49 protein-coding genes (1 of these 49 running past the window's edge) are annotated in these 57671 nt (G+C 38.1%); 13 read left to right on the top strand and 36 right to left on the bottom strand.

Going from position 1 to position 57671, the window contains the following annotated elements; all coding sequences use genetic code 11:
• Window positions 1-8 precede the first annotated feature (8 nt).
• Complete coding sequence (locus F7R58_RS12635; protein WP_158065505.1) at window positions 9-3413, top strand: hypothetical protein; 3405 nt, start codon at window positions 9-11, stop codon at window positions 3411-3413.
• On the top strand, window positions 3410-4219 hold the full coding sequence (locus F7R58_RS12640) for a hypothetical protein (protein WP_158065507.1): 810 nt from the start codon (window positions 3410-3412) through the stop codon (window positions 4217-4219). The genes F7R58_RS12635 and F7R58_RS12640 overlap by 4 nt, the downstream gene beginning before the upstream one ends.
• A 24-nt stretch (window positions 4220-4243) precedes the next feature.
• On the opposite strand, the gene F7R58_RS12645 is transcribed toward F7R58_RS12640, so the two are convergent.
• From F7R58_RS12645 to F7R58_RS12700, 12 genes are all read right to left on the bottom strand, one after another.
• Complete coding sequence (locus F7R58_RS12645) at window positions 4244-5002, bottom strand: hypothetical protein (RefSeq protein WP_158065509.1); 759 nt, start codon at window positions 5000-5002, stop codon at window positions 4244-4246.
• A gap of 20 nt (window positions 5003-5022) precedes the next feature.
• A complete protein-coding gene (locus tag F7R58_RS12650; protein ID WP_158065511.1) occupies window positions 5023-5850 on the bottom strand; it encodes a hypothetical protein in 828 nt (275 codons plus the stop codon).
• 76 nt (window positions 5851-5926) lie between these two features.
• A complete protein-coding gene (locus F7R58_RS12655) occupies window positions 5927-6385 on the bottom strand; it encodes a hypothetical protein (RefSeq protein WP_158065513.1) in 459 nt (152 codons plus the stop codon).
• Window positions 6385-8526, bottom strand: a complete 2142-nt coding sequence (locus tag F7R58_RS12660) for a hypothetical protein (RefSeq protein WP_158065515.1) — start codon at window positions 8524-8526, stop codon at window positions 6385-6387. The genes F7R58_RS12655 and F7R58_RS12660 overlap by 1 nt, the downstream gene beginning before the upstream one ends.
• A gap of 66 nt (window positions 8527-8592) precedes the next feature.
• Window positions 8593-12399, bottom strand: a complete 3807-nt coding sequence (locus tag F7R58_RS12985; protein WP_187695289.1) for a hypothetical protein — start codon at window positions 12397-12399, stop codon at window positions 8593-8595.
• Window positions 12400-12707: 308 nt separating this feature from the next.
• The gene (locus F7R58_RS12670; protein WP_158065516.1) at window positions 12708-13748 is read right to left on the bottom strand and encodes a patatin-like phospholipase family protein; all 1041 of its coding nucleotides are present in this window, start codon (window positions 13746-13748) and stop codon (window positions 12708-12710) included.
• A gap of 108 nt (window positions 13749-13856) precedes the next feature.
• Window positions 13857-14357, bottom strand: coding sequence for a M15 family metallopeptidase (locus F7R58_RS12675; protein ID WP_158065517.1), 501 nt, complete (start codon window positions 14355-14357; stop codon window positions 13857-13859).
• A gap of 909 nt (window positions 14358-15266) precedes the next feature.
• Complete coding sequence (locus tag F7R58_RS12680) at window positions 15267-15572, bottom strand: hypothetical protein (RefSeq protein ID WP_158065519.1); 306 nt, start codon at window positions 15570-15572, stop codon at window positions 15267-15269.
• Window positions 15559-16086 carry a hypothetical protein gene (locus F7R58_RS12685; RefSeq protein ID WP_158065521.1) on the bottom strand — a complete coding sequence of 176 codons (528 nt, stop codon included), beginning with the start codon at window positions 16084-16086 and terminating at the stop codon, window positions 15559-15561. Before F7R58_RS12685 ends, F7R58_RS12680 begins: the two co-directional genes overlap by 14 nt.
• A 265-nt stretch (window positions 16087-16351) precedes the next feature.
• Window positions 16352-16882 (bottom strand): hypothetical protein, encoded by a 531-nt coding sequence (locus tag F7R58_RS12690; protein WP_158065523.1) that lies wholly within the window; start codon window positions 16880-16882, stop codon window positions 16352-16354.
• Window positions 16872-18836, bottom strand: coding sequence for a hypothetical protein (locus F7R58_RS12695; protein WP_158065525.1), 1965 nt, complete (start codon window positions 18834-18836; stop codon window positions 16872-16874). The genes F7R58_RS12690 and F7R58_RS12695 overlap by 11 nt, the downstream gene beginning before the upstream one ends.
• A gap of 533 nt (window positions 18837-19369) precedes the next feature.
• On the bottom strand, window positions 19370-19594 hold the full coding sequence (locus F7R58_RS12700; RefSeq protein ID WP_158065527.1) for a hypothetical protein: 225 nt from the start codon (window positions 19592-19594) through the stop codon (window positions 19370-19372).
• 171 nt (window positions 19595-19765) lie between these two features.
• Here F7R58_RS12700 and F7R58_RS12705 point away from each other — a divergent pair, with 171 nt between their 5' ends.
• The gene (locus F7R58_RS12705; RefSeq protein ID WP_158065529.1) at window positions 19766-20683 is read left to right on the top strand and encodes a lytic transglycosylase domain-containing protein; all 918 of its coding nucleotides are present in this window, start codon (window positions 19766-19768) and stop codon (window positions 20681-20683) included.
• A gap of 49 nt (window positions 20684-20732) precedes the next feature.
• On the opposite strand, the gene F7R58_RS12710 is transcribed toward F7R58_RS12705, so the two are convergent.
• From F7R58_RS12710 to F7R58_RS12760, 11 genes are all read right to left on the bottom strand, one after another.
• Complete coding sequence (locus F7R58_RS12710) at window positions 20733-21197, bottom strand: hypothetical protein (RefSeq protein WP_158065531.1); 465 nt, start codon at window positions 21195-21197, stop codon at window positions 20733-20735.
• A gap of 24 nt (window positions 21198-21221) precedes the next feature.
• On the bottom strand, window positions 21222-22139 hold the full coding sequence (locus F7R58_RS12715) for a hypothetical protein (RefSeq protein WP_158065533.1): 918 nt from the start codon (window positions 22137-22139) through the stop codon (window positions 21222-21224).
• A 185-nt stretch (window positions 22140-22324) separates the two neighbouring features.
• Complete coding sequence (locus F7R58_RS12720; RefSeq protein ID WP_158065535.1) at window positions 22325-22894, bottom strand: conjugal transfer protein TraO; 570 nt, start codon at window positions 22892-22894, stop codon at window positions 22325-22327.
• Window positions 22895-22906: 12 nt separating this feature from the next.
• Window positions 22907-23458 (bottom strand): DUF4138 domain-containing protein, encoded by a 552-nt coding sequence (locus F7R58_RS12725; RefSeq protein WP_158065537.1) that lies wholly within the window; start codon window positions 23456-23458, stop codon window positions 22907-22909.
• Window positions 23459-23464: 6 nt separating this feature from the next.
• A complete protein-coding gene (traM, locus tag F7R58_RS12730; RefSeq protein WP_158065539.1) occupies window positions 23465-24508 on the bottom strand; it encodes a conjugative transposon protein TraM in 1044 nt (347 codons plus the stop codon).
• Window positions 24509-24510: 2 nt separating this feature from the next.
• Window positions 24511-25209, bottom strand: a complete 699-nt coding sequence (locus tag F7R58_RS12735) for a hypothetical protein (RefSeq protein WP_158065541.1) — start codon at window positions 25207-25209, stop codon at window positions 24511-24513.
• Window positions 25210-25215: 6 nt separating this feature from the next.
• Window positions 25216-26016, bottom strand: a complete 801-nt coding sequence (locus tag F7R58_RS12740) for a hypothetical protein (RefSeq protein WP_158065543.1) — start codon at window positions 26014-26016, stop codon at window positions 25216-25218.
• Between the two features lie 3 nt (window positions 26017-26019).
• A complete protein-coding gene (locus F7R58_RS12745) occupies window positions 26020-26502 on the bottom strand; it encodes a hypothetical protein (protein WP_158065545.1) in 483 nt (160 codons plus the stop codon).
• A complete protein-coding gene (locus tag F7R58_RS12750) occupies window positions 26499-28916 on the bottom strand; it encodes a TraG family conjugative transposon ATPase (protein ID WP_187695290.1) in 2418 nt (805 codons plus the stop codon). Before F7R58_RS12750 ends, F7R58_RS12745 begins: the two co-directional genes overlap by 4 nt.
• Complete coding sequence (locus F7R58_RS12755; RefSeq protein ID WP_158065549.1) at window positions 28906-29169, bottom strand: hypothetical protein; 264 nt, start codon at window positions 29167-29169, stop codon at window positions 28906-28908. Before F7R58_RS12755 ends, F7R58_RS12750 begins: the two co-directional genes overlap by 11 nt.
• 7 nt (window positions 29170-29176) lie before the next feature.
• Entirely contained in the window at window positions 29177-29467 is a 291-nt protein-coding gene (locus F7R58_RS12760; protein ID WP_158065551.1) for a hypothetical protein, read from the bottom strand.
• 363 nt (window positions 29468-29830) lie between these two features.
• Between F7R58_RS12760 and F7R58_RS12765 the strand changes: the two genes are divergently transcribed.
• The 3 genes from F7R58_RS12765 to F7R58_RS12775 all read left to right on the top strand — a co-directional run bounded on the left by F7R58_RS12765 (window position 29831) and on the right by F7R58_RS12775 (window position 34160).
• Window positions 29831-32188 carry an AAA family ATPase gene (locus F7R58_RS12765; protein ID WP_158065553.1) on the top strand — a complete coding sequence of 786 codons (2358 nt, stop codon included), beginning with the start codon at window positions 29831-29833 and terminating at the stop codon, window positions 32186-32188.
• 260 nt (window positions 32189-32448) lie between these two features.
• Entirely contained in the window at window positions 32449-33300 is an 852-nt protein-coding gene (locus tag F7R58_RS12770) for a hypothetical protein (RefSeq protein ID WP_158065555.1), read from the top strand.
• A 401-nt stretch (window positions 33301-33701) separates the two neighbouring features.
• On the top strand, window positions 33702-34160 hold the full coding sequence (locus F7R58_RS12775; RefSeq protein ID WP_158065557.1) for a lipocalin family protein: 459 nt from the start codon (window positions 33702-33704) through the stop codon (window positions 34158-34160).
• A gap of 508 nt (window positions 34161-34668) precedes the next feature.
• Here F7R58_RS12775 and F7R58_RS12990 read toward each other — a convergent pair.
• From F7R58_RS12990 to F7R58_RS12795, 5 genes are all read right to left on the bottom strand, one after another.
• Window positions 34669-34818: a hypothetical protein gene (locus tag F7R58_RS12990; protein WP_187695287.1), complete on the bottom strand. Its 150-nt coding sequence runs from the start codon at window positions 34816-34818 to the stop codon at window positions 34669-34671.
• Between the two features lie 591 nt (window positions 34819-35409).
• On the bottom strand, window positions 35410-36984 hold the full coding sequence (locus tag F7R58_RS12780; protein ID WP_187695288.1) for a type IV secretory system conjugative DNA transfer family protein: 1575 nt from the start codon (window positions 36982-36984) through the stop codon (window positions 35410-35412).
• A gap of 148 nt (window positions 36985-37132) precedes the next feature.
• Entirely contained in the window at window positions 37133-38560 is a 1428-nt protein-coding gene (locus F7R58_RS12785) for a DUF5712 family protein (RefSeq protein ID WP_158065561.1), read from the bottom strand.
• Window positions 38560-39138, bottom strand: a complete 579-nt coding sequence (locus tag F7R58_RS12790; RefSeq protein WP_158065563.1) for a hypothetical protein — start codon at window positions 39136-39138, stop codon at window positions 38560-38562. The genes F7R58_RS12785 and F7R58_RS12790 overlap by 1 nt, the downstream gene beginning before the upstream one ends.
• A gap of 350 nt (window positions 39139-39488) precedes the next feature.
• Window positions 39489-40448 (bottom strand): zincin-like metallopeptidase domain-containing protein, encoded by a 960-nt coding sequence (locus F7R58_RS12795; protein WP_158065565.1) that lies wholly within the window; start codon window positions 40446-40448, stop codon window positions 39489-39491.
• Window positions 40449-41517: 1069 nt separating this feature from the next.
• On the opposite strand from F7R58_RS12795, the gene F7R58_RS12800 reads away from it, so the two are divergent.
• The 3 genes from F7R58_RS12800 to F7R58_RS12810 all read left to right on the top strand — a co-directional run bounded on the left by F7R58_RS12800 (window position 41518) and on the right by F7R58_RS12810 (window position 44806).
• Entirely contained in the window at window positions 41518-43257 is a 1740-nt protein-coding gene (locus tag F7R58_RS12800; protein WP_158065566.1) for a hypothetical protein, read from the top strand.
• Window positions 43258-43261: 4 nt separating this feature from the next.
• Window positions 43262-43708, top strand: a complete 447-nt coding sequence (locus F7R58_RS12805) for a hypothetical protein (RefSeq protein ID WP_158065568.1) — start codon at window positions 43262-43264, stop codon at window positions 43706-43708.
• Between the two features lie 108 nt (window positions 43709-43816).
• The gene (locus F7R58_RS12810; protein ID WP_158065569.1) at window positions 43817-44806 is read left to right on the top strand and encodes a T9SS type A sorting domain-containing protein; all 990 of its coding nucleotides are present in this window, start codon (window positions 43817-43819) and stop codon (window positions 44804-44806) included.
• 490 nt (window positions 44807-45296) lie between these two features.
• Here F7R58_RS12810 and F7R58_RS12815 read toward each other — a convergent pair whose 3' ends face one another.
• Window positions 45297-46028, bottom strand: a complete 732-nt coding sequence (locus tag F7R58_RS12815; RefSeq protein WP_158065571.1) for an META domain-containing protein — start codon at window positions 46026-46028, stop codon at window positions 45297-45299.
• A 450-nt stretch (window positions 46029-46478) separates the two neighbouring features.
• The gene (locus F7R58_RS12820; protein WP_158065573.1) at window positions 46479-46736 is read right to left on the bottom strand and encodes a hypothetical protein; all 258 of its coding nucleotides are present in this window, start codon (window positions 46734-46736) and stop codon (window positions 46479-46481) included.
• Between the two features lie 668 nt (window positions 46737-47404).
• Between F7R58_RS12820 and F7R58_RS12825 the strand changes: the two genes are divergently transcribed.
• The 4 genes from F7R58_RS12825 to F7R58_RS12840 are packed head-to-tail and all read left to right on the top strand — an operon-like array spanning window position 47405 to window position 53907.
• Window positions 47405-49354 carry a site-specific DNA-methyltransferase gene (locus tag F7R58_RS12825; RefSeq protein ID WP_158065575.1) on the top strand — a complete coding sequence of 650 codons (1950 nt, stop codon included), beginning with the start codon at window positions 47405-47407 and terminating at the stop codon, window positions 49352-49354.
• Window positions 49355-50362 (top strand): YhcG family protein, encoded by a 1008-nt coding sequence (locus F7R58_RS12830; protein WP_158065577.1) that lies wholly within the window; start codon window positions 49355-49357, stop codon window positions 50360-50362.
• Window positions 50359-53013 (top strand): DEAD/DEAH box helicase family protein, encoded by a 2655-nt coding sequence (locus F7R58_RS12835; RefSeq protein WP_158065579.1) that lies wholly within the window; start codon window positions 50359-50361, stop codon window positions 53011-53013. The genes F7R58_RS12830 and F7R58_RS12835 overlap by 4 nt, the downstream gene beginning before the upstream one ends.
• A 48-nt stretch (window positions 53014-53061) precedes the next feature.
• On the top strand, window positions 53062-53907 hold the full coding sequence (locus tag F7R58_RS12840; RefSeq protein ID WP_158065581.1) for a nucleotidyl transferase AbiEii/AbiGii toxin family protein: 846 nt from the start codon (window positions 53062-53064) through the stop codon (window positions 53905-53907).
• Here F7R58_RS12840 and F7R58_RS12845 read toward each other — a convergent pair.
• The 6 genes from F7R58_RS12845 to F7R58_RS12860 all read right to left on the bottom strand — a co-directional run.
• Entirely contained in the window at window positions 53894-54778 is an 885-nt protein-coding gene (locus tag F7R58_RS12845; RefSeq protein ID WP_158065583.1) for a hypothetical protein, read from the bottom strand. The two genes, F7R58_RS12840 and F7R58_RS12845, sit on opposite strands and share 14 nt — an antisense overlap.
• A 146-nt stretch (window positions 54779-54924) precedes the next feature.
• A complete protein-coding gene (locus F7R58_RS13075) occupies window positions 54925-55068 on the bottom strand; it encodes a hypothetical protein (protein ID WP_229723880.1) in 144 nt (47 codons plus the stop codon).
• Complete coding sequence (locus F7R58_RS12850) at window positions 55062-55958, bottom strand: DUF3800 domain-containing protein (protein ID WP_410493624.1); 897 nt, start codon at window positions 55956-55958, stop codon at window positions 55062-55064. The genes F7R58_RS13075 and F7R58_RS12850 overlap by 7 nt, the downstream gene beginning before the upstream one ends.
• Window positions 55852-56094, bottom strand: a complete 243-nt coding sequence (locus tag F7R58_RS13180; protein WP_410493625.1) for a DUF3800 domain-containing protein — start codon at window positions 56092-56094, stop codon at window positions 55852-55854. Before F7R58_RS13180 ends, F7R58_RS12850 begins: the two co-directional genes overlap by 107 nt.
• Window positions 56095-56232: 138 nt before the next feature.
• Window positions 56233-56787, bottom strand: coding sequence for a recombinase family protein (locus F7R58_RS12855; protein ID WP_158065585.1), 555 nt, complete (start codon window positions 56785-56787; stop codon window positions 56233-56235).
• A 698-nt stretch (window positions 56788-57485) separates the two neighbouring features.
• Window positions 57486-57671, bottom strand: partial view of a hypothetical protein gene (locus F7R58_RS12860; protein WP_158065587.1) — the 3' portion only. Its footprint extends 945 nt past the window's final position; the window shows 186 of its 1131 coding nt (coding positions 946-1131); the start codon falls outside the window, past its right edge; the stop codon is at window positions 57486-57488.

Here is a 57671-nt window from a genome sequence, read left to right on the forward strand (position 1 = left end):
TAACTCTTATGGCTATAAATGTAAAATCTCCTAGTTCATATTTTTTCACGGATATTGGTTTTACTCAATATACCGATACAGCTTATACCGTGCTAGATCCAGCATTTAAATCTTTTGGTCAGTTGGATAGTAATACTTTTCAGATTACTACAACATTTAAGGGGGCATTAAATGCTTTTGCTGTTGCAAAAGGAACTGTATTAATTGCCAGACAGGAAGGAACAACAGATAAAATTAATATTCTTTTAAGACCTACTGGAGATATTGGATTAGGAATTAAAATTAAATACTTTGTATACCGTGGAATTGATGCAAGTCATTACTTTAAAAACTTTCCTTCCACACCTTCTGTTAAAGAAACCAGCTCTCTTGAATTCATTATCAATGCTTGGGATGCATTTACAGAATTTAATGAAAGCACAGGAGATCTTGCTGCAAGTCAAATTGGTTTAATTGATGCTTCCTCTGGAATAAATACTGATGTTCTGAAGAAGTACTTTAAAAAAGGTGGGTATAATTTGTTAAGGGTTGATGGGGGTTCTCCATTAGGCAATTTTGCTACTGACTCTGGGGGATTTGAGATAGTATTGGACGAAGGGGACTTTTTACAACAAAACTCTGATACTGGTTTAGTGTTTACAGATAAATTTGCAACAGCAAAAGAATCTGTATTGAAAGCTAATGGAAATAATTCAGATACAAAAATTTTCGGAGGAAACGTTTCTACTGTTGATGCTAAGATCTTTAAAGAAAACATTTTTAAATTTTTAGATCCCGCCGCCTTTTATGGTTCGCATGTTACTAATAATGCTACAAATGCAAACACTGGAAGTATTTGTCTTAAAGGAACAACAGTTTCTTATTCTTCAATGAATGATATTTATAACCAGTTTATTAAAAAATTTAAAAATAGATTTATAACATACTTTTACGTAAAAGGAAACAGGAACAGGAATCTCAATTTTTATAACACCACAATTAATTCCCTAAAAATAAATGGATCTGTACAGAATTTAGCAACCGCGCTGTGGCCAGTTTTATCCTTTGATTCTGTTGCAAACCGCTCTATTGAAATTACTGACTTAAAGATCGAAGATTCTTTATACAGTTCAACTCTATTAAAAGCAGCAAGTGCTTTATCAATTCCTAAAGAGGATTATTTATTTACAAAAGTTACAGGCACATATACTTGTAATCTTCCGTTTATCAACATTTCGGGAAGCAACAAAGTGTACAGCAGCTTTACTTATCTGTTTTTTAATGGTTCAACAACTAATATAAATGATAACTTTTTTGGCCCAGTAGATTTAAATTCTATTTTTGAACAAGCAGATTTCACTGCTAAAAAAATAGCGACAGTTAATCATTTGCGACCAATATTGGTAAGGCAGAATGAAGATGTAGGTCATTATAGCACAAAAGTAATTTTAGATGGGTATATATCCGATTCTGACCCGATAAACATTCCTACTGATCCGGCAATTCTTGCTAAAACACTTCGCACTTATGTCATTTTTCCTCAAAACACAAGTGTGCAACTTGCAACTAATAGTAAAATCCTTAATGCTGGTTATTATGGTCTATTTAATACTTCTGATGAATACTGTAAAAAAATATATGGGGCTGGTGAAATATGGAAGGGTATTATAAAAGATGGCACAGTAGAAATAAAAAGCTTGCTATTTAGAAGAAAAGATAATGATTATGAAATGCCTATTTATCAGTTGGGAATTTCACAATTGGATTATAACAAGTTGGTTGATAGGAGTATTGACCCTACTAATATTGATTCAAATGCAACGAATATGTTCTTTTGTTTTAAAAATGAATCAATCGATCCGAATGGTTCATTTTTGAAATACTCGCTGCAAATACGGTATGACAAGGCTAATGGTACAACAGCAGAAACAAAAGCTTCTGTGACTGTTTATACGATTGATGGTTATTTCTTCTTTACAAAGGACTATTCTGATAATTTTGATTCAAAGTATTATGAAGAATTTGCTGATACTACTGTAGAATTCAGACCTAACCAAGATTGGGATGGCGAGTTTGGCATGGATTGGTACAGAAAAGGACAATATACTTGGGCGGACACTACCGGTGATAAAATTTATGATGTAGGTTTTGCTGGAAATGTTGGAACTTTACCAAACCAAACAGATGGAAATCAGTATATTGATCCTTTGGGAGCACCTTTTCTTCCGGATAATAAAATGCTTTTAAAACTAAAAAGCAGAGAGTACAATGCATATTCTGTAAGTTGGTCTTTGGCTGATAATGAAACTGAATGTTTTACATCTTGGTTAAGCATCGATAAAGGAAAGACAGCAAAGCTTAATTTGCGTATACGAGTAAAAAAAGTAGCAAGCAAATTAAGCATCAGATATCCTAATAAATATTTCAAAATAAATAATACGAATGGTTATACAGATCCTTCCGATATAAACTTTAGCTTTTTTGATTTTCCGGCTACAGTAAAAGCAATTACCACTACAGCTCGTTTTTTTGATTTGGATATTAACTGTATAGAAGAGTTTGGTACAACACAAGTTTTAGAAGTAAAAGCAGACGATAAATTAGCAGGCATGCTGAAAGTTTTCCCTAATGCCAACAAACGTGTACAGAATGTATTGTTTGTACCTGTTAAAATTGAAATGCCAGATGGAACTGAAAGAAATTTTTCCTCTAGTACTCCCAATACAGATCCTGATCCTGTCGCAGCGGATTACATTGCAAAGCAGAAAAAATCGCTCGAAAAGTTTCTGCTACAATCTCAGATAAAAGCGAATATTGAAATGTTTAATGATGGAAGTATACCTCTTGTTGGGGATGATTACAGGCAGTTAGATCTTACTTCTGATATTAATTTCAATAAAGAATTTGCTCCTGATAATGCTAATGTATTAAATAATAAAGGAATGTTTATTAGAAAAATAGGAACGGTATATAGTCTGCGAGCTTACTATCAACCATTAAAAACCAACAGACTGGATCTTAAAAAATATCTTACAGAGCATCTTCCAGCGAATTATCAAGATGCCAAATATAAAAACTATCTAATTGTATTTTTTATGAATACGATTGGCCGTAAAATGATCGATGACAATATCGCAGAGATTGGTACGCTTAACGGTCTTTCTTCCGGTACAGGAACTGATTTACTTGTATTTAAACTAGATAACGATAATAATGAAACTGTATCACACGAAGTTTACCATTCGTTAGGGATTCAGCATACCTTTAATAAATTAGATGTTAATTCATTATATGTATACCAATATGCGATGACAGACAATTTACTAGATTATACACATCATAAATCCCATTCTACACCGCCATATAAAAAATTTGACAGAAGGTCTTTGTACCACTGGCAATGGATTATCGCAAGAAAAAATATAAAAAAATGAAAAAGTTAATCTTTATATTATTATCACTGGTGATCTTTACTAATTGTAAAGCACAGAGCAAGTCAATTAAAAAAATAACCCCTAAAAAAAATCACAAAATGATAATACCTAATATTAGTAAAGAAGATATTAAAATATCAAACATAAAAGATTTGGTCAGTAGAGAAAATAAAAAAATATTGGAAAGATCAAACGATTCTTCTCAATTGGTAAATGAAAATGCAAAAGAGTTAAATTTTGAACAAAATGGGTTTGCAAGCCTTTATAAAGATGGTAAATTGAAATTACTTAGCAAAATCACTGAAGATAATGTACAAAAACCCATCCCTAGAAAAAAAGAACATTTCAATAGCCCCAAGGAATTTAGTCAAAAAGCACAAACATTGGTGAATTTTTTTCCTAATGAAAACATCCATACAATAAAACAAACAATCAATACGCCAAACGGTTATTTTCCCGCAGGGAACTGGTATGTGTACGATGAATCAGGAAACTTATTGCAGCATATTGATCACGAGAAGTACTTTACGATGAGCTATTATGATATTGCAAAAATTGCAGATTCCTATGATTATCCTGTAATAAGTATTGGAAGGGGATTCGATAATAAAGAATTTTCATATTGGCTCATTATTTTAGAGGGTATACAAGATCAGCAACTTCTTACAAAGTATATTATTATAAATGATAAAACAGGAAAAATTATATATGAAACCAATAGTGAAGAAGAGTTAAATAATTTTCCAGGTTTCAAGGAAATGGCAAAATATGGCGAGGATTTATATAAGCTGTTTAAACCCAATTGATTTTGAGTTTAAAAAAGGTATTATTTAAGGATATTTTTTTGCATAGGTTCTTGCCGTTCTTTCTAAAAGTGCTTTACCATATCTTGTAAGTTCCTGATACTTTTCCTTATTCTTAAAAAACCATTCTACAATTTCCTTCCAAACATCATCTACAAAATTTTGTAGCTTTCTCCCACCTTTTGAGAACATTTCAATAAGCTCTTGTAATGCTTCTCCCGCACCTTTATAGACAGCGGTTGTTTCTACTTTTTTAGAAAAGTTAGAAGTTTTAATTACTGCTGCGTTAATTTTTGTGTTAAGCTCGGCAAAAATTTCTCCATACTTTCCTGCATTGGCTGCTTTCACAACACCTGTAATTGGGATGAATAGTGTTCCCACAAACGCAATGGTAAACCCTGCTATATAATGAAGGCGCACCCAATTGATATCATCCGTATTTTTACTTTTCAGGTATTCTACCATTTTTTCCATTCCGGCGGAGACGGCTGTTTCAAGATTATTCCACAGGTTCCCATCTTTAAGCATATCCCAAAAATCATCAATCATTTCCAGAATGTGCTGAAAATCTTTGGTTATATTAAAAGGAGCTTCCAATAGCATCGCAATAAATTTAAATATTGAGGAAACAAAATCTACCAATCCGTTCCATATTCCGCATATTAAAGCAACGCTCTCTGCAATGTTTTCGGTTTGTTGCTGCATCACGGGATTCTCAAGATTTTTAAAAAGATCTTCAATCCTGGTTTTTACATAACTGTTGTATTGCCCTACAAAAGATTCCACCACAGTAATCTGCTTCAAAATTATGTCATCCAGCATCTGCGGAGTATGGTCGGCAAGGCCGAAGCCCTTTTTATCTGTGAAAAGGTTTTCAGAACACTCAGTTTGTCTGTGGAAATACTGAGGGTTTTAATTATTTTATCTTTATTGAAGTAGTATTCTTCGCTTTCTGTGTCCCAGAATTCGTCAGATATTTTCAGAAAATCAATTCCGTTTCCGAGCTTATTCATTACCCAGCCTAATGCTTTTGCCGGTGCAGAAGTCGCGAGAAGCACATACTTAAATCCTGAAAGAAAACCGGCAGTAATTCCTCTGTCTTCAACATATCCGCGAATCAGAAGATCTTCAATTATTTCCTTATTGGCTTGGCTCAAATATTTTTGAACGGTATCAATAATATTTCCTTCAAAAAAAGTGCGGTATAATTTTCCTGTGGCGGTGTCCACATAAGTTTTTCTCACCTTTTCAGACACTTTTCGGTACAATTTCTGATTGCTTGATTCATCTTGGTCGGTTTCTAAAAAAAGGATGATTTCGTCTGCTGCAGAATTTACCACTTCATCCCACCCTTTTTTTAAGAAGTTTAGTAGTTCCTGAACACCTTTGATAACATCTTCAATGGACTTTACAACAAACTTGCTGAATGTTCTTACAATTTTTACTGAATTTTTCCAAGCTAATCTGAAAATTTCAAATAATGCTTCGGACAGCTTTTCTACAATAACAGGAATGGTAAGCGTAGTTCCCGTTGCAATAACTGTGAGAATGATTTCTATTATCAAAGAAATAATAAAACCAAACGCATAACCTGCAAAATACGCACAGGCAATCGGGTCAAACGTAAGATTCACTTCTTTTAGTTTTCCGTAGATGTATTTTGCAGGTTTTGCAAAAACAGAAACCGCTTCATTTTGAAGCGGTTAAAGGTTAGTCTATATCATCAATGAACGATATATTTTCCATAGAAACTCCTTGGCTATAAAGAATGTATATAAAACTTTCAAATAAATATGGAATTGACAATGTTTCTAATACAAATTCCAAATCTTTTCCAGTCTTTTTTGAACTCCACCAGACCCACGCCCTCATTCTTATATTATCAACCCAAGACTCATAGTGCCATAGATTGTTATCTTTATCTCTATCATCACTTGATTTTAAGGTCATACTTTCTACAAACCATTTGGGCAATATACTTTCCCATTCAACATCAGTAGGCCAAGTATTGGTATAAGCATATTTCGAAATAGTTTTCATTATTTCTTTGGTGTTCATCAAAACTTTATCAACATTTTCTACATTTTTCGCTTTAATAATAATTTTGGTAGTTTTAGGTTCTTCACCATTATTATTATGTTCTATTCTTGTTAATTCTTCGTTTTTCATTACTCTTCAGGTTTTATTATGTCCGGTTCTTTTATACTTTTTATTAATTCATCAAAGTAACTTTTAGGAATACCAAATGAACTGCTTGTTTTTGTTGGGTCATCTATTTGAGGGCGACTAGGAAATTCTTTTCCTCTTTTCTGAGAAACCGCCTCCTTTCTTATTTTATCAATGAAACTCTTATCAATTCTTGCTACAAAAACCTCAGATTCTTTTCCTCTTTTTGTCCAAAAATGAGCAACTCTCCATACATCATCAAACGTTATGTGCAGCATGTCTTCTCCGTCAATTACAACTTTATTGTTCTTAATATGAAGTCTAAATTTACTAAAATTTGGTAAATCGGTCCCACCTTGTACCCGATAAATTTTCCCGTATTTTGTCTTTGTAAATTTAATTTCTTTCAGAGCCTCGAAAGCATTATCAATAATCTTCCTTATTTCATCCCACCCTTTCTTTAGAAAGTTTAGAAGTTCCTGAAAACCTTTGATAACATCTTCAATGAACCTTACAACAAAGTTGTTGAATGTTCTTATAACTTTTACCGTATTCTTCCAAGCTAATCTGAAAATTCCAAATAATGCTTCGGACAGCTTTTCTACAATAACAGGAATGGTAAGCGTAGTTCCCGTTGCAATAACTGTGAGAATGATTTCTATTATCAAAGAAATAATAAAACCAAACGCATAACCTGCAAAATACGCACAGGCAATCGGATCAAACGTAAGATTCACTTCTTTTAGTTTTCCGTAGATGTATTTTGCAATTTCTGTAAAGTTCAGCTTTTCTATTGCCTGTATTGCTTCATCAAACTGCTCGAGAAGTGTCGGCAGATATTTATCAATATTCTGCATAAAATCTTTGCCCAGCGTAATGCCGTCATACATCATCTTTACAATGGCAAACAATCCGGAAACTGCATCTACCAAACCATTCCAGACTCCGCAGAGAAGAGCGTTATAAGTTTTTGCTCCGTATTTCAATATTTCCAAATCGGATAAATCCTGTATCTGCCCAATAACGGATTTTGCAATCTTATAGGTTTTAAAATAATTGTGGTACAAAAACTCGAGAAGATTATCTGGTTCGCTGTTTCCACTGAAATTTTTGGATATTCTCAGCTTATCTTTTACATAATTTCTCTGTTCATCCAGCATTTTTTGAAGAATATTGGCGAACTGTGGCATGTTTACTGACGTATCGTCTTTCCCTTCAGAAGAAATCAAAGGCTGATAGTGGTAATCTTTATCAAGTTCTCCTTTTCCATTTTTCGGAGCTTTGGGCTGCCACCGGTACTCTTCCAGCCTTGATTCCTCTATTTTTTCTATTATTTCCCCGAGAACGTGGCTTGTGCCCTTTCTTACCATATCATTAGTGATAATTCCTAAAGCAGGAAACACTGTGCTGATCCCACCCGAAAAAAATGAAGCTATTTTAAGCCAAATTTTTACAGCGTCAATGCGAGTATCCTCAATATAGCCGTTATAAAACAGGCTTTTTAGCTGCTCATTAGTAAGCTCCGGCACAATCTTTCTTAATTCTTCATAGATATTTGCATTATCTTTTATATCATAAGCTAATCGGTTTTTTAAGCTTAAAGCATCTATAATTTTTTGAGAAATTTTGACCGCTCCATACGTTCCGCTTACCGAATCTCCCGTATTGTCTTCCATGAAAATGAGAATCTCATTTTCTTCAGGTTTTGAAACTTCAAAACATTCCTTCAGTTTCGTGGCTTCCGTAGAAGAAAATACAATTACTCTGAAAGCAAAGTATCCAGCTTCTTCTTTTCCGTAATAATAAAAATCTTTTGCCGTTTTTTTGATTTCGTCTGAAATATCGGAGCCAGCATCCGAAACAACAGTAAAAGCTCCTTCCAAAGACAGGTCAGCATTTACAAAATATTTACTGTAAATCTGTTCCCAGGTCTGATTAAAAAACTTAACAGTTGCAAGCGGGCTCACATTTTTCATTCCACGGATGGTTTCCCCGGAAAATATGTTTGGAAAATCTTTCAATGGCAAATTGCCAGCTCCTGCACTGGGCCTACCGGTAAGGTCCAAAAAAGAATTTTTAGATCCCATGAGAATCTCTCGACTTTGCAGGTCGAAGTCCTGAAGTTCCATAAATATATTTGTCATTTTTATTTCAATTAAAAATTAGAAAAAAGGCAGAGCAGTGATTGCTCTGCCAATAAGATACATGGCTTAAATTCCCATTGCCTCTTTAAGCTGCAGTAACGGAATACTTGCAATTTTCTCGTCTTTGAACATCAGCATTAAATCATCACCTTCTACTCGGATTCCATTAATCTGTTTCTCTGCATGTACCAACTCCGAAATAGTCATACTAGCTAATATTTCATCATTTTTTGCTAAAACAAGATTCCCGTCTTCGGTATAGATTCTGTTCACATTTCCCAGCTGAACTGGAGCTTCCATAAGGTTATTATTGAGGCTTAAGTTAGTACTGGTCACCACTTCGGAAGGAATTTCAAATTCATCCGGATCTTCAGATGTAAAGGGCAGCGCATGATCCACAGTAAGACCGATATTCTGTGCCTGCAAAATGGTTAAGGGCGTTGGAACACGTGTAATCCAGGCCTTGCCCTGTTTTGCTCCTTTCGGTTCCTTCATCTCTTCCATAAGCGACAAATACAACTCATCACCAATAACAGGGACCTCGCCGCCATTCCAAATTTTACCTGTTGCCATATAAAACTGCACGGCATCTTCGAAGCCGGGACGTACCGTGACAATCACTCGGGCCATCCCACTTTGCAGGAATGAGCGGAACAATGGATCAACATCCTCCTGCTGGTAAAGACTCACCCAATTGTCTCTGTTGCCCCAATAGTACGGGTACAGATGGTAAGACAGATTTTCCCACTCAAAAGCCTGCTCCATGAATTTCACAAATGCTGTATATTTATCGAGGGTGGGAGACAGCACCGTTTCATAATCTGAAAATGTACTTCCCTGAGTAAGGCCCGACAGTCCGTAACCGCGGGTTGAGTTCAGCGCGCGGTCCATCATATATGAAATACAGTTTTTGCGAAGAACAGTATTTTCAATCTGTCTGTAGAATCCCGGATTGGATCCTTTTATGTTTACTGCTTTCCCTAGTTCCTCAGCCAGTTTACTGTTATATTGTTCCAATGCATCTTGATACGCATCAATAATGGCTTTAAAGGTTTTCTGAAGCCATGCATTTTTGGCCTCCTGAGTAAGCTGACATCTTACATTAAAGGTAATGTCTATTACGTGCATATTGGTATGCCCTACTGACACAGGGAATTCTTCACTAAAGCCTTCCACATCGATGAAACCAGTGTTTCTTTCTACAATATGCTGATATGGAAAGTGTTTTGTAACATTGCCCATGGTAATAAAAACAGAGGATGACCACCCATTATTGTTTCCTGGGCCCGCACAAGAAAAAGATGCGTTGGCCTTAACTGTTTTGTATCCTTCTGAAACAGGAATACTACCCGATTTGGTTTGCGCCTGTTTAGATTCATTGCTGGAAAAATCAAAAGACTTCCCAAGATAAATTATTTCTTCAGGTTTTTCGGAAATGTCCACATTATACTTAGCTGCCCAATACCTTAGAACCGTATCGTTTTGAAGTGCTGAGAAATCTGCCATTCTAAACATGGTTGATTCGCGAGGATCCACTGGCTCCTTAAGTTCTATATCTGTGGAAGACTTTAAAACCTCAAGTCCCATCGCATGCAGTTTGGCAGGTTCCGGTACCATAAACTCAAACATCATACGCTTGCCATAATTGTAGATTTGGTTTTTTAACAGTTTATCTACCCAACGGAAAACCCCTACCACATGCTGATCTCCTTCGCGGTTATCAAAACCATGAGCATTATTCTCCTCAAACTCCTCCACAATTTTTTCAATTCTTTCCTGCCGCACTTTCATAACTACCCGGTCTAAAGCGCGTTCGGTAACTTCCTGAGCCTGCGTTACCGCCTGTTGCGAACTCTCCTCCCTGGAGCTATGGCTGGCAAACCCGCCAGTGACGCCCGCATGAATTCCTCCAACTTTTGTATTCCAATCTGCATTAAAATAAGTCTGTGCATTTGAATCTCTGGACTCAAGCATCATCTTTACAATTTCGGACTGCATTTCAAAACGGGTGGCAGTAGTTGTATCGGTTAATTTTTCCTTTTCAGTATCTTGAGATGTAGTGGAAGTATCTTCACTCCTTCTTAGTCTTCGGGTCGACTTTTGACGGTACTCCCTTGCCATAATATTTTCAATGTGTGCCACTTCTCCATCCACATAAGCGTGGGTAGTTTGCTCCACTTTAAGGTACTCGGCAATTCCGATCTGCTTGAAACCAAATCCTGAAGGGATAAAGTTATTCTCGTCAACAATAACTTCCTGGTTCCCATTTCCGTCTTCATTGCCCACAATTTCAAAGGTGCCTCTGTCACACATTTTTAAGTTCGGGAAAACAGCGGTAAACTGGGTGGTCTGTCCATTGGTAAAAGCTATCTGAATGTCCAATGAGTAAGACAGATCTAAAAGCAAAGGACCGTTCGATGTGGCGCTGGCCATTAAATTGCTCAGATAAACTATATTATCAGTTTTTGTTTTTACATAGTAATTACCTGTGGGGAATGATACATTATTAACAGTTTCTGTGAGTGTATAGGCTACACCTGCAATATCCCAGGTGGCATCCGGAAGATTTATTTGCAGATCAAAACTGGTAGATCTCCCACTACTTTTAGGACAAATAGAAAAATACTTTGTAACTAACGCTCCTTTTGCCATAGGAATTATAACACCCCCTACACTTTTGAAAATCTTTTCATCAGAGATAATATTCTCAGAAATTTGCTCTAGAGCTTTTTCTCTCCTTTCAGAGACCACATTCTCAATATCCTGAAAAGTACTGATGCCCTCCAATGCTTTTTGCACGTCAGCCAACTGATTTTCATTAAGGTTTTGAAGGTCAAAATCTACAGGAATATTGTAACCTATGGCACTGAGTAAAACTTCAAAATTTTCAGATTCTAACGATTCTGACAATGAGACCATATCTACTTCATCTCTAAAATTAAACTCGAATGCAGGTAAATTTGGAAACGGAATTTCTTGTGGCTGCTTGCAAGGATCAGCAGGATCGTACTCTGCAGCAGGTTCTCTAAGATCGCAATATGCAGTTTTTGCATCCTCAATTTTCTGGTTGTATTCATCAATTATTGGACTGATTGTTTCCTGATAAGACGCTTCCTGACTTTTATATTCGGAGTCAAATTCCTTGTTATATGCTTTTTGCATTTTAGAAATGTCTTTTTTCAGATTTTCTAATGACCTTAATTGCATATTAGCCAAAGAAAATGCCTGTTGCTTTTTCATATCATCCATTAAAAATGGAACATCTCCTATCCCAGGATTTCGGGACATCATCTGGAAATTGGATCCGACCGCTGCTCCGTCCAGCATCAGGTCTTTTGGTAATACGATTCTCGCGTTAATCAGAACTCTGTTTTCTGCTTCGTTCCCTAAAAATTGTACGATATGGATAGCCAAAAGTAAGTGCATTACCGTTTCTTTTACATAGAAATCTTTTTGGGTAACCACCTGATAAATGAGGACATTCCAAAGCTTAAGAATATAATCTTCTTTACCTGCCGGATCAAAAGCGTTTCTCGCATTATTGGCGCGCTCCAACAGTTCTTCATCTTTATAATTTCCTTTGTTTCTGGCAACCCAAATCGCAAAATCGTATAATTCAGGATACTCGGTTTTTAATTCGTCCTTATCTGCCAGATTTCCCGGGTCACTTTCAAAAGTTCTTGAATAATTCAGCAGCGCCTGTTGCCTGTTAATTCCGGAGTTTGCAAGGACATACTGATAAAAATGGATGTCTTTCAGCTGGTCTGGCGCAAGGACGAACCGTTTATCCTGTGCCTCCTCTGTGGACTGTTGCGGAGCTCTTAAGCTCACGAATCTGAACAGCGTTTGTGCTGCGTTATTGTTTGTTGACATTTTATTATATTTGTTTGGTTTTAAAAGGTAAAATCTGAAGGCATCTTTTTATTAGATACACCTTCGGGTTGGCCTTATTTTTTAAGGTGGTTTCCGACCTGGATTTCCACCTTAATTTTTGAAATCCTGTTTCATTTTTTCTTATTTTCCTGTGAGCAAAGCTATAGCGCGAGAGCGACAAAGGTCGTCGCAGAATTATGTGTTTCTAATTTTTTGCCTTGTATAAATATATCGGAGGATATTAGCAGAAAAGCGAATAATCAAATATTATTGACTCTCAGGCTTATATTCATGTGTTGCGGCACGTGCTACGCACGGTTCCTGATCAACTTGTGCACAATCTGGTTAAGGAGGCTCCTGTTTTCGTTTATATAGGACAGCCCTGCCTGTATGAGCGCTTCTATGTTGCTCTTCTTAACATTATCCATTGCTGATGATGCATATTTTAGGGAGGGATTGAGACGGTAGTAGTTCTTCTGATTGCGCAATCCTAATGTTCCGAACATCTGGCTTAACTGGTAATCCACCGTCTCCGCGTTTGCGGACAGTAAAATATCTATTATAGGATTGATCCAGGCAAGTTTTCCGGCGCCCGCCAGTTTGTTATAAGAATATGATTTTGACTCGGCCCCTGTTCCCAGGGAAAGTATCATCATGTCATTAGCTGCGGGAAAATTTGGTTTCTGATTATTCCCGAGTATATCTGCAAACGGCATTTTACGCGCCTCTGCATATGCACACAGCGCAGGATTATTAGCAAACACTCCTCCGTCAATCAGGCTAAAGTACTGGCCATACAGCGACTTAATCCTGGCTGGTGTAAAGTAAGTGGGCGCTGCAGACGTAGCCCTGCATACGTCTTTCACCAGAAAATTATCACCGGACTGTTTTTGTGCTTCTACTGTATTAAACAGTTTCGCTCTTCTGTTTTCAATATCATAGCTGGTAATGAGGCATGGTTTGATGAACTCCTTCAATTCCAGTTTCCCAAAAAATTCATCAAGATTACGTTCCAGATGTTCAACCGATATTCTCTCATTGAACAGACCAAACGGATTAATCAACTTCTCCCAAAACAAAACCTGAAAAATACTGCCACCCTTTTCTGAATAGAGCTCCAGTCCTTTTTGGATGGAATATTTTGCTTTTCCGTTTTCATCCGGAAACAGGATTATAGATGCAATTAAACCCCCGGTACTGCTGCCCGCTACCAAATCAAAGTAGTCGCCCAGCTTTGCACCGGCAAGGTCATGTTTTTGGAGTTGTTCTTCAATGTACCGCAGGACGATGCATGAAATGATTCCGCGGATGCCGCCGCCGTCTAATGAAAGTATGGTGATTTTCTTCATGGTCTCTTAATATTGGTGTGAAGCAAATGTAGGTGGGGACTGCGACAGAAGTCGGCGCAACATTATAAAGGAAGTTCAGAACTTCACACCTTCATCAACCTCAAACATTTACACCGTTACATAACCATGTCTGTCTTTCTCCAGTTTTGCCAGAATCTGCCATTGTGCTAGCACGGGTGACTTTTTAAAAGGTATTGTCCGCTTTTCAAAATGCGGTAGGTCCCTGAATGTCTTCCAGTTACCTCCCCAATTCCAGCCGTACTTTGCAAAAATTTTCACACATTCGTACCAGTCCGCAACGCGGTCATTATCCCAGTCTCTCGCAGTGTCCCAACTGGCGACCTTACCATCGATTATCAGGCAAATGTCCACAGCGAATCCGTAGTTGTGAATGCTTTGTCCGGGTTTTGCATTGGTTACTTTTTTACCGGGCTTTGTTCTTCCTAAAGAATACAAGTCGGCCTGTTCCGAAAGCGTTCTTAATCCCTGTGTGATCCTTATTTTTGCCTTTCCGGTTAATGCTGTATCACATTCGTTAATAATTTGCCTTACTTCGTCTCTTACCAAAGGATGAAGTTTTTCAATTCTCTTTTCCGTTACGTTATCCATGTCATTAAATGTTTAAAAGACAAATCTAACAGCAGGCTGCGACTAAAGTTGACGTACCTTAAAGTGAAAATTGTGGTGCCGAAATCAGCGGCACTGGGGGAATAGGTTGTATGAAAAAATATCGTCTGTTGAAGTTTTGCGGAGGACTTAATGCGGCGGGATTTCAGATCGGTTGTAAGACTTTTATCCAGTCAATCAGAAAAAAAGATGAAATAATACGGATCTTTAAGTAATAGCTGCAGTTTTACTGATAAGTCGCATTTGTTATCCGACACCTGATACACACCATGATATTATGTGCTTCTCAGGATGAAAGGTACAGGCAGAGACGACAGAAGATTAGTCTGTTTACTGAATAATGGAATACTTTGACAACTCTTGCAATGAACAGATGGATTTATCGCAACAACACCCATGAAGTTACCTAATTGGGGAAAAAGAAGAATGTGATTCCCATTGCCCGAAAAGTTCGCATGGGAAGTCGAGATAAAATTAATGCGCTCCGAGAGCCTACGAAATAATATACACCAATGACGAACACTAGGATGAACTACTTTACTTACCGGTAAGTTTTCAAAGAGTTTCAGAAAAATTACCAACGACTCGAGTCTGATTAAAGTCTTGATGGGTGACCTTTTGAAAAAGCGAAAGGTATGGCAGATCTGCCATGCACGCCATAAACCTGCTGAGAAGAGGTGAACCGGATTATTGACAAGGGCATGGTTTGGGATCTTGGATTGTTATGCTAAGATCTTCCGCCCTAATTGAGCGGAAGTCTATTAGACTGCTGAAAATCTTGACTAAATAATACTGGGTTCCTGACTGGATTGGTATTCCATCGAGAGTTATTTAGCCGACTATCCGTTTCTGCGTCTATGTACCAATACCGCAAAAAACATTTTTAAAAACTTAGTAGCCATAGTGTTGGAATAAGGTAGTGATTTGCGAAGATTGCGCCGGATAGGCAGAAATCAATGGACTTTTTAAATCTGCTGCACTGTGTACCGAGGAAGTAAGCCTGCTAAAAATAGGGGCTAACTTGTACTGGCTTACGGATTGAATATTTACTTCATCAAGAATATAATTAAGTACTGTGGTGCCACTTCCGTTTCTGCGAACCGAGGGATCAAAAGTGCCATTATTACGTCCTAAATCCATTAAATCCACCACCAAACCGTTTCGCTTTTTATTAAAGTTGCCATTATTGTGCGGCAAATTCTATTCTTTGGTCTGCATTCTTGCCCAAAATATTCGTGCTTATAAAAAATCGATTACACATTGGCGAACCTAAAAAATCAACGCGCTCAGCTGTTATTATAGAATAATCTCCTATTTTATTGAGTTTTATCTTAATCTCAAGTTCATAGAGGCCATTTGCAGGATTATAAATCACATTAAACCAATTATCAGCACCATCTCGCTTGCTTCCTTTAATATAGGTCAAATTGTTACCATTAAACAGAGCAGAATTTGCCAGCAACCACGCATGGGTAACTCCGGTTTTTTCATAAAGATTAATGGATGAGCCAAAGTAATCATTTTCAGCAGGAATCGTGAGTTTATAAATTATCTCCTCTCCCTGATTGTACGTTGGTTTTAAAGGAGTAATTGTAATTAAATCAGGTACGGGTACCGCGGAGTCATTACACTCTTCTTGAAGTCCCGGGCAACTTTGTAGTAATGAAATGAACAACACCACAAAAAACAATTTTAAAAACTTAGTAGCCATAGTGTTGGAATAAGGTATTGACTTGAGAAGATTGTGCGGGATAGGCAGATTGTAACGGGGCTTTCAGATCTGCTGCACTGTGTACCGAGGAAGTGAGCCTGCTGAAAATAGGGGCTAAATTGTACTGGCTTACGGATTGAATGGTAACTTCGTCAAGAATATTATTTAGCGGGTTACCGTTTCCGCTTCTATGGACAGAGGGATCAAAACGTTGTTCCTTCCCGGCTCCACACCAAACCGTTTCGCATTTTTATTAAAATTGCCATTAGTGTACGGTAAATTCTATTCTTCGGTCTGAATTCATATCCAATATATTTGTTTTTATTCCGAATCTATTGCATTTAGGAGAGCCTTGAAAATCTATCATATCTTCAGCAAATATAGAATAATTTCCTATTTTGTTTAGTTTCACTTTTATTTCCAATTCATAATAACCGTTGGAAGAATTATAGGCTACATTATGCCAGTTTTCTGCACCGTTTCTTTTACTCCCTTTTAAATAAACCACAGTATTACCATCAAAAAGATAGGTAGAACTGGCAGTATACCATGCGTTGGTATCCCCTGTTTTTTCATAAAGATTAATAGATGAGCCAAAGTAATCATTTTGAGCAGGTATCGTGAGTTTATAAATTATCTCCTCTCCCTGATTGTACGTTGGCTTTAAAGGGGTAATTGTAATTAAATCAGGTACGGGCGCTGAGGAGTCATTACACTCTTCTTCTATGCCAGGGCAACTTTGCAGCACTGATAATACCAATGCCGCAAAAAATACTTTTAAAAACTTAATAGCCATAATGTTGGAATAAGGTATTGATTTGAGAAGATTGTGCGGGATAGGCAGATTGTAACGGGGCTTTCAGATCTGCTGCACTGTGTACCGAAGAAGTGAGCCTGCTGAAAATGGGGGCTAAATTGTACTGGCTTACGGATTGGATACTTACTTCGTCAAGAATGTAATTTAATTGAGTTCCGGTTCCACTTCTATGGACAGAAGGGTCAAAGGTGCCATTGTTCCTTCCCACATCCATTAAATCCACCATCAATCCGTGGGCAAACCAGCTTCTGTCATCATATCGGGTAGAAGTCATTGGCCGGTCATAGATGCTAAAACCTTCCAATATGCCGTTTACCACGCCCATTTGCTGCCGGGATCTTCCTGTATTGGTGCTTACTATACTGCTGCTGTAATAAAAATGGGTAACACTAAATTCCGCAAAAGTGGCCCAGCCTTCGCCCAAGCCAATACGCGCACCGGTTTGCAGAGAAGGTGATGCTCCATTTTGGTAGGGATCCATGGCACTGGTAAAATGTATATTGCTTAACTCACTTGCAAAAAGTTGTGCCCAGTACGTGGCTCCTGTTTTTGCGGCATGGGAGTAATGTGCAGCTTCATGAAAGATAAGCTGGTGTATCCTCCGGCTGTCGCTTCGGGTTTCATTGCTTCGGGGGTTTACTCCGGTATAAATTTGATCCGGCCGCAAATGTTTTGGTACTAAATTGATGGTAAAACCAGTTGTGAAATTATTTAAAACATTCCATAATGGAGCTTCTCCAATATTGGCGAAAGAAGCCATAAGCGGCAATTGCTGGTATTTATAGAGCATGGGTGTAGCACCACTCTCCTTGGCTCCTTCCCAGGCCCAAACATTGGCATTGCTAATGGTATTGCTGATGCCGTAGGTATTACAATAATCTACATACTTTCGCAAACCATTATTCACCGTTCCTTTAGTCCAAAGGTGGTTCCCATTGCTGGCAAAAGTAGAATAAGGAATATGCTTGGTTGTTCCGGTTGTATTTTTATTTACGGTCATCAGGTAATCCGAAACAGCAATCCCCAGAACTTCGTTCCAGGTTTTCCTTATGGTGGCCGTGTTTCCTCTCCATTTCGCCCTTATTTGTACATCTCCCCTGTATTTTTTAGCAGTCCCGTTAAAATTGCCATTGTTGTCCGTATAGGTGTAATGCCACCAAAATACCCGGCCATAAGAAATTTCGGCCTTCATTAAGCCTTCTGTTAAATTAGTCCCCGTGTTTTCAAGAGTGATCTTTCCTGAAGGATAAAATTTATTATTAGAAGCCATCGCCATCAATCCTTGCTGTCCGTTAAGGTACTCCGGAAGAGATTCTTCGGTTAGTGAAATACCGTCGGCTTCCAAGTCGTCTTGCCAATCGGCAAAAAACAAAGAAACTGTTTCTACATCATATTCATCGTCTGTTGGCTGATATAACTCTTCTATAACATCATATTGTACTCCGGATGGCATCTTATAACCTACGGGAATTACGGTATATAATGAATGATACAAATCATCTTCATTTTGAGGCATAACATAATAGTCGCCTTCTTGCACCACATCATAATCCAAAGGATAATCGTGGAGAACAGGCGTATCTGCGTTACTTTCGTTATCCAAATTATCTATTGCTTCTAAATCTGCTTCGGATTGCGGGTTTAGTTTTATGTAATAATGCGTTGCAGAAACTTGCATACCAGTAAACGGAGAATTACTTACCACATCGTTATAATAATCAAAAGCATTCTGCATATTTGCTACTGAATAAGGGTTTATTAGCTGTTGACCTAATATAATTTGCGTATGCTGGTCAGGCTTTTGGTTTTCATTTGCTGCACGAGCAAAAAAATTCATGTTATTATTTGGAATTTCTACTGCATCAATGAGCAAAGGATCCCGTTGACAATTCCACAAAAGCAATCCTAAAATCGCAAATAAATAATTTTTCATAGTGTGTTTTATTAAATTTCAGATAAAAGTAATCTTTTTTAATATGCTGGTGTTAAATATGTATATTTTTTTGAACGCTGACTTGTATAATTAATTATTATTAAGACCTTTTATAAAATAAAATGTACACTCCAAAAGCAAAACAGAGAATCCTAAAAGAATAGCAACTAACGGACTGACCCAATAATGAAAGAAAAACCACTGAATCCGTGTCGATACCAATTTGAGAGGGAGTCGGTGTGGGTGCACTGAAGCGAGTTAAGTCCCAAGTATCGAAGGGACTAAAAGACTATAATTATTATACCACAATAAACCCTGATACAATGGCGATTGAACGTATAGAGCACCAAGGGAATTGAAATTTTTCGGAAAAATTGATGTGATTGCAAATAATTACGAAGATGATTATGAAAAACTTAAGGAGTTCATCAGCTTAAAACTTACAGATGCAGAGAAAAGACCTTGATAGTTTTGAATTAAAAGTCGTGCAGATCGTCAGCTATACTTGTAGTGCACCAATAATTATTAATAGACTAAGGCTCTATATTCTTTTTACTTTCCTCTCCCAACAGATGATCGAATGCCTGATTCATGTCGAGTCCCTGCTTGCGAAGGTACATGAAGTACCGGGTAGATTTGCTTTTGAAAAAAGAGTTTTCTATATAATAAACACCTTTAGGATTACATTTTACGTAATTGCTTAATTCTCCCAGGTTAGCCTTGAAGTTTAAAAACTTACGCATTTTTATTCCGCTCATTCTTAAAGTATTTGTAGATCTTAAGTAAATCTGAAAACCAAATACTAATTATTTGCCCTGCAAATCCATTTGTAAAAATAGAAAAAAATCTCATCTCAAAATACTTAGTTTCAAAAATAGCATTTTCCCTCCTAAGAGGTGGAAATAAGTTGCGTATATTTGGAAACTCTCATGAAGAAAGGCTGGTTTACCATCTTAATTTTGACTTCTGTTACACTATCTGCCCAAAACAGTATTGTGGTTGAGAATGGTGAAGCATTCATAAAGCATGACCAGAACTTTATCCGAAACTTGGGCCACTTGAACGTTAGTAGTGAGAGTTTTGAAAGCCACCTCAATTTATCTACTTATAAAGAACGTTTTGAATTTCTGAATCAGAATACCGCATTAAACATTGATTATAACAATGTAACCTACACATATGTGAAAAAGTTTCTTTCCTATCGTTGGTATCCTAAAATTATTGGGCTTTCTGTCTATTATTTCCCGCTGTTCGAAAGCAAACTAGACAAATATGGAGTACCCAGGGAACTGAAATACCTGGCGGTAGTAGAAAGCGCATTAAATCCCAGAGCAAGATCCTGGGCAGGTGCCTCTGGGCTCTGGCAATTTATGCCCGCCACCGGATCGGAATATGGATTGCGAAGAACCCAATATGTAAACACCTTCCATGACCCCATGAGCAATGCAGATGCCGCAGCACGCTATCTTCGTGACCTACATAAAATATATAAAGACTGGAACCTGGCCATCTCAGCCTACAATTGCGGTCCGGGCAATGTAAACCGGGCTATAAAAAAAGCAGGTAGCCGTAACTACTGGCAAATTCGACCTTATCTTCCAAAAGAAACTCAGGCGTATGTACCGTCGTTTATTGCGGTCAATTACATTTTCAATTTTTACAGAGCGCATCAGATGCAGCCGAAATATTTCAAATACAGTTTCTTTGACCTGAAAATTATCAAAGTACATACAGACACCAGTTTTCAGGAACTTTCCGGAAAATTCGATATAAATATTCTAAGATTTGCGAACCCTCAGTTCAGCACAGATCATATACCTGCAGGCAGCATTGTTTATGTTAAATAAAAACGGGAAGATATTTTCTCCTCCTGTTTTTGGTTTAATTGTCAAGTAATTAATAGTTTTTCGTATATACCAGCAGGGTAGGTGTTCCCTGTTGTTTTTCTACAGTAATCGTCACATTTAACTTCTTCATCGGAAATTCGTTTTTACCCACAAACAACTGAGGTTGGACATCTAATTGGTCGAAATCAAGGCTATTCACAGGAGTAGTCGGAATGAAGGTATAACTATAATTAGGTTCATTGAAGGGACTTCCGTGCGGATTATCATTTTCTGCTTTAACTACCATATCAATCTTCGTGATGGGGTATGGCTCTGTGAGCGTACCGGAAAAATTAATTCTTTTTAGGTATAATCTGTCATTATCAGATTTATGAAAGTACATAACTCCTTCAATCGGCGACTGTGGTACGTTAAAATTTTCGGTATAATCCGTTAATACCGGTTCGCCAGAATCTTCTCTGCAGGAGGTTGTGACAAACAATAATGCTAGAAGAACAAATGCTAGATTTTTCATAAGACTAAATTGAAAGGATTTAAATTAAAAAATAATGTTTGGTGTAACTATTTGCGAAAATGAATTGCCCTGAGTATCGAAAAAAGTAACCGTATATTTTTCTTCAAGAAGGTTGATCCCATTACCCGCCTGAAAGTCTGCAATATTATTAAACCAATTGGTCAAGTTAATAACCTGTTGAGGAGATGGTGGCGTATAGTGAAACGTTTTAGTCACAATAGCATAGCTGGGACCGTTAGAATTACTGTTACGCCTGTAGTATTCCAGCTCAATACTGGTAATCTGAGCATTCTCCCTTGTCTTTGCCTGTAAATTTAAAGTAGCATGGTTAGCATAGAGACAGCAACCACTCTGGGATTTTTGCACAACCAAGAAGGGTGGGCTTATGAAGCCAAAGAAACTGGAAGTATAATTAATTAAAATTTCTTTCTCCAAACCGTAGTTATTCCTTGCTGTCAGTTTCACCTTCACCAAGCCCACCGATGTCGGGGTAAAGGTTAGAATACTAGTGCCGTTTTGAAAGGGAGAATAGGTGTTTAGTGGAATGTTAAAAGTACCCTGCCCATCCATCAATTCGGCTTTCACGTGAAAAGATTGGGTAGTGTTTCCTCCATCAAGAACGACAGTAATAACGTCTGACATATTAATATCCTTTTCGGTAGAGGTAGCATTGGCTGAAAAATTAAAATCAGGAACCTGCACATATTCGAGTTCGAAAATTTCCTCTTTGGAAAATCCTTTACTGTTCTTAATGATGAATTTCAGATTGTGAATTCCCTGCTCGGTGCCGGTGTATTCAAAAATATTGTTCTGGCTGATCAACTCATATTCGGTATTAGGATTCAGGGTATTTCCATTAAGCTTCAGAACCCCGTTCTTATCGGACGAGAAAGAAAAAGATGTATCTAGGCTGGAAAATGCATAATCCGGCATAATATTCATCTTCAAAGTGTTTAAATCTCCTACATTCTTTTTAATAAAATTGTAGTCTCTCTCTACCTTAAAGCTAAACTGGGCGCTGTCGTCAGTTATCGTGCTGTCCTCTCTGCAGGATATGAATAAAAGTAAAAAGGCTAAAAAAGTAACTCCCATATTGTTCATAATGTCTCCTTTTAATAATTATTATTTTAATTAAATGAATATTTAAGTCCGCCAAAGACACCATAGTTGCTCTTGGAAAAACTGCTTTTCAAATCGTAATACTGAGTGTAATTGACCAATAGCGAAACCTTTCTGGCAAGGAAAATCTCCAGTTCTGCACTTCCGGACAAACCGTAGATAAACCCTTTTATATCGCCCGGGATCACTGAGCTATAAAGGGGGCTTCTTGTATTACCGTTATTAACTTGTTCGTAAGCCCCATAAGCACCGGCCCATCCATTAAGGAGCACGGGGAAAAGTCCTTCGTAACTGTATCCCGCTGCTACATTAAGTCCATACTTTTGATAGGGCAGGAACTGCTGATCAAACATTTCTACACTATAATTATGGTAAAAAGCCTCTGCTTTCCCGAGGATTCCTTTGGAGCCGATCACTTTGCCATAGCCTAACTTGGCCATGGGACCTACTGAAAGATCATCTTGGCCCGGCATAATTCCGTACTCTGCATGAATCCATGACTGGGCATCACGCCGCCCCTGTGAGTTAATTGTAATCCCAAGAAGAATCAAAGTCAATACTATTACTCTTTCTCTCATATCTTACTATTATTAATTTACAAATTCTGCCTGCGAAATTTGCTTTGGAGTCACCGTTAAAACGATTGTCCTTTCACCGTCAGTTTCCGTCATAATGAACAGGAGATTTCTATTGTCGGCAATGGTAAATTTGTCAAAGACATAAACTATTTTCTGCGAGCTTTTCTTACCTATAGTTTGGGGTTGGTTAGTGTAAATTGGGACATATACTTTCTCTTCCGTCTCAATCTCTCGTCTCCCTGTTTCTAGAGGACTGGTGATAAACGAAATGCTTTCAATATCATAGCTTATATTTTTCCTGTTTTGAATCTCAAACAGTAAATATATTTTGTCCGCTCCGGTATAAACACCCTTCACATATCCTTCAATGCCCCGAACCAATGCGCTGTTTCTGTTCTTGATCCAGCCCCTTTCCTTAAGGAGATTTCTGGCTATGATTTCATGCTTTTGAGAAGTATCTGGAGACCCCGCGGAGTCCTTTCCAGTGGTTGAGCCTATTTGGTTTTGCTGCGCAATACCATAAACGGCACAATTAAAAAAAAGAATTATGGCTAATTTTCTCATGGTTTACTAAAAAACTACAATTGTACATTCAATATTCGCTGAAAGCTTGATTCGGTTATCGGAAGATCTGCTTCCGGAACTGCTTATCGTTCCACCTATTATTCCGCCCAGAACCGGTATCCTGCTCGCTTGGTTTCCTACCATATCTCGGGCTCTGTTACCCACAGAACTGGTTGTATTATCACTGCTGATACCTCCGGAAATTGGGAGTCCCAACATACCATCTGAGCCATAGAGTTGGAGTTGGGCGGGGATAATCTTATTTTTGATCTTAACTGTAGAGAAATTAACATCCAGTCTGCCGTTATTCTCGCTGGCAACACCAGTTACAATCTGTCCCTTTGCTGTTTCCACATTGTTGATTACAGCCGGCTCCAGAAGGACAAAAGACAGACTTCTGCCCGGAGTCGCATATCCATGCGATATAAGTTTTGCACGTACCTGTTTACCATCAGTTATTCTCTTTTCCGAAGGATAAGATGAAAAGGACTGCACGTAACCGTTATTCTTAACAGGATGCTGATCATCAGATAACGGGGAGACTGTTTCTTCTTTGGGAGCTTGATAGTTCCTTATTTCAGTGTAGCCAATGGAGTTATTCTTGGGTTCCTGCCCTTGCCACATAGAATAATCACCATAGGTGCTGTGGGAATTATAATTATTTCCTCCTGAACGTGCGGCCGAGGAGGGCTGAACGCTGTACACGGGTTCAGAATACGTTGATTCCTGATAAGTACCTCCAGAAATATCAGACAAGGCATCTTTAGATCCCTCTGATCTGGAATCGCCAAAAAGGTGATCAAGGGCGGAATTAAGCGACATAGTGTCCTTTCTTCCCAGCTGATTGGCTTCCGTTCTACTATTGTACTTTTTTGCTTCCACTGCATCCGGATTGCTTATTTCAGCCACATTTGTCTCTCCATCGCTTCCGCTCCAGGCTACAACTCCAAGAATAAGTAGAAAGGAAAACAGACCCGCCACCGAATACACAATGATCTTCCGTCTTTCCAATTCGGATTTACCTCTCCAAAAGTGCTTTATCTTTTCCATCTTCACCGAATTGTAGGATTAATATGTTCTCTCCTGATACTGTCCTGGATCTGTATTTGTTGCTCGGTCGGAGGGTCTACCTTTACAAGGTTTTCTACAAAATTGGTTATTAGATAACCAAACGGGTTGTAAGGATAGTTGATGTTCACTTTAGTCATTCGCATCTGTACATCCGCCCTGTAGAATTCTTCATTTCTTCCGTTTACCCTTTTTACCAGGACAGAAAAATCCAGATTCGGGCTGTCATCAATATTGCTAATATTCCAGCTGTCGGGAAGAATCTCGGCCTTTTGCACCAAGCCGTTAATGGAAAGAAAATCATTGTAATAACCTTTATTGTCTTTGTCCTTTATAATTTTGGTCGGCTGTTCGCCAACGAGCCAAAGAGCTTTTTCCTTTTTCTCTTTAATACTGTATTGATCCAGATCATAAAAATTCTTGACAAAATAATCTGCGTTGGATTTCAACACTTTTACCTTGTCTGTTCGGCTAGAAACAAGACTGAGCGGAATAAGATCTCCGCTGTTATTGATAGTGAATATTTTGTTGGTGCTGTCTGAGTAAATAGCCAGGGATACATACAGCATTGAAAGAACTGAAATAGTGCTGACAATGACCACCCCCCAAACCGTCCGGTGGTTCTTACGCATCTCACTGTAAATGTCCTTACCGATTTTTATCTCTGCTTTGTCATTTTTCATTTGCTCTTAATTAAAAAAGTTTCTTACCTCCCTGGTCACTATGGCAAAGAGTGAAAACTTCACCATGAATGATATCAGCAGCGCACCTATGGAATAACCAAAGAGCGTCCGTAAGTCAGTATCATAATTAATTTGATTGATGGTTAGCCCAATGCGCTCCTGTACAAATGTGAATATGGTATCCGTAAACTTTAATATCGCGGTATAGGCAACTCCCAAAAAAAATAGGCCTATGTATATTTTAACCCATCGAAGCAGCATATCCGGGTCATTCTTAATAGTGGAAAAAGCAATTGCAAAGGGGAAGATTACCTTAAACAGCTGAAGCAAGAATACTCTCTGCACTAGATACATTCCTACTACACCCATATCCAGAATGCGAAGCAGTTCCTGAAAGAAAGTCATCAGCCCAGCGGTTAGATATAAAGGGAGCAACGAAATATAGAACGACATCTTATCAAATACATCCATTTCCGAAACGCCTTCTTCGATCTTAGATAAATACTGTTCAATTGCGCCGTCTGGCAGAGCCTGTGGTGTTGTGAGGCTTAAATCTATCCCCGCAAACATCGTTTCTATAGCATTTACGATCCAGTCTGATCCCACAATGAGTAACCCGTAACCAATGATATTCATTATGCCACCTATCTTAGGTGCCTCCGGATTCTCACCGGTAATCAGAAAATTGCTTACCACTCGGATCAGAATGATTGTCATGGCTAAACTTTTGGCACCAACAATAGTGACACTGAATAGGGTAGTGCCCGATATTAGTTTATTAAGGTCTATCAGCCAGGAGTAATCCATATTTTAATAGCTCATCTTAATAAGTTTCACTCTTATTTCTGCATTTGCTGTTTTTACCTTCTTTAATTCGTTTTCCATAATCTGGATCCTCTCACCGTCGGTCATTTCAAAAAGATTATCGTTAAGAAGGGCCTTAACCGTCTTTACACTCCCGGAAATTTGACGGAGGTTGGTCTCCACTTCTTTCAGACTGAATCTGCCGCCTTTTGCTTTACGCAAACATAAATTGGCGTTGTTTATGGCTTGCTTCTGATGGTTAATCATGTTTTGAAGCTGACCCATTTGCCGGACATACGAATTCACCTTTTTATATTTTTCGTACCCCTCCTTCATCAGTTTATAGGATTGCTGCAATTGGGTAAGCTGCTGTGTGGACTGCGAAATCTGAATTCCCAGATTGGCATTTGCCGTAGCGTCGGTTACAGGTATTTGGCCGTATAGCAGACCTCCTATAATCATCATCAGTACTAATATCGTCTTCCTCATGCATATTGATTTTTGTGGTTGATGTAATTATTTATTGTGGTTTCCATATCGCCCACTTCGTCAAACACTTTCATCAGTTCTTCATTTTTAGCACCCTCGGTCTGGTACGCCCAGTACACCTGCTCGGGCACTTCCAATCGGTATACCTGATGGTGGTTGCCCCTCATAATAAAAACTTCTGAATACTTGCGTTCCCCTTCAAAGTCGGAGGTCAGAGAACTCATCTGGTTGAAGGCATGCTCGCTCATTCCGAAACGGCTTTGTAGTGCCCGGTAATCTTTTGCGTTCAGTACATAAAGAACCTGCGTGTTTTCAATGATGGTCTTGGCAATCTGCCCCGATTCTCCAGTCTCAGGGAGTTGCGAGACCGCCTGCAGAACGATCCCAATCGCTCCGTTTTGTTTTCGGACGGCTTGGAAGAAGTATTCAATCTTCTCCAAAACTCCCTTGAATTTAAATTGCTTGGCCACTTCATCAAAGAAAATGTATCCGCGTGTGCTTTTGTCTTTCCAGACCGTCTCGTTGATTACTGATGAGATTAACTGCAGCATGATGGACAGCAACAGTTCATTGTCTTTAACTTCATCCAGTTCAAATACGATGATCTTTTTGTCTCTGATTCTCGTGAGATTTGCATTGCTTTCATCAGAATAAAGAAAACTGTAGATACCTCCGTTTTCAAACTCGGACATGACAAAGAGAAATTCTTCGATATGAAAAAACTCCGGCTTTATTTGCAGGTCATCCAGCAGTGTATCCTTATTCTCCCGTACAGCCCCAATAAACTTCAAAAGGCTTTGTTCTCCACCCTGCTTGTAATAGGCTTCAATGATCTTCCGCAAAGCGGTCTTTTCATTTTCGCTGGCCTTACGGTCTCTTTTGTAATGGGTAAGTACAAATTCCGTTAGGTCTTCTATTTTGGACGCCGTAATTTCTTCATCATGCAGATCAAAGGGATTAAGTCCAATAGCTTCTCCCTCTCTGTAATGAACAAATACACTGTCCTGCGGATACAGTGCAGAGAGTTTTCGATAGGATCCACCCAAATCTACTATTACAATCCTTGCATGGTCTTCAAATACCTGCCTAAAAATATGGTTGGCCAGGAACGATTTACCGTATCCTGTAGGTGCGAAAATCATAAAATTCCTCGCTCTCACATATCTTTTTTCTTCATCCCAGTTGTCAACAATTACCGGAACATTCCCAATCCGCGAATTAAAGTATATCCCAGCCTGATCACTTTTATAATTGGTACAATTGTTCAGAAAGAGCGTTGCCAGGCTTAGATTCCCATAGAACATCTGTTTCTCGGAGAAGCAATGCGAAAACAGGTAGAATGAATTACAAAAAACAGAATTCAAAAAGTTTCCAACAGGTTGCCGGGTTTTTACATCGATATTACGGAACCGTTCTATAACTGCATTTCTACACCGCCTGATTTCTGACTCGCTGTTTGCGAGGAACAGAATATTGAAATGTCCCCTTATAATTCTTTCACTGTCTATATCATGTGCAATACTCTCTATCAGTACATCCAGTTTTTCAGCATTAGTCTTGTTATTAGGATCGAAGCTCGCAGATTTCTTCAGTAAATCATGCCGCTTGCGCAGTTTAGCAAGCTGCTGTTGATTATCTTCGAAATAAATTATTTGGTTGTACACATGGTCGAAGTCCAGCCCGAACGAAAACATATCTCCTATATTCTGGAAGAATTTGTACTTAGCCGTCGTGAATTCGCGATCGGCATGCAGCGCACTGAACTTTTGCGGCATACTTTCTTCGTCGCGGGTACAGATAGCCCCCAGCATGCGATCACCAATTTGGATGTATCCACCTTTCAGCTCCCGGTCGGTAACAAAATCGTATTGGAAATTGTTAAAATAGTAGTCGTAATGTTTAAACATTTCTTCTGCTGTAAGCGGTGTAATCGACAACGCTTTTCCACTATTTATTTTTGCGTTACCCAGAAATGCAATAATCTGATCCACGGTATTGACAAAATGGTTGATTTGGTCGTCATACCTTTCGAATTTCTTCCTGTTCAATCGCTTAAAGGGATTGGTAATCTTTGTTGTGAATATATCACCTGGAGGCAGCACGAAAAACACATAGCAACGGTGAGACAGAAACTGCCGCTGACTGAAATACTTCTTTGTAGCTTTCTGCAGGTAGTTTCCGGCCGGAAAGTGTTTTGTATCAAATTCAGATTGCAGGAAGATGTCCTGTTTCAGGAAAATTGAGCCCGATGGCATCTCCTTAAGAGCACGGTTCCATAGATCGTCCAGAGCCTCATAATCCTCAGCTCCCAGCGTATATTTTTCTGCAAGATCAAATTCATATCCCATGGCAAAAACGCCGTTCGTTCCAACGGCTTTGTTATCTTCAATATGTAGAAATACCTTATTCATCATCTGAAAACTTTTCCGGTAGCTTTTCGTCAAAAAGCCACTCATTAATCGTTTTGTTGGCCGATAAGACCAAAGAGGTGAAGTAGGTTACGGCAATGATTATTGCAACCAGTATAACTTTGAAAAGGGAAATTCCGGAAAGAAAGGAGAGAATGGAAAAGAGGCTTACAATGGTGGTTACCAAAAAGCCGAGGGTGTTAAGGCCATAAATGGTAGGCTTTTGTCGATATCCTTTCAGATTCTTTACCTTCTTCATCCATATCCTAGTTTAAATTTATGCTTCCCACATAATTGATAAGTCCTACCACTGCCCCCAGAATAGCCGCAAAAAGTACAATATTGGTTACTCCCTTTCGCCAGTCACCATTGTCTTTCACAAAGTGGCCAAGATTAACGAATACCACCACAATAAAGATGACAACAGCCACAAAAGGAAAGATCCCTTTTATTTCACTGGCAAGTTGCTGAGCCGGTCCTTTTAAGTTGATCTGAGCATAACTTAAGGCCGAAAATCCGAATGTAAATAGGGGTAAAAAGATTTTACGTTTTAACATATCAATACCTTGTTATGCAACGAATATATTATTTTTTCCAACTATACGCTACTTTTTTAACAAGTTTTAATAATTATTATCAGGGGGAAAGAATAATCGTAGAGCAAATGAAGTTTTTAGGTCGCTGTATGAGGGCATTCAGATCTTAGTGCTATACCTTGGCAGCATTCGTGATAAAAAGACTCAATAAATATTCGGGAAAGACAGTGCAGAGTATGGACAGGATTATAGTACTACCGTCTTAATTTATTTATATTTGAAAGATAAGTATCACTTTATCATACATATCTCCCGCCTGTGGGTTGTATATGTATACTTTTGTCATACATATATGCAAGTTGAGAACATTCTAAAAAACCACCGATGATTAAAAAAGTTAACATTGAGAATTTCGGCCTTTTTAAAAATTACGTCTGGGATTCTAGTATCGGCAGTGCGGAGAATTTTAGGATTGTCAATATAATTTATGGGAGAAATTATTCAGGAAAAACGACACTTTCAAGAATTTTTAAATCTGTTGAGGATGGTCAACTTCATTGTAATTATAGCGACTGTAAATTTTCTCTCGTGTTAACAGATGGAACTGTTGTCACACATAATTCATTAGAGGCAATCGGTCCCGACAATAAAATAAGAGTTTATAACACTGATTTTGTTGCTGAAAACTTAAGTTGGCTGCATAATATTGACGGAACAATAAAACCGTTCACAATTTTAGGGGCAAAGAATGTAGAATTAGACCGTCAAATAAAAGAAATTGAAGAGAAAATTGGAAATGCAGAGCAGAACACTGGAATGTTTAATAAGTTGTCCAACGCAACAGCATTATTTACAGATAAAAAAAAACAAGTTGATATTAGAAGAAATGATCTTGATGGCAAACTACGGACGAAAGCTCAAAACATAAAAAACACGGCAACCTTTAATTATCCAACGTATCAAATAAATACGATTAAAGGTGATATTTTAAATATTACTGATAAGACAAAATTATCCGACGAAGAAACTGATAAAAGGAAATTATTATTAAAGGAAGATTCTAAAGGAAGCATATCACATCTGGAGAAAATCAATATTGAATTCGCCGACTATTTCACGAAGACAAGTGAATTAGTTTCCCAAAAAATTACGGTCAGTAATCCAATATCTGAATTATTAAATGATGCTCTACTTCAAGAATGGGTACGGCAAGGAATTGAAAAACATAGAAACAAACGAACCAACTGTGGTTTTTGTGGAAATACACTGCCTGCAAATATCTGGGAAAAACTTGACGCACACTTTAGTAGAGAGTCTGAGGCTCTTCGTAGTAACCTTCAAAAGCTTATTAATGAGCTGGGGACTTTCAAAGTTGAAATTGAGAATCGCATAACAGTTCAAAAGGATCAATTTTATGCAACCCTGGCTTCTGAATTTGACGATACACTAAAAATATGGAAATCAGTAGTAAAACTTCTTGTCAAGTCTATTGATCAACTTGTGATTGAATTAGAAAAACGCGATAAAGATATCTTTAAAGAACAAAATTTAACGGAAATTGAAGATGTGACTCCTCAATTAGAAGAGCTTATAAAAGATTTTAATTTACTTATCCAAAAGCATAACGACAAAACTGGCTCACTGTCAAGTGATCAGGAAAAAGCCAAAAAGGAGTTACGCCTTTCGGAGGTCTCCACATTTATTGACACCATTGATTATCATAATGTACTTAAGGAGGTTTCTGCACTTGAAATTGAATTAGCGGGCTTAGAGTCTATTAAAAAAGCTACTGAACAAGAAATAATAAAATTAATTGATGAACGGCGAATTTTAGAAGCACAGGCTAAAGATGAAAGCAAAGGTGCTGAATTAGTTAATCAGCATTTAAATCATTTTTTTGGACACGACGAATTAAAATTGGTTGCGGAAGGATCAGCGCCAAATATTAAATTTAAAATTGTACGCGAAGGAAATGATGCAAAAAATTTAAGCGAAGGAGAATCTAGCTTAATTTCCTTTTGCTATTTCATTGCCAAGTTAGAAGATGAAATGAAAGATGAATTAACAGTTAATAAACTTATAATTTATATCGATGATCCAATATCGAGCCTCGACAGTAATCATATTTTCTTTATGTTCAGCTTAATCGAGAGCGTAATTGCAAAACAAAAAAAATATGGCCAGTTATTTATCTCAACACACAATTTAGATTTTTTGAAATATTTAAAAAAAATCACTTATCCAGATAAATACCAACCGATTCCAACAGAGAAAAAAATTGCCTCACTACAACATTTTATTATTGAGCGCCGAGGTAGAGGAAACACTAAAATGAACTTGGCACCGGCTTATCTAAAAAATTACATCACAGAATTCAATTATTTATTCAACGAAATTTACAAATGTTCAATATCGGATGCTGAAACTATTTCCCATCATTACCAATATAATTTTGGAAATAATATGAGAAAATTTTTAGAAGCTTATCTATTTTATAAGTTTCCTAGTCATGTTCTGACTTTAGACCAACGATTAAACAAATTCTTTGACGGCGACCAAATTTCAATTAATTTGGTAAATAGAGTTATTAATGAATATTCGCATCTCGGAGATCATTTTGATCGAGGTCTAGATCCAATCGATGTAGATGCCATCGGAAAAATAGCCACTGCGGTAATTGGAAAAATTCAGACCTCAGATCAACCTCAGTATGACGCACTAATGGAAAGTATTGCTGATTAAAGAACGTTCGCTAACATTGCATAACGGCAACGCCTGCTTTTTAGCTTCGTCAGAGGCTACTCAGGTAAATCAAATTTGCGTTCTCTAAGAATATTTATCTTAAGTTTACGGCACTGACCGTTATGCGCAACCGTTAGCTGTAATTTCAAACCAACATGCCAATAAAATATTACCTCTTACTGATTACTGTATCCCAATTTACTTTTTCGTTTAGTCAAACGAAGTTACCTTTTGATGAAAATTTATTATCGAAGCTAACGATGGACTATAATAATGATACAATTTTTCCAACGTACAAAAAATCAAATTTCGTTTATGTAAACCTAAAAACAAACGATACACTTTTCAACAAAAAATTTAAAGAAGCGTATCCTTTCATTAGAAACTCAGCTTTAGTCTTTGATGAAAATTCAAATTCATTCAATATTATCGATAGAAATGGGAATTTAAAATTTCAACAAGGGATTTTACAAAAAATATTAGAAACCAATCATCCTCATAAGTCGGTTATTCGATTTCTCAGAGTTGAAAACAATGTGCGACAGGAATTTCTTTATGATTTATATGAAAGTAAAATAGTGGGTGAATACATTAAACCAAATATTTGTTCAGAACCCACTCCACCACCAACAATACAAAAATTGAATAATAGTAAGTACACTTTAATTCTCGGAAATGGCAAAAAGGTTTCTTATGATTTTATTGAAGACGTAAATTCTTACGGATTTGTTGTAAAAAAAAATAATCTTTATGGTGCAATTGACTTTGAAACTGGAAAAGTGATTATTCCAATTCAATATAATAGTTATGCAAAAATTAAGACTGGACAAATTATCGCATTAAAAAAAGGGAAAATTTGGTATTATCATGGTTTTAAATTGCAGAAAAGTAAATATCTATGTCATGTTTATTTTCCTCAAGATGAATTTGATAAAAGATTTGGAATTTATAAAAGTAACAATAAGTATCATATCCTGCTTAAAGATGGAACAAGCTTATCCAAAGAATTTGATTGGATTTCCGAAAATGGAATTGTAGCTAAAAGCAGCAATAGTTTTTATTTCATACCGTTTAATACAAAAGACATTATTCCTTATTATGAAATTGAATAAAGAAGCTACAGCTAATAACTAAGCTTTCGTCTTGTCCGCAGGACAGGAGATGAAAACCGTTGAACGGAAGTTCCGGGAGCTTTGAGCAATCTTATGGAGTTTTCGACTCATAGGCAGTTTTTTGGAAGGACTACGAATATTAATCCTAAAATTCTAAAGAGTTGTCATATTTGGATTTTTAGACGGCAAGACTGTTTTCTAGCCCCCATGCATTATACTTCGATCTCAATATAGCGACGATAGCTCAGTATCGAATGTAAGCGATAAATTTCAAAGTTGTACTACATCTACATTTGCAAAAAAATTATCAATATTTCAAATTGTATAACATATTTCAAATATCCTTTCTTAGTTCAATTTTTTATTTAGTTTTACACCAACTAATTTTAACTAAATTTAATATGAGAAAGATTTTACTTTTTTCAGTGTTCTCCGCAATAACATTAATTTCTTGCTCCAGTGAAGATGATCATGTTGATCCCACTACACCTGTTAATTCTGTGGTAGGCGTTTGGAAACCCTCTGTTTTGAAAGTTTATTCGGGTACCAATAATTCTACAGTGCTATCTACAGAAAACGCAGATAACTGTACTAAACAATCAACTTATGATTTTAAATCTAACGGTACAGTAACTGCAACTGACATTGTTCCAGGAACCGGAACGGGGTGTGTCAATTTGGGCTCAGAAACGTTTAGTTATTCGTATAATGCAACGACAAAAATATTAAATATTGATGGAGACCTGTTCCCCGTAAAAACTCTGACCTCCGGTACTTTTGAATTTGAAGATGTAGATTATCAGCAGGATTACAATAACGATGGAGTAATGGACTATTTATATGTAACGTTAGTAAAATAATTTAATATACATAAAACCGAATGAAAAGGCTATTTCCAGGAAATTGGGAACAGCCTTTTATGTTTATTTACCCGTTCGCAATACGACCTGACCAACCTGATCTTGGATGTGAATCATCCATCAGGTAACTGGGAGCACCGGAGCCAGTAAATCTTTGGCTGATTTGAACGTTAACTATTTTCGCGCTCGAGATACATTCAGCAAATCTAATTTAGTGCCCTTAGAATTTACAGTAATGCGCTTTCATTTTCATCTAAGATCAAACGATTGTCGCGTTTGTGAAGCAACGTATCGCGTTCCGAAAATAACTCACCGCTTCAGGTAAGTCGACACAGAATTGAATCAGTAGCAATTCTTCCTGGTCACTTTCTTCCCAAATCCTCTAATCATAATATTTAATCACGATTATTTCAGTTCGATTATGATTCATTGGATAAAAGTATCTGTGTAATTCCGCAAAAAAAAGTCGCTGAAATTTATATCTGTTCTAATACACCGAGAGAATTTTTTACAAATTATTCTTGTTACCCATTACTCCAATTACAAAGGTCTCCATTATTACAGAGGTCATTTCGTTGCTGCTAAGCAAGGAGTTTTCCAAAGCGGGGATATCGCTGATGTCTTCCATAAACCTGAAACAGATTAAGCTGTCAACCATATACTATTCAAAAAAGTATCGCGTCACAACTTGACAGGGAGAGCCGCAGTATTATTGAAAACCTTTATTTATGGGCATTACCAAAGAATTGAAAATAATTGAAAATCTATGTCCTTTCAGGTGAAAGAATGAATTTGCAAGTTTGAACATTGATTCTGTCAATAGCGACTTGGGAAGTAATTAAGCAAACCGTTCTTTTTTAGAACATCATAGTACTTTTGAATAAATTTTATAATACAATTACATATGAACACACTTGTTATGATCGGCATACTCGTAGTATTGGTGCTAACATTCTTCACAATAGGAATTTTCAGAAAGAAGAAATTCAAAGGTTATTTGAAATTCATGAATATATTTGAAGGAGGATTTGAATCAGAAGATTAGGGTGCCGAGTCTTTCTTTTGATTTTAAGGAGTTGCGCATTTTCACTTCAATTGAGCCTTTTGGGTGATATTCGCTACGTATGGTAGAACATTCCGCAATATGGTATCAGCGATTATAGCTCGATAGATGTTTTGAAAATAGTTAACTTGTTGAGAATGGCATATTGAGCTATATTTATAAAACATTGCCTTTACCCTAATGTATTCACTCCAAAACACTCTTCGCCTCTCTCAATATTCTGTTATAATTTTCATCCAGTAGCCGCGCACTAATTCTAGTTTTGGGGCTAATAGCTTGACTATCCGCTTTGGAAGCAGTAATATTTACTATTTCGTTATTTCCATCTGACAGAAAGGCAAACTGTCCCACTTTAAGTTTGGTAAACTCATGAGCACGGTGTTTCGCGACCTCCCGTTCGCCTACAGTAGTACTTTTGTCACCCCAGCTGAACAGATTCCCGTCTGATCCTTTCTTCGTAGTAGATCTGGTTCGTTCTTTAACCAGTTCAAAATAACTCTCGTAGAATTTGGCGGTTTCACTATCATTGGCCTTCCCGAAAAACTGAGTAGATAAATTCGCAATAATCTCGCGGAAGCCGTCCCGGCCATACTGTACCACACCCTGCACAATGTCCTGCGCACAATAAATCACAGAAACACCAAAACTCCTCATCGTTGCCGGAATTTGAGCCATGTTCAGCAGTTTAATTGTGGGTGCTTCATCCAGCAAAACAAAGCTGGGTTTCCTTCCTCGGCTCATCATCTGTTTTGTAATGGTGTGAATTATTGTCGCATTAATGGGACTTAGGAACTCTGCACTCTTAGGCTCGTTCATCACCGACACTACAGTATTCACCTTTTCATCATTGATATTAAAATCGATCTCGTTGCCTGAAAGCACATAAAAGGCCTCCGGGAAAGCCACTTTTCGCAGTGCATTCGCCAAGGTAGAAATTACTGATGCAGTTTGCTTGGCTGAACCCAGACCTAACAGGAAAGTGGATCCCTGTACCGCCACTCTGACATTTGAGGTCAGAAATGCTTTAAGCTTGGCAAACTGTTCAGTAGCATCGTCACCGAATCTATCATGCTGTTCCGTTTGAATACTGAAGTCTACAGCCAGGATGAAGGATATGATGTGAGGAAGAGTACAATACTCTTTGTGGTCAAACCAGAACTTCAGCATTACCCCGGACAGCAGCGAACTGGCACTATCTTTAAAGAAATCATCACCTTTGGCCGAGCTGGTATGGATAAGGTTGTCCAGAATTACTTTTACTAGCTGATTTACATCCTTCTCACCGTGAATATAATCTGGGTGAATCGGGTTTACGCGGATACTCTTTTCAGGATGATGCAGCGCAATCACCTCCAACCTATCTCCAAACAAAGGCAGGGCAAGTTCGGTGAGTTCCCCGTCCTTATAATCATAGATAATTCCTGCGAATCCCGCCTTGGCAAAGTGCCGCATAAACAGGGAGTGAATTAATACTGTTTTTCCGGAGCCTGCGGCACCGAAGATAGCCACACCGCGCTGAATTCCCCGTACAACCTTTTTCCCCTGAGATGTTACAAACTCTATATCCCAGACTGGATCGGCAGGTTTGCGGTACGTCCATGCATACAACACCAATGATAGTATAAGGGATGGAAGTGAAAGGTAAAGTACGGTATACGACCAATTTTGTAAAATCAGCGCGAACGATATGGTAAGCGAAATATAAATAACCCCAGCCAGCCCTTTGTTAACGATCTTCTTAGACTTGAATAACGTAAACAAGAGAACGCTTAACGCGATTATCACAGTAATAATAATGAGCCAGTTTCTTAATGTGAGATCATAAAGTTCCATGCTATCGTGCTGAATATTAAAATCTAACTTCGGTTGTTCTTACCTTTAATTTTGTCTACTAATTTCAAAGCAGTATTTAAAATCCTCGTGACGCGTCCTGAAGTTTTCCTGTAGCCATTCGGATAATTCTTACTGCAGTCTCCATTGGGGTCTTCGGAACACTCATAGGAATGCGGAAACCTAACTCCTGGCTGATGTTGTTCAGCATGTTCAGTTTGCTGATCTCATTCACTCCGGTATTTCGTTTGGATTCTTCAATGAGAGGCCGAATCAGTGCCTGCCCCGTTTTGCGGGTATAGTTACTAACTGAGGATACAGTAGTGTGCGTACGGTTTCTTTCCTGCTTTCTTTCTTTATAGCCTTTATAGCTATGGGCAGGTGGCCGGTCGTACATAAATTTTCGGTCAAAACTTTCTTCCGTTTTGCTGAAGAATCGGTCTCTATTGAAGCCCACCACCGCATTTTTATTTGCCATCTTTGATTTCCGGTGATTGGCCAGTGGTGAAATGGAACCTTTGTATCGTCTATTGGGACAGTTATCGTATCGGGACACTATGATGTGTATATGGTACTGTTTTCCTCCTTTTTTCATACCTTCCCTCACGATCTCACCGGTTACACCGTCCCTGTGCATGCGTGACCTAATCTTTTCTGACTGTTCTTCTTTTTTCTTTGATGAAAGGGCCGTGTTCTGCTGAATCCTGGCGATATCCTTTTCATATTTGCGGTTGTTCATTACCCATTTATCATTGGCTTTGTAAGTCCTCTCTTGCTCAATTTTTCCCACCCACGCAAGATCCTGCTCAGTCATTGGCCTCATACGCAGATCCCGGCCCAGTTCACGTGCTTTTTCCTCTCTTACTCTCTGGTAATTTTCGTCGAATTCTTTGTCACCAATCTGAAACCCTAAGCTTCTCAGTTCTTTTTTGGTTTCTTGATTAATAATTTTTTCTTCCTTCTGCGAAGGCAAATTCTCAGGATTAAGATAGACTTTCCTCTCAAAGTTTTCGGCATAATCTCTCATCACATCCTTTGCATACTCCCGCAACATCTGATGCATCAGATCATTCTTAATAATCTCATATTGTAACTTTCCTTGCTCTGTTGCATCCAGTATTTTACGTTCCTTTTCACCAAATCCCCTACTCGCCAATTCCCTTTCTGAAACTGCTTCTAAATGGTCAAGCTCATCCTTGCTAGGGGAAACATTAAGTATGAAAAAGTTGCTCTGGGTTTGACGATGTCGGGATCCGGAATTATTGTCAATCAAATCTGTGGCTTCTTCCTGTGAAAGAAAAAGTTCCTCCTGCTCTCTGTCGTTGGTAAAAAATAAATTCTGCCGTTCCAGGTTATCATCGAAGTTGTTTCCGGAAAGATCTTCGAGTTCCTGGAAATAAGCCTCCACCACCTGCTCCCTGCCGTAATTTTCCTTATCAAGATATTCGGTCACGCTTTTACAGGATGGAGACAGATCAGGATTATGTTTAGTAAAGGATATGTGCATCAGCCTTCAAATATTTTTTCAAAATCGTCTCTACTCAACCTGGCTTCAAATGATCTGGAAAAAGCGCCTGACTTTAATTCGAATCTTGCCTTAATCACATTTATTTTCTTCTCCAAATTCTGTATGGTTTGATTACTTTGCAGGAGCTCTTCCAAAAGCTCAGCTTTTTCATTTTCCAATCTATTGATTACCTGGTCATTTACTGGGGGTGCAACTTTTTGTTCTCCGGAATCTGAATTATTAATTGCCTTTAAGATCTCCACAACAGATCTTTCCTGCAGGTTATACCCGTCAATTATTTTGTCAAAATACAGGGTAGCATATTTAGAAAGTCGCTTCTGCACACTTTCAATTCTTGCAAAAATGTGCTTCTCCATTTCAGCTACCGTTTTCTCTCTTTCGGTAATTTTTATAAACTCTTCCACTTCTGTTTTCTTCTCAGAAATGAGGTACAGAACAAGTTCATTATCGGTTTTAAATCGGAGATTTTTCTTTATCTCACGAAACTGTTCTAATGTATGTTCTGAAACATACATTTTCTTTGAATAGGATGTTATTTGGTCTACTTTCTTATCCATACTTTATTGATAACAAATTGTTTACAAATTTAATAGGCTACATTATAGTCTAGTTAATACCCTTCCATAGCACTATGTGCCTGATTGCCTGAACGTTGTCTTTAAAGACACGTTTCCTCTTGCTTTCCATTCCAACACGTAAATTTTCTGCAGGAAAAATATTTTCCTGAAAATTATTAGGCGAAAAAGCTAGTATCAAAGGTCAAAATACAAATTTGCTGTTAATAGTACAAATTGCATTTCTCAATTAGTCTTTACTGTTGGCATATCCTTCGGTTTTAAAATTAAAATTATTTGCTTGCTGTTTCTTCAAACACAAAAAAACCCTTCACAAATGTGAAGGGTTTGGCTTAAAATTGTTCTAAATATTTTTTCGACTTCTTAGACTGGATGAAAGCGCTTTTAATGTTTTCAATCCTGTTTGCAGGATTGGTGTCGGACCAACCTTTCAGGTAGCGAATCGAGTTTAAAAGTTCGCTGGTAATTCCAAATTGAAGCGCCAGTAACATCGAACCCATTTCAGCAATCAGTTCTTCAAAAGAATATTTTTCTTTGCTGTTGAAGCCTTCGTGAAGGTTTCGGTTTAATCGTTTTTCGTGACCTGTCCAATGAATGATTTCATGAAACAAGGTGGAATAAAACTTATCCTCTGAAATAAAATATTTTCGAAGCGGCATCTTTACAATGTCCAGAACCGGCGAATAGCTGCCGTGGGCGGTCTGCAAATATTCCACCCTCAAAGATGCCTGATCGGTTAGACCTTTGATGAATTTTTCACAATTATTACGTTCTTCGAAGTCAAGTTCCTCCGGTTCTTCTGTCGCAATATTTAGATTCAGTTCTTCCAGATTTTCAATTTGATTAGAATTGAATACAACATAATTTCTGATAATTGGCATTTTTGACAAGTTTTCAATATCGGCTGGTGACATCTTTTTTACTTGTTCTAAGGAGTAGATTTTTGAAGTCTCTTTATGTTTGTATATGAAGGTGAAAAATTCAATTATGACACCTTTAGAACCTTTTTTGAGTTTTCCGCCGGCTTTTGAAATGGAATTGAATGTTGCATATAAACTGCTGGTGAAACCGTTAGTAAGTGTGTCAATATACAGCGCAAGCAAATTAAATCCTTTATATTCATTTTGAGTAAATAGGTTGCGCGGAGTCTGAAACTTATAGTTTGTGTAAACTTCCCAATCCTGTACTTTTACTTTGTCAAGGTTTTCAAGTATACGGGTAATGAATTTGTCTTGGCCTTTAACAGATTGGTTAGAACTTCTTTTTTGAGTTTGGGGGGCTGTTGCATTCATAATATTATTATTTAATTAGTTATTTAGTTGTTTATCTTTTTATGTATTTATTTGGTAATGAGGACACGTTTTTTCTTTTAACTGAATGGTTTTGAAGTGACCGGAATAGGCTATCCCAAGGAATAAGGAACTTACCGGAAATGTTAAAGAACGCACTGCTGTTGTCTTTATTCGTTTAATTGAGGTGTCTTTTTCTTTGCTAAATGACCATAAAAAGGGAAGGGCGACTAAAACTGGAATAGAATGAAAGCCCGAAATGAATTTGCCCGCAGGGCTTGGGTGGGTTTGTCAGCCGGAAACGGCTGACGGATTCCCAAATTCATTTTTTTAGGAGAACAGCCCTTTTTAATTTTGCATACAGAAAAACACCGGAAATCGAATGAAGCACAGCTGTTGCGTTCTACGGTTCCGCAAGCTTTCACATACCCTGAAAGTTCCGGTCACAAGAAACCCTTCAAAAAAATATATTCCATTGAAAAGCGGTGGCTGCCAAGAGGCAAAGCGCATGGGAAGTTTTACGGAGATAGTAAACTTTTAGCCAGATACTTTTTAGCCGAAGCAGAGCGCAGGCTGAAGTGTATTTGGCGTAAAGAAAGTGAAACTATCTCCTGTAAAACACAATTGAAGTCCTGAATAAATGATACTTCCGGTGGAATGTTGAAGGTCTTCAGTTGTAGGAAAAGCTGAAGATAGATACATAACAGTTCCCAACATTGCGATAGTCGGAAAAGACATACCCTAAACAGCAGTTATTTAAAGTCGAGTGAGGTTAGTGGTCGAATTGATTCTCACTTTTGAAGGCCGCAGGTAAGTGAAAACTCGAGCTATCCGTTAGACAACTCAGATACGGCACAGTTCCTAAATGCATTCTTATACTGTTACCCTTTGCAAATCATTCCTACATCACCATACAGTTCATATAATCTTTCTACTTTATGACGGTATTTACAGTGTACCGGTTCTATTTACCACCGAGATAGATCGCCGGTGGCATTTAACAAAACATTAACATTTGGTTAAGTTTTTGTTTGCTTTTAATAAATAGCTTAGTGTTATAAAACATAATATAATGATGAACAAAAAAACAAAAGACCAGGCAGTGTGCAGTTCCCTTCTAACGGCAGTTTGTTCTTTATTTTTAGCCGCCACGAGTTTGCTGGTTAATTCTTGTAAGGACGAATTTTTGAACCCAGAGCCAGAAAAAGAGGAAAACTTTACTTCTACCATGACTGCCCGTATATTTTCCGGCGACTCTTTGATTTTACAAAACCCGTATTCGGTGACGAATATGGAAGATGCCTTACAGAAAATAAAAGATGAGAACCCGGATTTCCCTATCCGCGATTTTGCCATACAGGAAACGCACCGCTACCTGAAATTTAAACCTTCCACGGAGGAAGAGGTAGGCTTGTTGAAGCAGGATTCGACCATTCATTATTTCGATTACCGTATGGATTGCGAATATGCCGAAGGCTTTTTGGAAAGCAGGCTTCCTGATGCCGACTCCATTTCGGTGTACTATACTGCTGTTCCTGTAGGTAAAACCTTGCCTAATGTAGATTATGAGGTGCTGAGCAATCTTTATATTCCTGAAGAGGATGCTTATTTTGATGGGGTGGAAAATATGGAAAGTTATGCCATTACCAATGTAGTGGAAAACACCACCGATTTGTTTTACCATTTGCTATACAACGCTTTTGCACAAACTGGAAATGAGGAAGAACTTTTAACAGAACCTGCACCCAATGCAAGAGGATTGTTTTCCATATTTGCAGCAAAGTGGTATCCCAGCGGGAATATAAAAGTAAACGACGATGTGGCAGGAGTAAAACCGGTAACAGGTGCACAGGTCCTCATGCGGCAGTGGTTTACGGTAAGACAGGGGATTACTGATGGCAACGGTAATTTTTCCACAGGGTATGTGCGCGGGAAAGCCCGGTATGTCATTCAGTGGGAAAGATATAATTACAGCATACGGAACGGATTACTTTTTCAAGCTGAAACAAAAGGGCCTGATGTAAAGCAGCAATCTTGGAACACCACCATAAATGGCGGCGATGATGAATACCATGCAATAATACACCAAGCGGCTCACGATTTCTATTATGGATACAGGTTTGGGCTTATTTCGCCACCGATGAATAACCATCTATACAATTTTGGAAAACAGCATCAGGTGAAAATAGCAGCAAAAGAGGTAAACGGCGGTGGATTTACCGGTGTATATTCTCACGCAGCTAATGAGCTTACTTTTGGAATTTATCCTACCATCAGAATCCGGATGTGGACAAGGCCATCAGATCAAATATACGGAACCACCATTCATGAATTGGCTCATGGCTTACATTCTGTATTGGACAAGGCTTCGTATGATTTTATAGTACATAAAGGGGTAACCCTTCCCGGACACACCGTACCGATTAATGTAAGAAACAGCACGAAAAGATTGCTTGAAACATGGCCTACAACAGTGGAGATTCTGATGACCAATTATAGATATAAGACACAAGCTAACCAATATTCGGTTTTTTTTGGATCAAATCTTAATAATTATCAAAACAGAACGATAGCAGCGGACAATCATTATACTTCAGGAGGATATGACCTGATTGATGATTTTAATCAAAGAGTTGAGAATAACTCAACTGTATATCCTGTAGATAAAGTAAAAGGATATACAACTGTACAACTACAAAATGCCTTAGTAGGTAGTAAAAGTTGGAATGACTGGAGGGATAAAATTAAAAACAATTACAACAATCCTACTGAAATTTATGTAGATGAATTGTTTAATAATTGGCAAGACTAATGCAATGAAAAATATAATTTTATTATTAATATTAACTACGATTCTATGCAGCTGCCCTACTGAAGCTGGAGAAGATAAGACATACAAATACACAATTACTAATAATACGAATGTAGTTGTTGAGATTATACCTTACCAAAATCCTGGTAACGGACTTCCTGAATTAACAAAAAAAATAAGTATTCAACCGGGTGGAAAGTTTGAGAAAACTAAAATAGACGTACCTATTTATACAGGGTTTAGTTTTCGTGAAGCTTTGTATGATGGACATTTAACGAAAATTGATATAGTTTTCGGGAATGATAGAAAGATTGTTTATGATCATTGCAATACATGTGTTAATCCTCGTAATATTTTTGACCTTTCGTATAACGATGAATTCATCGAAACCTACACCATAACTCCAGAAGATTACCAAAACGCAACTCCCTGCAATGGGAACTGCTACTAAAAATAATTAATATTATGCATACCTCTCGTAAAAAAACGTGGTGTATTTTATGTAAATTCTTCAAAAAATAGTTTTATTTTCGCGCTATCAATCTATAAAAAATATAATATGAAAAAAATTTTACAGTCTCTGTTTGTAGTAATGCTGATGCCGTTCATGCACGCGCAAATCTATAATTTAAGTCTGCTTTCATCACCTTATGTTCCACTAACGGGTTCAACTTCACTTACAAACGGTACAGTTTGGACTTCGTGGTCAGGAATTAGCGCAACAGCGAATATTGGTTTCAACTTCGTAGCAAACGGTAACCTGAATACCAACGCGTTGCACTTTGATACAAATTTTGTCCCGACTGTTGTCTTTTCAAATCAGCCAAATCCCAATACCGGTTTCATTTTTGCTCCAATAATTGCTGATACTGCCGACCGAGGATTCGTAAGCGGAACTTCACAATCAAATATTTCCTACAAAACGGAAGGAAATGTAGGAAGCAGAATTTTCAAACTTGAATGGAGCAACATGGGCTTTTATAATGAAATTATCAGCGATAATGTTTCTTCAGATTTTATCAATATACAGCTATGGCTTTACGAGGGTTCCAATATTATTGAATATCGTTTTGGAGCAAGCAATATTTCCAACCCCGCGCAAAGTTTTGACGGCGATCCTGGTTTTGGCTGCGGTTTATATCCCGAATTCGACTTTAATACAGGAGAAATTATAGGAAGTGCTTATGCATTAAGCGGCAATGGGAGCAGTCCAACATTTGCTTACACGCCAAATTACGAAGTATATGTTACCTCTGCACCTGCAAGCGGTACTGTTTACAGATTTTCGCCATCCGCCCTTGCAACAAATGAAACAAACACTTCCACGGCGGCAGAAATTTTTCCTACTATTGTAGATGATAACTTTAATGTAAAACCAAGATCTGGTAGTAAAATTAAATCAGTTACCGTTTTTGACTTGTCAGGAAAGATGATCATCAGTACTAAGAGCACTGATAAAATCTCAATGTCCGGGGTCGCAAAAGGAGTTTATCTGGTTGTAGTAGAAACAAATTCAGGAAATTCCTCCTCAAGAATAATTAAAAGATAACGTTAAAAATCAAAAACCTTGAAGTCGCGGATTAAACATCCGGGACTTTTCTTTTTAAATCTTTAATATCTGACACTCATGAAAAACTCCATATTTTTATGGAGTGGTAAAATTGCAGAATGCAAAACTTAAACAAAGATGCTGTAACTGTTACGGAAATCGCGAGCTTTCCGATACTTTGGTTGCAGCAGGGTGAATGATAGGAGATAGGAGTCAGGAAATTGCTTGAAGTACCGATATATAACACATCCGAAGTTTAAGATTCTGAAATTGGCCCACACAGCGGTTTGGGCAAATAAAGGCTGTGACCTTCTCCCACAAAACACTCTACTTTTGAGTGTGCCTAAGAACGGGAAGATTACAGCTGCAATTACATATTCGACTATTGGAGGACAAAAATATCAAGCGTAAAGATTAGCCCTCTTAAAAAAATAAATCCGTTCCGGAATAATATCGGAACGGATTCTAATCCTCAGTTTATGCGTCCTTATTACATCGCTTCGAAAAGCGCCAGTTGCTGGCCTGTGGAATCCTTAAGAGTAAGGGTTTTTCCCTTTACCTCATAGCGTTTAGCTTTTCGGAACACATTGGTGAACCCCTGCTCATCTATCTTTACATCCAAACATGCCTTCATAGTCATTCCTATATTATCGGCCACGTTAATACCGTCTTTTCCGGAGAAATTATACGTTCCAAAAAAATTGTTGCATCCCGCGAAACCGGTAATTTTACCATTACTCCTCAACATAAAACCCTGCCCTTGTTCCTGATTTGCTGCCATCTGGACCGGCTTACCATTCATCTGGGTTAAAGTCCAGTATTTATTCACAACCGGATTTTTACTCATTTCAACAAATACCGCTAATGATGCTCTTCGGCCAACATTCAGCATCAGCTTTCCATCGCTCATAGTAAAGTTGTCTGCCGTTTTCAAGACTTCAAGTACTTCCTTTTCAATATTCATATCATAAGGAGCGCACATCATGCGAGTGGTAGCCAACTGGGTAAACCTGATCTGCGTGCCATTCGCTATGTTAAAATTTCCGTTTAGTGTGTTGCAGCCTGCGTTACCCGTAACTTTATTGTCTTTGTCTAAAGTTAAATAAACCGGCGCGCTTGTAGTAATGTCCTGTCCTTCCAGCGTAACAAGCTCCCAACTTTTCTGAACGAGGGTAGATGGCGTATTTGAAGTTTTGGAAACAGAAGCACAACCGGTAAACAATGACGCAATGGCTAGGGTGACGAATATTTTAATTTTTTCTTGGATTTAAAGGATAAAAAAGGCATGATAAAAGATACAAAATCTTCCTCATGGTCCACTTAACTGCCGCGTTCATTGCAAATCCCAGTCCAAACTTAGTTAATTCTCTCGGAGACAACCGATATTCCGGTCAGTAACTTTTTATAGTAAAGAATTAAAACATTGATCAACATGCAACCGGCAATTGTATTTGGTAGAACCTATAACGTCTTTACACTTATTAAAATAATTTGGGTGGTTCCGTAGCTCTTGCGGACTTATTAATTTGCTTTAGAATAATCCCACAAATATTAGAGCCATCAATCTGCTGCCAGCTTAAATAAGGAAGTCGATACCCTGAGATTGATTTAGATTAATGTTGCTATTTGCAATTTGGTACCGTTGGTTCTCAAAGCTAGGACCTTGTATTTTTCACTCGTTTAGTATAGGCAATTCAATACCTGTTATTTTCTGCACTACCTCAAATTGATGATCTGCCACTTCTTTCGATTTAGGAATTTCTTTTGAAAAATAGAAATCAGGTGTAACGGGAATGATATAGCGGCCATTTAAAAACCTAACTTCAAAAAGGAAATCATCTGCTACTTTCCGAAGCATATTTCCATTGGATTTTTTAATCAAGCCACGCGATTTGCAATATTCAATAAAATCGAAGTTTTCAGTTTTCATTCCTTGGTTATTATCCAATAAAAATAATAAACATTATGTTAAGTTAAGCAAGCGTTTGTATTTTAGAACCATTTTAAACCGCTGAAGAACAATAGATAACTGTACATGAAAGATTGCACATTTGTAGCAAATGTTCAGCAGTTTTAATGCCCAACAGTGATTAACGTAAAGCCCGAATAGAAACTCTCATCGGCTGTAAAAATTTTCTTAAAAGAAATATCCACCAAGAAAACAAAAACCCCCTGCTACGCAGAAGGTCCCAATTTAATATGAAATGTTTGTGTTTAAAATATAATTACAATTAGTAAGCCAATGAGTCTATCTTTCTAACGAGAGTTGTTGAAAGTTTCAAGGAGATCGAAATATTACTAAAAACTCCATTATAACAGGAATCAGAAAATATTTACAAATTATCATTCTTCGGGCAGTATTCGCCTTCGAAATTTCTCAATTGAGCAGAAAGTCCTTCCTCAGACATATATCTAAATCCTGAACTTTACATAAGTCATGTAACAAGACCAAACATAAGGTTTGCTGGGCAGATACAGGAGGTGTAAATCAAAATAAAACCGCTTTTTAATCCCGCCTCCTTTATATAATCACCGCTTTATCCGTATTTTTGAACGCTATGGCCCGTGGTAACTCCAGGCCTGATAATCAACATGCATATGGACGGAACCAGCCTCACCCCAGAACAGGAAAAGATCAATGCCTTAAGACAGCTCTTGCCCGAAGCCTTCAGCGAAGGAAAAATAGATTGGGAGAAACTGAAAGCCACGCTTGGCGAGAATATCAACTTTGCAAATGAGCGCTATGTCCTCAATTGGGCAGGTAAAAGTGAGGCTTTTAAAGTAATGCAGATGCCCACTACCAAAACCCTGGTACCGGCCAAAGACGAAAGCATCAACTTTGATGAAACCGAAAATATCTTCATTGAAGGCGAAAATCTGGAAGTGCTGAAGGTGCTGCAGAAAAGCTACTTCGGTAAGGTAAAAATGATCTACATAGATCCGCCGTACAACACCGGTAATGATTCCTTTATTTATCCTGACAAGTTTAGCGAAACCAAGGCCGACTACGAAAAACGCGTGGGCGATAAAGATGAAGAAGGCTATATGACCAAGGACGGCATGTTCAAAAAGAACAGCAAAGAAAACGGCCAGTACCACAGCAATTGGCTCAATATGATGATGCCCCGCCTCTATCTTGCCAAAAACTTATTGCGCCAGGACGGGGTGATCTTTGTTTCCATTGATGATAACGAAGTCCATAATCTGCGGCTGCTAATGAATGAAATTTTTGGGGAAGAAAATTTTGTGGCGCAGTTTATCTGGGAAAAAAGGATAACAAGAGAGAATAGACGGGTTATTTCTACAAGACATGATTACATATTATGTTACACAAAGAGCACAGTCGATGCAGAAAGAATATTAGGACTGCTACCGATGGATAATGATGCTATTATGCGGTATAAAAATCCCGATAACGATTCTCGAGGTGATTGGACTTCTGTTCCTGCAATTGCGCAAGCAGGCCATGGAACAAAGTCACAGTTTTATACTTTAAAAACTCCAGCTGGTCGTGAAGTTGACCCTCCTTCTGGTTCATGTTGGAGGTATACTCGATCTAAGATGAATGAAGCAATTGCAGATAACAGAATATGGTTTGGTAATGATGGTAACGGTGTTCCTCGTATAAAGAAATTTTTAAATGAAGGACAGCAAGGGCTCACACCCGAAACACTTTGGTGGGCAAAGGATGTGGGAACAAACGATACGGCAAAAAGAGAACTGACTAAATTATTTGATGGAATTGCAGTTTTTGAAACGCCAAAACCTTCCTCACTCATTAAGCGGATACTTCAATTATCACAAACAAAAGATCAATTATGTTTAGATTTTTTCAGTGGTACGTCTCCTTTGCCTGATGCAATTATGAACTTAAACAAAGAAGACGGCGGCGACAGAAAGTACATCTGCGTACAGCTCCCGGAACTTACCGACGAAAAAAGTGAAGCCTACAAAGCCGGTTACGCCACCATAGCCGATATCAGCAAAGAACGCATCCGCCGTGCGGGTAAGAAAATTGGGGAGGAAATTCAGGTAGAAATTGCAAAGACAGAAGCAGAAATTACCAAGCTCCAGGCAGAACTACCCACGGATGAAACCAAAACCGAAATTGAAAATCTGAAAGCCAAGGTTACACAACTTAGCAATCAGGATTTAGGTTTTAAAGTGCTGAAACTTGAAGACAGCAATTTTAAACAATGGCAGCAGATCGAGGGCAAAGACGCGGACGCACTGGCGGAGCAAATGAAACTGTTTATTGATCCTGTGGCAGAATCTGCCACCATAGAAAATATGGTGTACGAGCTTCTATTAAAAAGCGGGAAAGGCCTGAACAGTACGATTGAAAAGACAGAAAATTTTTTCAGAATAAACGGTAACGAGCTGGTACTTCTTTTCGAAAAAGCTTCCCAGGAAATCATTGATTCGGTAATTGCAGAAAAGCCTGTAAAGGTGATCGCCCTGGATAAATTATTTACCGGTAATGATCAGCTGAAAACGAACACGGTGCTGCAGATGAAAGATGCCGGCGTGGAATTTAAAACGATATAAATGAGCCAGGATTTAGAAAAAGTATTGTTTAAAGATCTTGCCCAACTCATAGAGCAAGGCAAGCAGCAGGCGGTAGCACAGGTGAACAGTGTTCTTACGATCACCTATTGGCACGTTGGCAAGAGGATCAATGATCATATTCTGGATAATAAACGTGCGGAGTATGGCGAAAAAGTAGTGGCTACCATAGCAAAGCAACTGGAAGACCAATTTGGCAGGAGTTATACTTTGCGTAATGTGAGAAGGATGATGCAGTTTGCCGAGCAGTTCCCGGAATTAAACATTGTGACACCACTGGTGACACAATTGAGCTGGTCTCATTTTGTGATTTTGCTAAGTTTAAAAAATAACGAATCGCGCATGTTTTACGCACAAAAAGCAATTGCGGAAAGATGGAGCAAAAGAGCATTGTCTCACCAGATCGAGCGCAAAGCCTACGAGCGTAACGAGATAGCTGTCCTACAGGTCTCTGATGACTTTGCAGAGTTACAAAATAATTTTAAAGACCCCTACTTCCTGGATTTTTTGGGCTTAAAAGAGGGTTACTTAGAAAAAGATGTAGAAAGTGCCATTATCAAAGAGTTACAACTTTTCATTCTGGAACTGGGTAAAGGTTTCGCCTTTGTAGAGCGTCAGAAACGCATCATACTGGATGGTAAAGACTTTTATCTGGACCTTCTATTTTATCATAGAAAACTAAAACGTTTGGTAGCCATTGAATTAAAGCTGGGCGAGTTTAAGCCTGCCCATAAAGGCCAGATGGAACTATACCTGAAATGGCTGGACAAACACGAAAAACAACCGGGCGAGAACAGTCCCATCGGGCTAATACTGTGTGCCGGAAAAAGCTCCGAACAAATCGAACTACTGGAAATGCACAAAGACGGCATCATGGTCGCCGAATATTGGACGGAATTACCACCTAAAAAAGAATTGGAGGATAAATTACATTCCCTGCTCCTGGAAGCCAAAGAAAGGATCGAAAACCGCAAAATGCTGGAAGAATGAAGTTAACTTTCGAATCCAATCTCAGCTATCAGCTGGATGCCATAAAGTCCATCACCGATCTGTTTGAAGGGCAGCCTTTGGAAGATTCTGTTCTGGAGTTTGACCTGAAGGAAGAAGGAGCCCTGAACCTGATTAACGGTGTGAGCAATAACCTTATTTTATCTGAAGAACAAATTCTTGAAAACCTGCAAAGCATTCAGACCAGAAACGAAATTGAAATTTCGGCTATGCTGCAGGGCATGAACTTCTCGGTAGAAATGGAAACAGGAACCGGAAAAACGTATGTGTATTTGCGCGCGATTTACGAACTGAATAAACTGTATGGTTTCAAAAAGTTTGTGATTGTTGTGCCTTCGGTAGCCATTCGCGAGGGGGTATTGAAAAATCTGGAAATCACGCACTCGCATTTCCAAACCCTTTACGACCGGGTGCCCGTAAACTTTCAGGTGTACGACAGTACAAAAGTATCTACTTTGCGGGGGTTCGCCACCAATAACAATATTGAAGTTCTGGTCATCAATATTGATTCGTTTGCCAAGGACGACAACATCATCAATAAACCCAATGATAAGCTAAACGGACAAAAACCGGTAGAGTTTATCCAGGCTACCCACCCTATTGTTATCGTGGATGAACCGCAAAATATGGAAACTGAAAAGCGTGCTGCTGCAATTGCGAAGCTGAAAGCACTCTGCACGCTACGCTACTCTGCCACACACAGAAACCAATATAATCTTACGTATAGCCTGAACCCGGTAAAAGCATATGATCTGGGTCTGGTAAAGCAAATTGAGGTAGATTCCATTATTGAGGAAAATGCGTACAATGATGCTTTTATTTCTGTAGAATCCATCACGGCTACAAAAACGAAGGTTACCGCCAAAATTTCAATCAACAGTAACGAAAACGGCGGTGTTAAAAAGAAAACGACTACCGTAAAAGTGGGCGATGATCTGTACAAACTCTCTAATGAAAGGGAAATTTATGCAGATGGGTATATTATTGAGGAAATTGATGCAGCAAATCAATGTATTTCACTCTCGAACGGAAACTTACTTTATAAAGGAGACAGCCAAGGAGATTTATCGGATGAAGTGATGAAATTCCAGATACGCAAGACCATAGAAGAACATCTGAAAAAAGAAAAGCGCCTGAACAAACTGGGAATAAAAGTTCTGTCATTGTTTTTTATTGACAAAGTCGCCAATTACCGCAGCTACGATGATGCCGGAAACCCTGTAAAAGGAAAGTTTGCTGTGTGGTTTGAGGAAATATATCAGGAGTATATTTCAAAGCCCGCATTTTTGGAACTCGATAAATTTCCTGTAGCAAACACGCACAATGGGTATTTTTCCCAGGACAAAAAAGGAGCGTTTAAAGATACCTCTGGCGAAACCAAAGCAGATGACGACACGTACAGTTTGATCATGAAAGACAAAGAAAAATTGTTGGGATTGGACAACTCTTTGCGTTTCATATTTTCACATTCCGCCTTGCGTGAAGGTTGGGACAATCCAAACGTCTTTCAGATCTGCACCCTGAACGAAACGAAATCCGATGTTAAAAAACGTCAGGAAATCGGTCGGGGTTTGCGGTTGGCCGTAGACCAAACCGGAAAAAGAACTTATGACCAGAACATCAACCGGTTGACTGTAATTGCGAATGAATCATATGACGATTTTGCAAAAGCTTTGCAAAAGGAGATTGAAGAAGACTGTGGAGTTTCATTTACCGGAAGAATAAAAAACATGCAGGCAAGAACACCTATCAGATATCGAAAAGGATTCGAGGCCGATCCAAAGTTTTTGGAAATCTGGGAAAAAATAAAAAATAAAACCACCTACCGTGTAGATTATAAAACTGAAGAGCTCATTACCTTGGCTGCAAAAGCCCTAAAAGATTTACCCGAAATTAAAGCGCCTTCCATCCGTTCTACTAAAATGGGAATTACCATGTCCGAAGAAGGCGTTGATACACATTACGTAGGAGAAAAAGTAGAATCATATGGCGGTTATTCCTGGAAGATTCCGGATGTTCTGGGTTATATTCAAAATCGAACGGAACTCACACGTTCCACCATTGAAAACATACTGAGCAAATCTGGAAGAATTGAAGATATCATCGTCAATCCGCAACTATTTTTAGACCTGGCCACAGTGGCCATAAAAAAAACTTTAAACAGTTTAATGATCGACGGAATTAAATATCAGAAAATCGGCGGTTCAGAATATGGAATGGCCTTGTTTGAAGCTCAGGAACTCGAAGTGTACCTGAACGACTTTTCATTTAAAGTCTCCAATTTGTCGAAAACCATTTATGAAGAATTTGTGCCTTTGGATTCCGGTGTTGAAAGGAGGTTTGCGAAAGACTGCGAAACGAGCGACCAGATTAAATTCTATTTCAAATTACCCAGCTGGTTCAAAATCCCGACACCCATCGGAAACTACAATCCGGATTGGGCATTGGTATTTGAAGATGACAAGAGAATCTATTTTGTAGCCGAAACCAAAGACACAGGAACACCACAAGTTGACCTATCAAAACTAAGTGGAGACGAGCAAATGAAAATAAAGTGTGGAAAGGCGCATTTCACTGAGTTTGATGGGCTGGAATATAAAGTGGTGAATAAAGTGGGGCAGTTGATTGGGTAGCTTATAAAAGGAAGTAAAAATTATCATGCTACGGCATAATTTCGCAATATGAACTTAGATAAAATAAAGAAACTTACGCTTAGAGCCTTAATGTCGGACGAAACGCTGATGCACAGTTTAGTTCTAAAAGGCGGTAATGCACTGCACCTGGTGTATGACATTACCAATAGAGGATCTATAGATATTGATTTTTCAGTAGAAAGAGAATTTACTGCAGAAGAATTTGAAAAAATGCCTGTATGGATGAATTATATACTAAACAAAACATTTGGAGAGGCAGGTCTTTGTGTGTTCGATGTTAAGTTTGGAGAAAAGCCAAAATCAGGAAGTATTCCCGAGTGGAAAGGATATTTTCTAGAATTTAAAATCATAGAAAAGGAGAAAAGATCGATTTTGGAAAAAGATCCTGAAAAAATGAGAAAGCACGCTATCAAGCTTAATGACCAATCCCCTAAATATGTTGTTGACATCAGTGCTTATGAATATGTTGATGGGGCAACCACCACAGAAATAGATGGGGTTATCTTAAGGGTTTATACTTTGGAGATGATTCTGTTTGAAAAATTGAGGGCGCTATGCCAGACCATGCTTAAGTATAGAGAGATAGTGACTACAGCCGGTCAAAAGCACAGAGCAAGAGACCTATACGACATACATCTTATTTACAACAGTCGCACTTTGAACCTAGATCCTAATTTACTTATTGAAATATTTAAGGCCAAGCAAGTACCCATAGAATTTCTGAAAGACTTAGAATCCTTAAGAGAACATAACAGGGAAAACTGGGAAACTGTTATAGCATCCATTCCTGAGTCTGACAGGTCCTCATTAGATAGTTATGATTATTATTTTGATCAGCTTCTCGTTATCGCCGAGCCTTTCACAAACCTTTAGGAAAATAGAGATTCCACTTCTCTGAATACTCTTGGTGCAGCATGGTATAAGTCAGATAAAATCTGAGATTTGAGCGCTGTAGCTCTAAAAATTTTTTATATACTTCTTCGCCATAACCAGCTTTTTGAAGGTAAAATCCTATCGCTTGGTGATACGGGTAGATAAAATTCATTTTTGAATAATACTCGTACAATTTATCCGGATCTAACAAATTTCTGGCGTTACTAAATGCTTCTAACACCTGCGTAACGCCTCCAGAGTAGAAAGGCCGTACACAAATATCAATAAGAGTTCTTTCCAGATCAGACATCTTATAATGATCCCTGAAGGTAATTACCCCAACGTTATTCTGATGTTGCGCGTTGATAAAGTTGATGGCGAAAGTTTTATAGGATCTTTTATTACCAGTTATTCTTGGAGGTTTGGAAAAGACCCGATCTACATTATCTTGACTTATAGAATTATTATATTTCTCCAAAGAAGGCCGCTCTAGTGTAAGATAAATTTGTTTTGGTATCTGAAGTGTCAGATTATGAATATAAAGTGCCGAATAAAAGCTGAAGTAGGAGCTTCTGGATCTTACAGCCGCAATATCAAAAATATCAGGTGTACGTTCAGGTAAATAATATATTTCGGAGGAATGGGCCTCATCAGATTTTATATGCTCCTGAATCAAAAGGTTTTCTTTGATTAAGAATTCCTTTATCTCACTTCTTTTGATACTTCGTAATCCCCATATATTATTGATTTGAGAAAGCAACCGCTCAAATTCGATTCTGCTCAGCACAGGAAAGTCTGTCTCTAAAAGAACCTGCTTTATAACTGATATTTTCTTTGCTATTTTATTCAATCTATCCTTAATATATTTCATATATGAAATATATTATAGGCAAAGTTACAAAAAAAAATCTAAAAAGTCAAGGTATCAAAGCATTACAGTTTAAACGTATTTGTAATACCGATAGGATCTCTTGTAAATATAGCTTACAGTAAACTATGAATTAAAGATAAATAAACTTACGTATGGCTCATATGTGAATTGTTAACTCTACCATCGAGCAATTCCTTCAGCTGCTCATACTCTAGTTTATCCAGCAAGTCCAGTTCATTTCGTGTGGCCAGCCTGATAATTTCGCGCGCTTCCCGGATCCGGTTCAACATGGGCAAGATGATTTTCTTTCCGTGATTACAAAAGTATCAAGATCCTTTGCCGATGTCGGCAGTTTGTACCCCTGTCTTCCGGAAGCGATCAGGATTGCTCGATTGCGCAAGTTTCCGATCACTTTCGTACGGAAATATTCTTCCTGCATACGTTCCGGGCGTCTCTGGTTTAGGTGACCCAGGATTTCCGCAGTCGTTACGTACCGATTAATTGGATTGGCTCGCTGCAGCCGCAGTAATAATTTCAAAAAATTAATCTGATCCTTTTTCTGCTGATCTGTACCTGCTTCCCGGTCCAAAAAATCCTGAATCCTTAAGAACGAAATCTCTGCTATCCTTTCATCAAAAGTTTCATCAATGTTGGCTTCCCGGAACTCACTGAAAGACAGTTCACGAGGGAAGAAATTCAGACTACTGATGATCGGCTCCAGTATCTGCTGAAATTCCTGGCTATGTTCTGACTCCTTTGAGCTGTCGAAAATATAACCTAGCGTACCAGCCACAAAGTCCGCAAGCTGAATGAATTCACTGAGCTGACTGTTCTGAATATTGAAATCGGATCCTGAGAACAATGCTCTTACGTGATGCTTTTCTACATACTTTTTGAATTCGCGCATGAAATCATTGCTGCCGTATTCATCCACGTGAAGATCCAAACTTGGGAAAGTTCGGAACAGTTCCTTATATAGGAGATTGTTGATGAACTTATAGAATGACTTTCTGTATTTAAAACCTTCACCCGACAGTTTGCGTTTATCTACGATCACTGCATATATAGAAATATCAAGTTTGGCAATGTCCTGTAGGACACGCTTTCGCCTGGCATGATTCGGCCCTACTACTGGACTTGATTTCTCCGGTCTGGAAATTATGTTTTCTCCGGATTTCATTAATGTCTTCGCGAAGTCGATCAATGTTTTCTGTCTTGGTGATAACAGTAGCAATGATGAAGTGACTTCCCTGCGTTTGAAAGTCGAAGGAGTTATTTCCAAACTCATCTGCGAACGCTGTTATCGATTGAGCCAATGTCTCTTACTTTATAAATTTCTCTTGTAAAAATACGCAAAATGATGGAAGATCTCTGCATCAATCATTACTAAATACCTTATTAAACTGCTACAATCTGAAACGATTATTTCTTTATGCAATTAGGCATTAATGTTTTTATTCCTTACTGCTATTTATTATTCTATACACTGTCGCTTTATGGACATTGAAAAGCTGCGCAAGTTCCACGGCAGATTTACCACCGGCATATAACTGCACGATTTCCTGAACTTGGATCTGTTTCAGTTTAGGGCGCCTGCCTCCTACTCTACCCTGACCTTTTGCATACTCCAAACCTTTAATCGTTCGTTCTTTGAGCATACTTCTTTCAAACTCTGCAAAAACTCCCACCATCTGCATCATCATTTTTCCGGCGGATGTGGTTGTATCGATCGATTCCGTAAGACTTCTGAAACCTGCCCCCCTACTCTCAATTTGCTCCATAATAAAAAGCAGATCTTTCAATGAGCGCGATAATCGATCGAGTTTCCACACAACAATTGTATCTCCTTTTCGAACATAATGCAGTAGTTCCTGAAGTTTCGGCCTCTGCCATCGGCCACCCGAAATTGTTTCTTCAAAGATTGTTTCGCAACCAATATTCTTAAGTGCCTCAATCTGGCTGGCATTATCTTGCAACTGCGTTGAAACCCGTGCGTACCCTATTAACATAATTGAAGATTTATTTCAGCAATTTACAAACAAGTCTCGAATATCGCACAAACGTATTGCAAATTTATTTGATTTTGCGATACATTATTGCGACCATAAAAAGCGTCATTTTTGTTACTCCGGAAAATAGTCGCATAATTGAACGTTTGTGCGACCTTATTTTTTTCTTTTTTTCGCAACTTTTTTCTTAAAAGCAAAGTCTTAATTATTTTAATGTTTTTTCCGACTATAAAAGTAAAATTAAGATCAAATAAAAAGATGGTTAGCTGTAGGCTAACGCCTTATTATCTTTTAAATACTTATGTTATTATAATACTTATAATATTACTTGGCCGAGAAAAATCCACGAAAAGCCTTTCTGTTGCAGTATTGTAGGATTTTGAGAGGAAATCGAATGGGGGTAATGGGCATTTTTAATGGGGGTAATAGAGATATTGGGTGGGGGTAATAGCACTTTTGGTGGGGGTAATAGTACTTTCAGTGGTGGTAATAAGGAAATCCAATGGGGGTAATTATAGTTAGGAACTCTAAATGGGGGTAATAGTCTTCTCCGGACATTCGATGGGGGTAGCAATGTTAGGAACATTTGATGGGGGTAATAAAATTACTGGGGACCATAATGCACTTATATTTAGTATTCTTGCTTCATACTCTGGTATGAGAGATATACGAGGAACACTCACTGGGGGTAATTTAAATTAGAGATTTAGCTCAGCGCATTTATCAACAAACCACTTCAAATAGTCTGCGCCTACAATATTCACATCCAAACGACTACGCGTTACCGCACTCATCTTTTCATAACCATGCTCCTCCATCTTTCCATTAATGTAAATCATATGTCTATCAGTTAGCTTTCTTGACTTTTTAATATACTTTAAAGC

The sequence above is a fragment of the Chryseobacterium sp. genome (assembly GCF_008831505.1).
In the GTDB taxonomy this organism is placed as follows: domain Bacteria; phylum Bacteroidota; class Bacteroidia; order Flavobacteriales; family Weeksellaceae; genus Marnyiella.

What these genes read in the sequence shown, in the direction of transcription:
- F7R58_RS12635 (WP_158065505.1), top strand. Translation starts at nt 9, where the DNA reads ATGGCTATAAATGTAAAATCTCCTAGTTCATATTTTTTCACGGATATT.
- F7R58_RS12640 (WP_158065507.1), top strand. Translation starts at nt 3,410, where the DNA reads ATGAAAAAGTTAATCTTTATATTATTATCACTGGTGATCTTTACTAAT.
- F7R58_RS12655 (WP_158065513.1), bottom strand. Translation starts at nt 6,385, where the DNA reads ATGAAAAACGAAGAATTAACAAGAATAGAACATAATAATAATGGTGAA.
- F7R58_RS12660 (WP_158065515.1), bottom strand. Translation starts at nt 8,526, where the DNA reads ATGACAAATATATTTATGGAACTTCAGGACTTCGACCTGCAAAGTCGA.
- F7R58_RS12985 (WP_187695289.1), bottom strand. Translation starts at nt 12,399, where the DNA reads ATGTCAACAAACAATAACGCAGCACAAACGCTGTTCAGATTCGTGAGC.
- F7R58_RS12670 (WP_158065516.1), bottom strand. Translation starts at nt 13,748, where the DNA reads ATGAAGAAAATCACCATACTTTCATTAGACGGCGGCGGCATCCGCGGA.
- F7R58_RS12675 (WP_158065517.1), bottom strand. Translation starts at nt 14,357, where the DNA reads ATGGATAACGTAACGGAAAAGAGAATTGAAAAACTTCATCCTTTGGTA.
- F7R58_RS12685 (WP_158065521.1), bottom strand. Translation starts at nt 16,086, where the DNA reads ATGGCTACTAAGTTTTTAAAATTGTTTTTTGTGGTGTTGTTCATTTCA.
- F7R58_RS12690 (WP_158065523.1), bottom strand. Translation starts at nt 16,882, where the DNA reads ATGGCTATTAAGTTTTTAAAAGTATTTTTTGCGGCATTGGTATTATCA.
- F7R58_RS12695 (WP_158065525.1), bottom strand. Translation starts at nt 18,836, where the DNA reads ATGAAAAATTATTTATTTGCGATTTTAGGATTGCTTTTGTGGAATTGT.
- F7R58_RS12700 (WP_158065527.1), bottom strand. Translation starts at nt 19,594, where the DNA reads ATGAGCGGAATAAAAATGCGTAAGTTTTTAAACTTCAAGGCTAACCTG.
- F7R58_RS12705 (WP_158065529.1), top strand. Translation starts at nt 19,766, where the DNA reads ATGAAGAAAGGCTGGTTTACCATCTTAATTTTGACTTCTGTTACACTA.
- F7R58_RS12710 (WP_158065531.1), bottom strand. Translation starts at nt 21,197, where the DNA reads ATGAAAAATCTAGCATTTGTTCTTCTAGCATTATTGTTTGTCACAACC.
- F7R58_RS12715 (WP_158065533.1), bottom strand. Translation starts at nt 22,139, where the DNA reads ATGAATATTATGCCGGATTATGCATTTTCCAGCCTAGATACATCTTTT.
- F7R58_RS12720 (WP_158065535.1), bottom strand. Translation starts at nt 22,894, where the DNA reads ATGAGAGAAAGAGTAATAGTATTGACTTTGATTCTTCTTGGGATTACA.
- F7R58_RS12725 (WP_158065537.1), bottom strand. Translation starts at nt 23,458, where the DNA reads ATGAGAAAATTAGCCATAATTCTTTTTTTTAATTGTGCCGTTTATGGT.
- traM (WP_158065539.1), bottom strand. Translation starts at nt 24,508, where the DNA reads ATGGAAAAGATAAAGCACTTTTGGAGAGGTAAATCCGAATTGGAAAGA.
- F7R58_RS12735 (WP_158065541.1), bottom strand. Translation starts at nt 25,209, where the DNA reads ATGAAAAATGACAAAGCAGAGATAAAAATCGGTAAGGACATTTACAGT.
- F7R58_RS12740 (WP_158065543.1), bottom strand. Translation starts at nt 26,016, where the DNA reads ATGGATTACTCCTGGCTGATAGACCTTAATAAACTAATATCGGGCACT.
- F7R58_RS12745 (WP_158065545.1), bottom strand. Translation starts at nt 26,502, where the DNA reads ATGAGGAAGACGATATTAGTACTGATGATGATTATAGGAGGTCTGCTA.
- F7R58_RS12750 (WP_187695290.1), bottom strand. Translation starts at nt 28,916, where the DNA reads ATGATGAATAAGGTATTTCTACATATTGAAGATAACAAAGCCGTTGGA.
- F7R58_RS12755 (WP_158065549.1), bottom strand. Translation starts at nt 29,169, where the DNA reads ATGAAGAAGGTAAAGAATCTGAAAGGATATCGACAAAAGCCTACCATT.
- F7R58_RS12760 (WP_158065551.1), bottom strand. Translation starts at nt 29,467, where the DNA reads ATGTTAAAACGTAAAATCTTTTTACCCCTATTTACATTCGGATTTTCG.
- F7R58_RS12765 (WP_158065553.1), top strand. Translation starts at nt 29,831, where the DNA reads ATGATTAAAAAAGTTAACATTGAGAATTTCGGCCTTTTTAAAAATTAC.
- F7R58_RS12770 (WP_158065555.1), top strand. Translation starts at nt 32,449, where the DNA reads ATGGACTATAATAATGATACAATTTTTCCAACGTACAAAAAATCAAAT.
- F7R58_RS12775 (WP_158065557.1), top strand. Translation starts at nt 33,702, where the DNA reads ATGAGAAAGATTTTACTTTTTTCAGTGTTCTCCGCAATAACATTAATT.
- F7R58_RS12990 (WP_187695287.1), bottom strand. Translation starts at nt 34,818, where the DNA reads ATGGTTGACAGCTTAATCTGTTTCAGGTTTATGGAAGACATCAGCGAT.
- F7R58_RS12785 (WP_158065561.1), bottom strand. Translation starts at nt 38,560, where the DNA reads ATGCACATATCCTTTACTAAACATAATCCTGATCTGTCTCCATCCTGT.
- F7R58_RS12790 (WP_158065563.1), bottom strand. Translation starts at nt 39,138, where the DNA reads ATGGATAAGAAAGTAGACCAAATAACATCCTATTCAAAGAAAATGTAT.
- F7R58_RS12795 (WP_158065565.1), bottom strand. Translation starts at nt 40,448, where the DNA reads ATGAATGCAACAGCCCCCCAAACTCAAAAAAGAAGTTCTAACCAATCT.
- F7R58_RS12800 (WP_158065566.1), top strand. Translation starts at nt 41,518, where the DNA reads ATGATGAACAAAAAAACAAAAGACCAGGCAGTGTGCAGTTCCCTTCTA.
- F7R58_RS12805 (WP_158065568.1), top strand. Translation starts at nt 43,262, where the DNA reads ATGAAAAATATAATTTTATTATTAATATTAACTACGATTCTATGCAGC.
- F7R58_RS12810 (WP_158065569.1), top strand. Translation starts at nt 43,817, where the DNA reads ATGAAAAAAATTTTACAGTCTCTGTTTGTAGTAATGCTGATGCCGTTC.
- F7R58_RS12820 (WP_158065573.1), bottom strand. Translation starts at nt 46,736, where the DNA reads ATGAAAACTGAAAACTTCGATTTTATTGAATATTGCAAATCGCGTGGC.
- F7R58_RS12825 (WP_158065575.1), top strand. Translation starts at nt 47,405, where the DNA reads ATGGACGGAACCAGCCTCACCCCAGAACAGGAAAAGATCAATGCCTTA.
- F7R58_RS12830 (WP_158065577.1), top strand. Translation starts at nt 49,355, where the DNA reads ATGAGCCAGGATTTAGAAAAAGTATTGTTTAAAGATCTTGCCCAACTC.
- F7R58_RS12835 (WP_158065579.1), top strand. Translation starts at nt 50,359, where the DNA reads ATGAAGTTAACTTTCGAATCCAATCTCAGCTATCAGCTGGATGCCATA.
- F7R58_RS12840 (WP_158065581.1), top strand. Translation starts at nt 53,062, where the DNA reads ATGAACTTAGATAAAATAAAGAAACTTACGCTTAGAGCCTTAATGTCG.
- F7R58_RS12845 (WP_158065583.1), bottom strand. Translation starts at nt 54,778, where the DNA reads ATGAAATATATTAAGGATAGATTGAATAAAATAGCAAAGAAAATATCA.
- F7R58_RS13075 (WP_229723880.1), bottom strand. Translation starts at nt 55,068, where the DNA reads ATGTTGAACCGGATCCGGGAAGCGCGCGAAATTATCAGGCTGGCCACA.
- F7R58_RS12850 (WP_410493624.1), bottom strand. Translation starts at nt 55,958, where the DNA reads ATGAAATCCGGAGAAAACATAATTTCCAGACCGGAGAAATCAAGTCCA.
- F7R58_RS12855 (WP_158065585.1), bottom strand. Translation starts at nt 56,787, where the DNA reads ATGTTAATAGGGTACGCACGGGTTTCAACGCAGTTGCAAGATAATGCC.